The organism is Rhodocyclaceae bacterium (assembly GCA_020248265.1).
GTDB lineage: Bacteria > Pseudomonadota > Gammaproteobacteria > Burkholderiales > CAIKXV01 > CAIKXV01.
The window spans coordinates 55,427-111,188 of sequence record JADCHX010000018.1 but is presented as its reverse complement, the minus strand read 5'-3'; the positions used below and the strand labels follow the sequence as shown (position 1 = coordinate 111,188).

Annotated in this window: 48 protein-coding genes (1 of these 48 only partly in view); 28 read left to right on the top strand and 20 right to left on the bottom strand. The window is 67.4% G+C overall.

What is annotated here, in order from left to right; genetic code table 11:
* Nucleotides 1-334 precede the first annotated feature (334 nt).
* The 5 genes from ING98_16065 to ING98_16045 all read left to right on the top strand — a co-directional run bounded on the left by ING98_16065 (nt 335) and on the right by ING98_16045 (nt 4,463).
* Nucleotides 335-541, top strand: a complete 207-nt coding sequence (locus ING98_16065) for a hypothetical protein (protein ID MCA3103382.1) — start codon at nt 335-337, stop codon at nt 539-541.
* A 72-nt stretch (nt 542-613) separates the two neighbouring features.
* Nucleotides 614-1,009: an MAPEG family protein gene (locus ING98_16060; GenBank protein MCA3103381.1), complete on the top strand. Its 396-nt coding sequence runs from the start codon at nt 614-616 to the stop codon at nt 1,007-1,009.
* A 396-nt stretch (nt 1,010-1,405) separates the two neighbouring features.
* Nucleotides 1,406-2,509, top strand: a complete 1,104-nt coding sequence (locus ING98_16055; protein ID MCA3103380.1) for a class I SAM-dependent methyltransferase — start codon at nt 1,406-1,408, stop codon at nt 2,507-2,509.
* A gap of 86 nt (nt 2,510-2,595) precedes the next feature.
* Nucleotides 2,596-3,540, top strand: a complete 945-nt coding sequence (locus ING98_16050) for an esterase family protein (GenBank protein ID MCA3103379.1) — start codon at nt 2,596-2,598, stop codon at nt 3,538-3,540.
* 215 nt (nt 3,541-3,755) lie between these two features.
* Nucleotides 3,756-4,463: an N-formylglutamate amidohydrolase gene (locus ING98_16045; protein ID MCA3103378.1), complete on the top strand. Its 708-nt coding sequence runs from the start codon at nt 3,756-3,758 to the stop codon at nt 4,461-4,463.
* A 242-nt stretch (nt 4,464-4,705) separates the two neighbouring features.
* Here the strand turns inward: ING98_16045 and ING98_16040 are convergent, their stop codons facing one another.
* Entirely contained in the window at nt 4,706-4,891 is a 186-nt protein-coding gene (locus ING98_16040; GenBank protein MCA3103377.1) for a hypothetical protein, read from the bottom strand.
* Between the two features lie 161 nt (nt 4,892-5,052).
* Between ING98_16040 and ING98_16035 the strand changes: the two genes are divergently transcribed.
* From ING98_16035 to ING98_16015, 5 genes are read left to right on the top strand one after another with little or no spacing between them, the layout of a single operon-like run.
* Entirely contained in the window at nt 5,053-14,142 is a 9,090-nt protein-coding gene (locus ING98_16035) for a DUF4347 domain-containing protein (GenBank protein ID MCA3103376.1), read from the top strand.
* A 25-nt stretch (nt 14,143-14,167) separates the two neighbouring features.
* On the top strand, nt 14,168-16,048 hold the full coding sequence (locus ING98_16030; GenBank protein ID MCA3103375.1) for a TolC family protein: 1,881 nt from the start codon (nt 14,168-14,170) through the stop codon (nt 16,046-16,048).
* Complete coding sequence (locus ING98_16025; protein MCA3103374.1) at nt 16,045-16,863, top strand: efflux RND transporter periplasmic adaptor subunit; 819 nt, start codon at nt 16,045-16,047, stop codon at nt 16,861-16,863. Before ING98_16030 ends, ING98_16025 begins: the two co-directional genes overlap by 4 nt.
* Nucleotides 16,864-16,870: 7 nt before the next feature.
* On the top strand, nt 16,871-18,238 hold the full coding sequence (locus ING98_16020; GenBank protein ID MCA3103373.1) for an HlyD family efflux transporter periplasmic adaptor subunit: 1,368 nt from the start codon (nt 16,871-16,873) through the stop codon (nt 18,236-18,238).
* Nucleotides 18,232-20,376, top strand: coding sequence for an HlyD family efflux transporter periplasmic adaptor subunit (locus ING98_16015; GenBank protein ID MCA3103372.1), 2,145 nt, complete (start codon nt 18,232-18,234; stop codon nt 20,374-20,376). Before ING98_16020 ends, ING98_16015 begins: the two co-directional genes overlap by 7 nt.
* 57 nt (nt 20,377-20,433) lie before the next feature.
* Here ING98_16015 and ING98_16010 read toward each other — a convergent pair whose 3' ends face one another.
* Nucleotides 20,434-21,318: an amidohydrolase family protein gene (locus ING98_16010; protein ID MCA3103371.1), complete on the bottom strand. Its 885-nt coding sequence runs from the start codon at nt 21,316-21,318 to the stop codon at nt 20,434-20,436.
* Nucleotides 21,319-21,431: 113 nt separating this feature from the next.
* On the opposite strand from ING98_16010, the gene ING98_16005 reads away from it, so the two are divergent.
* On the top strand, nt 21,432-21,824 hold the full coding sequence (locus ING98_16005) for a cupin domain-containing protein (protein MCA3103370.1): 393 nt from the start codon (nt 21,432-21,434) through the stop codon (nt 21,822-21,824).
* 30 nt (nt 21,825-21,854) lie between these two features.
* Here ING98_16005 and ING98_16000 read toward each other — a convergent pair whose 3' ends face one another.
* The gene (locus tag ING98_16000; protein ID MCA3103369.1) at nt 21,855-22,817 is read right to left on the bottom strand and encodes an acetyltransferase; all 963 of its coding nucleotides are present in this window, start codon (nt 22,815-22,817) and stop codon (nt 21,855-21,857) included.
* Between the two features lie 2 nt (nt 22,818-22,819).
* On the opposite strand from ING98_16000, the gene ING98_15995 reads away from it, so the two are divergent.
* From ING98_15995 to ING98_15965, 7 genes are all read left to right on the top strand, one after another.
* Nucleotides 22,820-23,986, top strand: coding sequence for a VanZ family protein (locus ING98_15995; GenBank protein MCA3103368.1), 1,167 nt, complete (start codon nt 22,820-22,822; stop codon nt 23,984-23,986).
* 89 nt (nt 23,987-24,075) lie between these two features.
* Nucleotides 24,076-24,384 (top strand): (2Fe-2S) ferredoxin domain-containing protein, encoded by a 309-nt coding sequence (locus ING98_15990; GenBank protein ID MCA3103367.1) that lies wholly within the window; start codon nt 24,076-24,078, stop codon nt 24,382-24,384.
* Between the two features lie 4 nt (nt 24,385-24,388).
* Nucleotides 24,389-25,027, top strand: a complete 639-nt coding sequence (locus tag ING98_15985) for an alpha/beta fold hydrolase (protein ID MCA3103366.1) — start codon at nt 24,389-24,391, stop codon at nt 25,025-25,027.
* Nucleotides 25,024-25,986, top strand: a complete 963-nt coding sequence (locus ING98_15980) for an ATP-binding cassette domain-containing protein (GenBank protein MCA3103365.1) — start codon at nt 25,024-25,026, stop codon at nt 25,984-25,986. Before ING98_15985 ends, ING98_15980 begins: the two co-directional genes overlap by 4 nt.
* Nucleotides 25,987-25,989: 3 nt before the next feature.
* Nucleotides 25,990-26,808 (top strand): ABC transporter permease, encoded by an 819-nt coding sequence (locus ING98_15975; GenBank protein MCA3103364.1) that lies wholly within the window; start codon nt 25,990-25,992, stop codon nt 26,806-26,808.
* A gap of 28 nt (nt 26,809-26,836) precedes the next feature.
* Nucleotides 26,837-27,253: a CopD family protein gene (locus ING98_15970; protein MCA3103363.1), complete on the top strand. Its 417-nt coding sequence runs from the start codon at nt 26,837-26,839 to the stop codon at nt 27,251-27,253.
* A 31-nt stretch (nt 27,254-27,284) separates the two neighbouring features.
* The gene (locus ING98_15965; protein ID MCA3103362.1) at nt 27,285-27,719 is read left to right on the top strand and encodes an HIRAN domain-containing protein; all 435 of its coding nucleotides are present in this window, start codon (nt 27,285-27,287) and stop codon (nt 27,717-27,719) included.
* A gap of 37 nt (nt 27,720-27,756) precedes the next feature.
* Here ING98_15965 and ING98_15960 read toward each other — a convergent pair whose 3' ends face one another.
* From ING98_15960 to ING98_15950, 3 genes are all read right to left on the bottom strand, one after another.
* Nucleotides 27,757-28,164 carry a hypothetical protein gene (locus tag ING98_15960; protein MCA3103361.1) on the bottom strand — a complete coding sequence of 136 codons (408 nt, stop codon included), beginning with the start codon at nt 28,162-28,164 and terminating at the stop codon, nt 27,757-27,759.
* Entirely contained in the window at nt 28,161-28,658 is a 498-nt protein-coding gene (locus tag ING98_15955) for a GAF domain-containing protein (protein ID MCA3103360.1), read from the bottom strand. Before ING98_15955 ends, ING98_15960 begins: the two co-directional genes overlap by 4 nt.
* Before the next feature lie 141 nt (nt 28,659-28,799).
* Complete coding sequence (locus tag ING98_15950; GenBank protein ID MCA3103359.1) at nt 28,800-30,524, bottom strand: AMP-binding protein; 1,725 nt, start codon at nt 30,522-30,524, stop codon at nt 28,800-28,802.
* A 74-nt stretch (nt 30,525-30,598) separates the two neighbouring features.
* Between ING98_15950 and ING98_15945 the strand changes: the two genes are divergently transcribed.
* Nucleotides 30,599-31,747, top strand: a complete 1,149-nt coding sequence (locus ING98_15945; GenBank protein ID MCA3103358.1) for a class I SAM-dependent RNA methyltransferase — start codon at nt 30,599-30,601, stop codon at nt 31,745-31,747.
* Nucleotides 31,748-31,755: 8 nt separating this feature from the next.
* Here the strand turns inward: ING98_15945 and ING98_15940 are convergent, their stop codons facing one another.
* Nucleotides 31,756-32,892: a PilT/PilU family type 4a pilus ATPase gene (locus ING98_15940; GenBank protein ID MCA3103357.1), complete on the bottom strand. Its 1,137-nt coding sequence runs from the start codon at nt 32,890-32,892 to the stop codon at nt 31,756-31,758.
* A 58-nt stretch (nt 32,893-32,950) separates the two neighbouring features.
* Nucleotides 32,951-33,991 (bottom strand): type IV pilus twitching motility protein PilT, encoded by a 1,041-nt coding sequence (locus ING98_15935; protein ID MCA3103356.1) that lies wholly within the window; start codon nt 33,989-33,991, stop codon nt 32,951-32,953.
* Between the two features lie 274 nt (nt 33,992-34,265).
* On the opposite strand from ING98_15935, the gene ING98_15930 reads away from it, so the two are divergent.
* The 4 genes from ING98_15930 to ING98_15915 all read left to right on the top strand — a co-directional run bounded on the left by ING98_15930 (nt 34,266) and on the right by ING98_15915 (nt 38,617).
* On the top strand, nt 34,266-34,979 hold the full coding sequence (locus tag ING98_15930) for a YggS family pyridoxal phosphate-dependent enzyme (GenBank protein MCA3103355.1): 714 nt from the start codon (nt 34,266-34,268) through the stop codon (nt 34,977-34,979).
* 58 nt (nt 34,980-35,037) lie between these two features.
* On the top strand, nt 35,038-35,856 hold the full coding sequence (locus tag ING98_15925; GenBank protein ID MCA3103354.1) for a pyrroline-5-carboxylate reductase: 819 nt from the start codon (nt 35,038-35,040) through the stop codon (nt 35,854-35,856).
* Nucleotides 35,853-36,458 (top strand): YggT family protein, encoded by a 606-nt coding sequence (locus ING98_15920; GenBank protein ID MCA3103353.1) that lies wholly within the window; start codon nt 35,853-35,855, stop codon nt 36,456-36,458. Before ING98_15925 ends, ING98_15920 begins: the two co-directional genes overlap by 4 nt.
* Nucleotides 36,459-36,598: 140 nt before the next feature.
* Entirely contained in the window at nt 36,599-38,617 is a 2,019-nt protein-coding gene (locus ING98_15915; protein MCA3103352.1) for a dynamin family protein, read from the top strand.
* Nucleotides 38,618-38,751: 134 nt separating this feature from the next.
* On the opposite strand, the gene rng is transcribed toward ING98_15915, so the two are convergent.
* From rng to ING98_15875, 8 genes are all read right to left on the bottom strand, one after another.
* Nucleotides 38,752-40,215 carry a ribonuclease G gene (gene rng / locus ING98_15910; protein MCA3103351.1) on the bottom strand — a complete coding sequence of 488 codons (1,464 nt, stop codon included), beginning with the start codon at nt 40,213-40,215 and terminating at the stop codon, nt 38,752-38,754.
* Nucleotides 40,212-40,835, bottom strand: a complete 624-nt coding sequence (gene maf / locus ING98_15905) for a septum formation inhibitor Maf (GenBank protein ID MCA3103350.1) — start codon at nt 40,833-40,835, stop codon at nt 40,212-40,214. The genes rng and maf overlap by 4 nt, the downstream gene beginning before the upstream one ends.
* A gap of 30 nt (nt 40,836-40,865) precedes the next feature.
* Complete coding sequence (rlmH, locus tag ING98_15900) at nt 40,866-41,336, bottom strand: 23S rRNA (pseudouridine(1915)-N(3))-methyltransferase RlmH (protein ID MCA3103349.1); 471 nt, start codon at nt 41,334-41,336, stop codon at nt 40,866-40,868.
* Between the two features lie 18 nt (nt 41,337-41,354).
* The gene (rsfS, locus tag ING98_15895) at nt 41,355-41,741 is read right to left on the bottom strand and encodes a ribosome silencing factor (protein ID MCA3103348.1); all 387 of its coding nucleotides are present in this window, start codon (nt 41,739-41,741) and stop codon (nt 41,355-41,357) included.
* A 10-nt stretch (nt 41,742-41,751) separates the two neighbouring features.
* The gene (gene nadD / locus ING98_15890) at nt 41,752-42,414 is read right to left on the bottom strand and encodes a nicotinate-nucleotide adenylyltransferase (GenBank protein ID MCA3103347.1); all 663 of its coding nucleotides are present in this window, start codon (nt 42,412-42,414) and stop codon (nt 41,752-41,754) included.
* Between the two features lie 37 nt (nt 42,415-42,451).
* Nucleotides 42,452-43,918 (bottom strand): dihydrolipoyllysine-residue acetyltransferase, encoded by a 1,467-nt coding sequence (gene aceF, locus ING98_15885; GenBank protein ID MCA3103346.1) that lies wholly within the window; start codon nt 43,916-43,918, stop codon nt 42,452-42,454.
* Nucleotides 43,800-46,472 (bottom strand): pyruvate dehydrogenase (acetyl-transferring), homodimeric type, encoded by a 2,673-nt coding sequence (gene aceE, locus ING98_15880; GenBank protein ID MCA3103345.1) that lies wholly within the window; start codon nt 46,470-46,472, stop codon nt 43,800-43,802. Before aceE ends, aceF begins: the two co-directional genes overlap by 119 nt.
* 140 nt (nt 46,473-46,612) lie before the next feature.
* Nucleotides 46,613-47,554 carry an alpha/beta hydrolase gene (locus tag ING98_15875; protein ID MCA3103344.1) on the bottom strand — a complete coding sequence of 314 codons (942 nt, stop codon included), beginning with the start codon at nt 47,552-47,554 and terminating at the stop codon, nt 46,613-46,615.
* Nucleotides 47,555-47,639: 85 nt separating this feature from the next.
* Here ING98_15875 and ING98_15870 point away from each other — a divergent pair, with 85 nt between their 5' ends.
* Nucleotides 47,640-48,671, top strand: coding sequence for a tripartite tricarboxylate transporter substrate binding protein (locus tag ING98_15870; GenBank protein MCA3103343.1), 1,032 nt, complete (start codon nt 47,640-47,642; stop codon nt 48,669-48,671).
* A gap of 55 nt (nt 48,672-48,726) precedes the next feature.
* On the opposite strand, the gene ING98_15865 is transcribed toward ING98_15870, so the two are convergent.
* The 3 genes from ING98_15865 to phaC are packed head-to-tail and all read right to left on the bottom strand — an operon-like array spanning nt 48,727 to nt 52,284.
* Nucleotides 48,727-49,521, bottom strand: a complete 795-nt coding sequence (locus ING98_15865) for an enoyl-CoA hydratase/isomerase family protein (protein ID MCA3103342.1) — start codon at nt 49,519-49,521, stop codon at nt 48,727-48,729.
* 37 nt (nt 49,522-49,558) lie between these two features.
* Complete coding sequence (locus ING98_15860) at nt 49,559-50,410, bottom strand: 3-hydroxybutyryl-CoA dehydrogenase (GenBank protein ID MCA3103341.1); 852 nt, start codon at nt 50,408-50,410, stop codon at nt 49,559-49,561.
* On the bottom strand, nt 50,407-52,284 hold the full coding sequence (gene phaC, locus ING98_15855) for a class I poly(R)-hydroxyalkanoic acid synthase (GenBank protein ID MCA3103340.1): 1,878 nt from the start codon (nt 52,282-52,284) through the stop codon (nt 50,407-50,409). Before phaC ends, ING98_15860 begins: the two co-directional genes overlap by 4 nt.
* A 216-nt stretch (nt 52,285-52,500) precedes the next feature.
* Here phaC and ING98_15850 point away from each other — a divergent pair, with 216 nt between their 5' ends.
* The gene (locus ING98_15850) at nt 52,501-53,682 is read left to right on the top strand and encodes an acetyl-CoA C-acyltransferase (protein MCA3103339.1); all 1,182 of its coding nucleotides are present in this window, start codon (nt 52,501-52,503) and stop codon (nt 53,680-53,682) included.
* A gap of 2 nt (nt 53,683-53,684) precedes the next feature.
* On the top strand, nt 53,685-54,323 hold the full coding sequence (locus ING98_15845) for a 2-hydroxychromene-2-carboxylate isomerase (protein MCA3103338.1): 639 nt from the start codon (nt 53,685-53,687) through the stop codon (nt 54,321-54,323).
* Here ING98_15845 and ING98_15840 read toward each other — a convergent pair.
* The gene (locus ING98_15840) at nt 54,320-54,667 is read right to left on the bottom strand and encodes a hypothetical protein (protein ID MCA3103337.1); all 348 of its coding nucleotides are present in this window, start codon (nt 54,665-54,667) and stop codon (nt 54,320-54,322) included. The two genes, ING98_15845 and ING98_15840, sit on opposite strands and share 4 nt — an antisense overlap.
* Here ING98_15840 and ING98_15835 point away from each other — a divergent pair.
* Complete coding sequence (locus tag ING98_15835; protein ID MCA3103336.1) at nt 54,666-55,643, top strand: tripartite tricarboxylate transporter substrate binding protein BugD; 978 nt, start codon at nt 54,666-54,668, stop codon at nt 55,641-55,643. The two genes, ING98_15840 and ING98_15835, sit on opposite strands and share 2 nt — an antisense overlap.
* Nucleotides 55,644-55,749: 106 nt before the next feature.
* Nucleotides 55,750-55,762, top strand: the 5' portion of a protein-coding gene (locus ING98_15830; GenBank protein MCA3103335.1) for an enoyl-CoA hydratase/isomerase family protein. Its footprint extends 803 nt past the window's final position; 13 of the gene's 816 nt are visible here — the first part of the coding sequence; its start codon is at nt 55,750-55,752; its stop codon lies off the right edge, out of view.

Below are 55,762 nucleotides of genomic sequence, written 5' to 3'. Positions count from 1 at the left end.
GTGGCGACTATTCTGCCTCGTGCACAACATTGAGAAACTGGCCAGATGCGCGTTACAGTGACGGTTCGCGGGGCAGCATGCCCCCACAGAGCGATCCATAGCGCTTGCAGAAGGCGGAAATGGAAACTTGGAAGCCAGACGGCGTGAAACGCCAATCGATCACATCACCCCGGCTCGCCAGCGGCGCCGCCCGGGTTTTTGCACGGCTTCGTCAGGCAGAATAGGCACTCAGGCGCCCGTCCAGGTGCGCGTCCTCTTCGGTCGAGGTACGCTGTTGCCAATCGGATGAGATCTGCCGACGCAGTGCTGCTTGCGCAAATGGAGGAGCCCTGAGATGACGACTGCCAGGATTCTGCTTGTCCTCGGTGCCGCGCTGGTAGCAGCCTGCGGTGCCGAAGTAGCCACCACGGCTGCAACCGCTTCGAAATTGCAAGCAGTGCAGGCCGAACAGGCCAAAGCTCAGGAAGAACTAGTCAGAAAGAAGCTGGACGAGGCGATGAAGGCTGGCGAAGCTGCTGCTTCAGCCGCGGGCAACCAATAGGGAACTTTGGGACGGTAGTATTCGCGCAAGCTCTTTCAAGGGCTCTGTCACCCCCTTTCCTCAGGATTCAACATGCCCCTCGTCGACATCGTTGCGCTGCTCGCGCTCCTCCAGTTCTTCGTGTTCGCTGGCTTGGTCGGGCGCGCACGCGGCAAGTACGGGGTAAACGCGCCCTCTGTCACCGGACATGAGATGTTCGAGCGCGCCTATCGGGTGCAGATGAACACCCTCGAGTTGCTGATGCTTTTCCTGCCTTCACTCTACATCGCAGCCGGCTACTGGCCTGGTGGCTATGTCGCGGCCTGCGGTGGGGTCTACGTGGTCGGGCGCATTGTCTACCAGCAGGCGTACATGTCCGATCCGGCCAGGCGTGGCCCCGGTTTCCTGCTGAGTATCGGGCCTTGTCTCATCCTGCTCATCGCTGGCCTGGTCGGTGCAGCCCTTGCAGTCTCACGCGGCACCGCCTGAAAGAGCGGCGCGCCGCCCATGTATCTGCGTTCTGACAACGGCCCGGAGTTCGTGTGCAATGCAACAGCGATCGGCCACACTCGAGCCTTGGTTATCGCACGCGCTTCGAGTTCAAGCAGCAGTTACAGCAGTTCACCCCACCCAAAACGGATCACGCCATTGTCAACTAATCAGTGGTCGGAAAAAACCCGGCAGGTCAGTGCGACAGTGGACAGGAATACATCAGCGGAGAGCTACAGGCTTGGGGCAGAAAGCGCTTGATCAAGATCGGATGTATCCAGCCCGGGAAGCCGTAGCCGCGCATGTCGAGAGATTCAACCGGACTGCGCAACACCCTTCGAGTGATTGATGAGTGGCTAGCGGTGTCGGGGTGCGCTCACCGGCGATAATCCACCCATGAAACCAGACGAAACAGCGGGCCCGACGTCCGATCAGGATGCAGCGCATAGCCGGGAGCCGAAACCGGACAACGCCTCTGCGCTGACGGCGTCCGGCGCGACAGCCGACGTCACGGCCTTTGCCAACCGGTTGCGCAAGAATCTCGCGCACTGGCACAAGTGGGCGCGACGGCGCGGCATCACGTGTTTCCGCATATACGGACGTGACGTGCCGCAGTTTCCCTTTGCCATCGACTGGTTCGACACGGTTTCGCCACGCTCCGAAACGCACCTGCATGTCCAGGAAATCGATACCGGCTGGCAGCGCAGCGATGCGGACTACACCGCCTGGCTGACCGCCGTGTGCGACAGCATCTGCGAGGTGTGCGGCGTGCCAGCGGCGCGACTGCACCTGAAGCGCCGCGAGCGACAGCGCGGGACGTCGCAGTACGAGAAGCTCGATGGCGAGGAGGCCGAAGTGTTCGTCGTGGAGGAGGCCGGTCTCCGGTTCGAGGTCAACTTCGATGCCTATCTGGATGCCGGGCTGTTCCTCGATCACCGGCCCATGCGCGCCATGGTGGCCGAGCGTATCGCCGCGCGAGCACGGCACGGCGCCGGCACGCGCTTCCTGAACCTGTTCGCCTATACCGGCAGTTTCACCGTGCATGCCGCGCGCGCAGGCGCTGGCACGTCGACCACGGTGGATCTGTCCAGAACCTACCAGGCATGGACCGCACGCAACCTTGCCCTGAACGGCATCGACGCCCGCCGGCATCAGCTGGTGTGTGCCGATGCGCTGGCGTGGCTGGACTCGGCGGTGGCCGCGCGCGAGCGCTTCGACGTCATCGTGCTCGACCCCCCATCGTTCTCGAATTCGAAGAAGATGTCGGGCGTGCTGGATGTGCAGCGTGACCACGTTCGGCTGGTGAGCCAGTGTCATGCCTTGCTGGCCGACGGCGGCGAACTGTTCTTCTCCACCAACCTGCGTTCATTCAAGATCGACGCGGAACTGGTACAGCAATGCGCGCTGCGCGAGATCACCCGCAAGAGCGTCCCGGAGGATTTTCGTCGTCCGAGCGGTGCGGAGCCGCATCGGGCCTGGCAGGCAGAACGGATGGGATGATGAACCCTGGTATCCATCCAAGGCCGGGACGCGCCCCCTGGCTTATCGGTCAAGCGCCGACTCACCACTCAACTTCACGAGCGCCGATGCGTTCATTCTTCCTCTTCATTGCGTGCGTCCTGGTCGCACTCGTTCCTCTTCGCACGGCGCATTCGTCAGCGGGCGTTGCCGACCTGACTTTGCCATGGGTGACCGGCGAGGCCAGAGTGCCGCGCGTCGTATTCCGCACGTTCGACAGCAAGACTATCGGCGGGAAGGTGAGTTATCACGCCTACATTCCGGCGGCCTACGGCAGGTCGGAAGCCCGCTTGCCGGTGCTTTACTGGTTGCACGGGACGGACGGAGGGATTGATGGCATTCGTCCGAGCGCCAAAGTATTTGACGACGCGATCGAAGCAGGCAAGGTGCCGGCGATGATCGTGGTGTTCGTGAACGGCTTGCCCCGTCGCCTCTGGGCCGACTCGAAGGACGGGTCGTCGCCGGTCGAGAGGGTGTTCATCACGGAAGTCGTCCCCGATGTGGACAAGACCTTCCGGACGATCGCCACGCGCGAGGGCCGGATTCTCGAAGGGTTCAGCATGGGCGGATACGGCGCGGCACGGCTGGGATTCAAGTACCCGAGCCTCTTCGCGGGGATCTCGATCCTGGCGGGTGGGCCGTTCGATCTGGAGTTGCGAGGGCCCCGAGCGCAACGGAACCCGCTACTCCGAGAGCAACTGCTTCGCGAAGTGTGCGGGAATGACCCCGATTACTTCAAGGCAATCAGCCCGTGGTTCATCGCCGAAGGAGCTGCAGCAGCCTTGCGCGACCAGAAGACAGCCATCCGGCACGTCGTCGGCGCCCGGGATGACACACGCGATCTCAATCGTCAGTTCCACGAGCGGATGGCCAGGCTGCGAATCCCGCATGATTACTCCGAGTTGCCTGATGTCGGTCACGACGCTCGGGCTCTGCTCATGGCGCTTGGCGACAGAAACGGCGAGTTCTATCGGCGGGCGCTGGGGTACGCCAGATCCGAGGCGACGAAATGAACGTTTCCGGATTGGCGCGAACATCAGGCGCCCGGAGCGACCCCAGGCGGACAGGTGCGCCTGGACGAGTTTGCGTGTCGAGCGCTTGGCCTGGTCGCTTCGACGCTCGGGCAACACCCGTGCATCGTCCCCGTCGGTCCTTCGCTGTCCTCCTGTCCCTGTGGCTTCTGGCAGGGCTTCTTCCAGCCGTTGCGCACGCCTACGACGCATCCGCGGTGTTCGATGCGAAGGCAGGATCCCTGCCGCTGTTGCTCACCGTTCCCCACGACGGCGCGGAGTTCCTCGGGCTGTTTCCGCACCGGACGAAGGGTGTGACGGTTCGTGACGTTGGCACCCGGGAACTGGCCGAGCGGGTCGCCGATCACCTGGAGAAGCAGACCGGCCGTCGCCCGTATCTCGTCATAGCCAGGGTGAGCCGGAGGCAGATGGATCTGAATCGTGCCGAGGTCGACGCCGTCGAGTCCGCTGGATTGCTTCCTGCATACCGGGCCTACCACGAGCAGGTCGCGGCCTACGTCGCCGAGTTGCGCGCGAGGTTCCCGGCCGGCGCGCTGCTGATCGATGTGCACGGGCAGTCCTACGAGCCAGCCACGACGTTTCGCGGAACCCGGGCGGGGCTCACGGCCAGTCGACTGGTGGCAGGCTTCGGCCCTGGCGCGCTCCAGGGCAGCAACAGCATCATCGGCATCCTCGCCGCCAGAGGGTACGGCGTGAACCCGTTGCCTGAAGCGCCAACCTTGCGCGAGGAGGCCAGATTCGCCGGCGGTCATACGGTGTTCACATACGGAAGCCACCGACCGGACGGCATCGATGCGATCCAACTCGAATTCGGCCGGCAGCATCGGGTCGACGCCCGGCTGCCCGAAGACCTGGCCTCGGCCATCGTGGGTTTCATGAAGCACCACGACCTTGTAGCGCAGTGATGCGCGGACATTCGCCCGGTCGGCGCCTTCACCGTGTCATCATTCGGCATTGCCACATTCCGGAACCCGACGTGCAGATACGCCCAACGCCCCTTACCGCTGCGCTTGCCGGTTCTCCGCTTGCAGCTTGGGCTGGTAGCGACAGCAACGTTCACTGATCCCGAACGCCACGCAGACCAGCGTGATCGGCATCGCTTTCTCGGCGACCGCTCGAGCGGCCATTTCACGCCACTGAGATAGCCTCAGCACTTTTTTGTAATGGCCTCCGCGAAGACCTCTGCCTTGAGTCTCTCGTCCAAGTACATCTTCTTCAAGAACGTCGCCGCTCTCGAGCCCGTCTCCCGGCACATAGCCGGGACCGCCTCGCCGCCTTTGGTGCGCTTCAACACCGCCATGATCTGGCTGTCGGTGAAGCTGGCCTTCCTCATGCAGAACTTTCTGCTTGGCGTGAGAATTTCACCTCTGGACCCTGAGGATTTCGGAGCCGGCTTAGCAGATCCACTATAATTTCGCTATGAATAAAAGCCGTTTTGTTGGGGTTCAGCCTGAAAAAAGCACCCTCCCGACCGGACATGCAGGTGTGTCGCATATGGGCCATGTCCTGCGCCCGGCGCAGCACCGGTTCGCCCTGGAGCCGCGGCAGATGTTCGACGCTGCGGCCGCGGCCGACATGTTCCAGGCTGCCCACGCACCGGCCGCCGGCATGGATGCGCCACGCGAAGCCAGCACGGGCGAGGCGCCGCAGCTGCCGGCCGCACCGTCCCCTGAGGCGGCAGCTGCGCCAGCGCGAGCGTCCGAGGGCAGGGTCGTCTATGTGATCGATGCCGCAGTACGCGATGCGTCCGTCCTCGAGGGTGCGATCCCCGACGGCGCCACCGTGCTGCATCTGGCACCCGGTGTGTCCGGAATGGACCAGCTGGCCACTGCGCTGGCCTCTCTGGGTGACATCGGCGCGCTGCACCTGATCAGCCACGGCGCACAGGGCCAGTTCACGCTGGGCGGAGACACGCTCGATGTGGCGACCCTCGAGGCTTTCCAGTCGCAGTGGACCGCCGTGGCCGCGGCCCTGCGCCCAGGCGCGGACATCCTGCTCTATGGCTGCCGCATTGCCGCCGACGGCGGGCTGCTGGTCGAGCAGCTTGCACGGATGACCGGCGCGGATGTCGCGGCATCGATCGACGATACAGGCGCCATTGCCCGAGGCGGCGACTGGGTACTCGAGGCCGGTGCAGGCGAGGTGACGACGACGGTCCTGTCCGTGGTGGGATATGGTTGGGTGTTGGCCGCCCCCGACCTGACAGCACCTGCCGGGATCGTTGTCGTGGGCGAGAACACCGGTGGCACGGTGGGTGGTGGCATCACGGTCGGTGGGACCGGCACCGACGTGCTGGAGGCGACGGCTTCGGTCACCGCGGGCAAGGGTACGCTCTCCTTCGGCGCTTTGCCCGTCGGGGTGACGATCGTCTCGGGCAGCGGCACCGACGCCATCGTCTTCCAGGGTACGGCGACCGTCCTGCAGACTGCGCTGCAGGCGCTGCGCTACAGCTATGTCGGCACCTCCGAGACGGGTGACTCCGATACCCTCGCGCTGTCGGTGACCAACCAGACCACCGGTGGCACGGCGACGCTCGCCGGCGGCCGGGCGATCACCGTCCAGCCTCAGAACGATGTGCCGACCGTGGTGCCGCCGACCTTTCCGGATGGTGCCAGTCTGCTGACCGTCGCCGAGCGCGGCAGCGTCGCGTTCGCCGCGCCGGGTGTGCCGGGCGGCATCGGCGCCTCCCAGGTCAACCTGGGGTTGCTCGATTCCGACAGCACGACGCGCCAGGTGATCCTGAAGATCACCGCGCTGCCCACCCTCGGACGCCTCACCTACAACAGCCTGGAAATCGCCGCGGGCCAGACCCTGTCGATATCGGACATCGGCCTGCTGCGCTACCAGCATAATGGCGGGCAGGTGCTGGCCGACACCCAGGACAGCTTCCGCATAAACGTCGATGATGGCGCGGGCGGGCTGGTGACCAATGTGCTCGTGCCGGTGAAGCTCACGCCGGTCAACGACAAGCCCAGCGCAGCCGGCACGATCACGTTGATCGAGGGCGAGACTGGCGTGCCGCTGCGTGGCGGCAGCCTGCCGGCGCCGCTGGGTGGCGGCAGCCGTGGCAGCCTGACGATCACCGACCCGGACCAGGCGTCGGGCGTGCCCTTCACGGTGGACATCACCAGCCTGCCGGCGCGGGGCGTGCTGCGCTACAACGGCGCCGATGTGACGGCCGGGCAGATGATCGCGAGTTTCGATGCCGCGCTGCTCACCTACAGCCACGACGGCAGCGAGACCACCAGCGACAGCTTCACGATCCGGGTCACCGATGACGGTGGCGGCGCCGGAGTCGCGGCGCGGCTCACGTCTGATGTCCAGACCATCGCACTGTCGATCGTGCCCAACAACGACGATCCGACGTTGCCGGTCAATACCGGCGTGACCCTGGGCACTGGCCAGGCGGCGACCGGGCCTGAGGTCACGCTCACCCGGGCCATGCTGCAGGCGGCCGATGTCGACTCGCCCGACGATCGCCTGACCTACACGCTGACCGGCCTGCCGGCCAATGGTTACCTGACCTCCACCGACTTCCTCGGCACCTACCTGCCGGTGGGCTTTGCCTTCAAGCAGAGCGAACTGGACGCCGGCAAGATCCGCTTCGTGGCCACCAGCACCGCGCCCTTCGTCACCGATTTCGATTTCACGCTGACCGACAGCAGCGTCCGGCTGTGGCCCTCACCGCAGCGCGAGGGCGGGCTGTACGCTAACGAGACAACCACCACGCTGGAGCAGCGCAGCTTCCGCATCCAGTCCACGGGCTTGCCCGACGGCGGCGGTGGCCCCGCCCAGCCGGCCACGTCCGCTCCGGTGAACCGGCCCCCGGTCATCATCGATGACAGCCTGAGCCTCGGACCGGCACTTATCGCCGAGGGGCAGACGATCAGCCTGACCACCACGCAGCTCTCGGTCACCGATCCGGACAATATCGCCGAGGAGCTGGTCTACCGGGTCAGCAGCCTGCCGCAGCGCGGACAGCTTCTGTTGAACGGCGTGCCGCTCGTACCGTCGGGCGCGTTCACCCAGGCCGATGTCGATGCGGGGCGGGTGCAATACCGGCACGACGGTGGCGAACGGTTCACCGATGGTTTCACGTTCACGGTTTCCGACGGCGAAATCACGACTGCGGCAACCACCTTCTCGATCGACGTCAAGCCGCAGAACGATACACCCTCGGGCAGCGTCGGGGCTGTCCGGGTCCTCGAGGGCGGCTCGGTCCCGGTGTCGGTGTCATTGAGCGATCCTGACAATGCCGTTGACACCGATCGTACCGACGGCTATGCAGAGGACAACACGCTCACCTTCCTGGTGGTGAGCCTGCCCGATGCGCTCACTGGCGAACTGCTCCTGAACGGGGTGCCACTGAGCGAGGGTGCCATCCTCACCCAGGCGCAGGCGAGCAGCGCGCTCAGCTACCGGCACCTGGGAGATGAGCGCTACACCGACAGCTTCGTGCTGCGGCCGCTCGACGATCGGGGCGTGACCACCGCCGGGCAGCCCGCGGGCAACCCGACCAACCAGCCCAGCGCCGGCGCAGATGTCACCGTGAACATCAGCGTGCTGCCGGTCAACGATGCCCCGGCTTTCGCCGGCAAGCGCGAGGGCGTGGTGGGCGAGGGCGAGTCGATCGTCATCCAGGGTGCAGCGTCGTACACGGGCGGATTGACCGGTGTCACCGGGAGCGGTACACCGGTGGCCCCTGGCAGCGGCGCGTACCTGTCGTACGCCGACAGCGACAACGCTACCGACCAACGCCAGTACCGCATCACGACGGCGCCCCAGAACGGCACGATCCGGCTCAGCGGACAGGTGCTGGGCGCAGGGTCGGTGTTCACCCAGGCCGACCTCGATGCCGGACGCATCCAGTACGTGCACGACGGCTCGGAAACCGCTGCCGATTTCTTCGAATATGTCGTGAGCGATGGCGATTGGCAGGCGAACGAGACCACGGCCTTCGCCCAAGGTACGGCGACCACTGCGGGGCGCTTCAACTTCGTGATCAGCGGCACCAACGACGCGCCGGCCATCGCCGGGCCGACGGGGCCGATCAACATCGACAGTACGATCCCGGCCAACAACTCGGTTGCTGGTTTCGTGGTGAGCGACATCGATCTCACCGCCGGCATCGGGCTGGCCGAGGTAGACTTTGTGCAGGTGACGCTGCGCCTGCTCGATTCCACCGGCGCGCCGATCACGAACTACGCGACCGGCTTCGCGGGGGGCGGGGTGAGCATCGCGATCGCCGCAGGGTCCGGTGCCACCGTGACCCGATCCGGTACCAACGACATCGCGCAGTTCCAGGGCAGCCGCGCGCAGGTCAATGCAGCGCTGGCCGGTCTCACCGTCACCTTCGTCAATGACTGCGACCTGGTTTATCGGCTGCAGGTGATCGTCGATGACCGGTTGCGCGATGGCGCGGGCGTGCTGGATACCTCGGGCAGCGACGCCAACGGGGGTGAACTCAACCAGGGGCAGTTGCCCGGCAGCGCGGCCACCCCGGTGCCTGGCACGGTCTTCGACTGGGCCACGGCCGTCGACGTGCCTGCGAATGACCCGAACATCGTGGCGCGTACCGTCGATCTGCGTGCGTCGCACACCAACGATGCAGCCACCTTCACTGCACCAGCGGCCGCGACGGTCGACGAGGATGTGCGCACCCGCGTGACGGGTGCCTTCGCCGTGAGCGATCCCGAGTCTGCCGCCTTCGGTACGCCGGTGGCCGTGACGCTGTCGGTGCCCACGGGCAGCTTCGGCACGCTGGGCATCGGCACGGCTGCGGTCGACACCAGTCTCACGCCTTCGGGCGGGCAGGCTGTCACGATCACCGGTGACAATACGCGCCAGATCACGCTGACCGGCCGCGCCGCCGATATCCAGGCGCTGCTCAACGGCCGCAACTTTGCCAACGACGCGGGCGATGCCACGGGCGGGCTGTTCTACACGACGGCGTCCGACGTCAACCACGACCTTAACGGCGTGGCCGCAGGTGATGTCACGGTGTCCGGTACCTTCTCCGACTCCACCTCCGGCATCGGCGGCGACGTGGGCGCCGGCAGTGTCGCCAACAACCCGGCGGATGTCGCGACCGCAGTGACGATCACTGCGGTCAACGATGCGCCGAGCGTGGCCATGCCCGGCGCGGCGCTGGCCGTGTCGGGCACGACGCCGATCCCCCTCACTGGCGTGACGGTGGCGGACGTGGATGCGAACGATGGCTATGCGGACGGCGAGACCGACGGTACGGTGCAGGTGCTGGTGCGTCTGTTGCTGCCGGGCGGCGATCCGCTGGCGGCCTCAGCCTATGCCAGCGGTTCCGGTCTGGGCATCACGCTCGACACCACCGCAACCGGTCATGGCGCCACGGTAGATGCCGCGCTCGGCGGCATCTACGCACCGGTCGAACTGCGCGGCACGCTCGTGCAGGTGAATGCCTGGCTGGCCGGATTGCGTGTGACCTTCGGAAGCCTGGGCAACTCCAACGTCGACCAGACCTATTCGATCGAGGTCGTGGCCGATGACCGGCTGCGTAATGGAGCGGGCGCGCTGGCCAGTGGCGCGAACGGTGGCGCCACCAATCAGCAGCCACTGCTGCCGACGGTGCCGCTCACCGACACCTTCGACGCCTATTTGAGCACGGTCTCGACCTACAACGTTTACAACGTGGTGCGCGCCACGCGGTCGGTGTTCGTGTCCTCGATCAACGACCCGGGTTCGATCAGCGCGAACAACGTCACCGTCGCGGAGGCTTCCGCCACCCTCGTGCTCAACGCCGGCAACGCGAACATCACGATCGCCGATCCGGACGACAACGGCGCGAACATTCTCACGGCGACGGTGACGCTGCCCGCCGGTTCCGGACTGGTGTTCAGCGCGGTCGGGGGTAGCGTTGTCGATGTGAGCGGTGTGAGCGGTGTGGGTACAGCCCAGCTCACTCTCACCGGCGCCGAGGCGCAACTGAATGCGTGGCTGCAGGCGCTGACGGTGGCCTTCCCGGACCCGGCGGGTGATGCGCGCGCCGAGGACTGGAACGGGACCTTCACCGTCACCGTGGTCTACAACGACGCGGGCAATACCGGCACGCGGCCGTCGGGCATTCCGGGCGATACCGGCAACCCCGCGGCGAACCCCGGCGACTTCAGCTATGCCGACGGGTCCAGCGCGGCGCTGGTGACCACGCGTACCTTCACGGTCACGGTGACCGCGGTCAACGACGCGCCGGTACGGCTGACCGATTCGATCACGCTGCCTGCCGTCGACGAGGATTCCCCCGGCGGCGCCGGGGCCACTCCGCCCGGCGCCACGGTGTCGACCCTGTTCGGGTCAGCCTTCTCGGATGCCTTCGACCAGATCGACCGCGCCGTGACCCGCGGAAGCGTGGCCAATGCGTTCGCCGGCATTGCCATCACCGGCAACGCCGCGAGCGGCGCCCAGGGGGCCTGGCAGTACTCCGGCGATGGCAGCAACTGGACGGCGCTGCCCGCGGTCAGCGAGACCTCGGCGCTGCAACTGCGGTCTGGCGATCTTCTGCGCTTCGTGCCGGCGGCGCACTTCCACGGCACGCCCGGCGCGCTGACCGCACGGCTGGTGGATGCCAGCGGCCCGGCGCTCGTGACAGGTTCGACGGTGGACGTCTCCGGCGCGCTCTCCGGGGGGATCACCCGTTATTCGGACAGCGCGAACGCGGTCACGCTGACCACCACGGTGTCCCCGATCAACGACCGTCCGACGGCGGCGAGCACCGCGCTGGCGGCGACCTTCGAGGACAACGCGAACCCGACCGGCGCGGCGCTGGCCGCGCTCGGCTTCGGCTACGGTGACGCCTTCGACAACCGCACCGGCATCGCGGGCGGCGGCAATACCGCCACTGCACTGGGCAGTTACGCGATCGTCGGCAATGCCGCGAGCGTAGCCGGCGAAGGCCGCTGGCAGTTCAGCACCGGCGGCGCATGGACCGATGTGGGCACGGTGAGCGACACGGCCGCCGTGGTGCTGCCCACCAGTGCCAGCCTGCGGTTCCTGCCGGCAGCGAATTTCAACGGCACGCCGGGTGAGCTCTCGCTCAGGCTGGCCGACAGCGTGCAGGCCGCCGCCACGGGCGTGAATCTCACCGGCAGCGTGGGCCTGACCGGCACCTGGTCTCTGCCGGTGGCGCTCTCCACCAGCGTCGACCCGCGCAACGACGCGCCGGTGCTTGCCGGCACCGTCAACGCCACGTTCACCGAAGGCAGCCCTGCCGTGGCGCTGCTGAGCGGCGCCACGGCCTCGGACATCGATCTGCCCGGCGTGGTCACCTTCGGTGGCGGGCGCATCACGGTCGCGCTGGATACCTGGCGCGCTGGCGACGTGCTGAGCCTTGCGGGCAGTCCGGCCGGGGTGGCCAGTACCAGCGGCGGTAATGGCGCCTCGCTCGTCGTGCAGTTGAGCACGGCGGCGACGCCGGCGACGATCGGCACGATCCTCGGTGCGCTGCGCTACGAGAACACCAGCAACGACCCGGCGGGCCATCTGCTCGGCCCGGACGATCTCGACCGTACCTATACGGTGTTGCTCAACGACGGCAACAACGTCAACGGTACGGCCAATGCCGGCGGCAATGGCGGCGGCGACCCGACACTGAACTCGAATGTCCTGGCGGGTGTCATCACGGTGGTACCGGTCAACGATCCGCCGGTGGCGACCGACGATACCGCTACGTTGACCGAAGACACGGCGTCGGTGTCGGGCAACGTGAAGACCGGCGTCGGCGGTACGCTGGACACCGACCCCGACCATCCGAACGCGGAGCTGTTCGTCAGCGGCATCCGCGCCGGGGCGGTGGAGGGTGCCGGCGCTGCAGGCGTCGTCGGCGGCGCGGCGCTGACAGGCCAGTACGGCAGGCTGTCCATCGTGGCCGTAGGAGGCTACACCTATACCCTCGATCGCACACATCCCGCGGTCAATGGGCTCGCCAATGGGCAGTCGCTGGTCGAATCGTTCAACTATACGATCTCCGACCCCGCTGGTGGGCAGGACACGGCGGTCCTCGCGATCACCATCACCGGGGTCACTGACGGCAGCCCTTCGATCAGTGCGGTCGACGGCAATGGTGCGGCGGCCGGCCAGGCGACGGTATACGAATCCGGGCTCACACTCGACGGGCCGCCCGGGCAGTCGCGCACCGCAAGCGGCGAGCTTACGGTATCGGCGCCGGAAGGCCTCGCCACGGTGAGCATCGGTGGCACGGTCTTCACGGTCGCGCAGCTCGCGGGCTACTCCGCGCTGTCGCCCTCGGCGGCGATCGTCACCGCCGCCGGTTCACTGCGCGTGACCGGCTTCGTCGTGGTGTCGGGTGCCGACGCCGCGCCGACCTCGGCGCGGGTGCTCTTCAGCTACACCCTGGATGCCGCACAACTGCAGTCGGGCGGCAGCGAGAGCCTCGATACGCTGGCGCTCCGGGCCGTCGATGCCTCCAGCGCGGCGGCGAGCGGCTCGGGCGCGCTGGGCGTGGCCATCATCGATGACCTGGCTGCGGCGCGTGCCGACAGCGTCGTGGTGGTAGCCGGCACCACGGCGGCTGCCCTGCAGGTGGCGGGCAACGTGGTGACCAGGGCGGCAGCCGGCGATGCCAGCGATCGCGTTGGCGCCGATGCGGTGGCTGCGCCGGTGACCGCACTGTCGGCCGGGGGTGTCGCCGTTACGCCGGGTACTGCGCTGGCCGGGCTTTATGGACGCCTTGAAATGGCGGCCTCGGGCGCGTATGTGTACCGCGCCGACGCCGCCAACCCGGCGGTCGCCGCGCTCGGTCCGGGCCGCACGCTGGTCGAGGTGTTCGACTACACCATCACCGATGCCGACGGCGACACCAGCAGCACGACCCTGAGCATCACCCTGCGCGGGGACGCAGTGCCACTGCCGGCGCCGGGCACGGACCGGTCGGTGGAGGGTGACCGGCGCGATCCGTTCCGTCCGTTCGACATGCGCCGATCGGTCAACCTGCCGATGGAGCCTTCCCTGCATGTGCAGAATGCAGTGCGCGCGACGGCGGCCGGAACCCTCGAGCACGGTCGCCTGATCCAGGGTCTGGCATTGCCTCCGGGCAGTGAAATCCACAGCGACAGCCTGTCTATCCCCGACTCGATGGATCCGACCGAGCATGTGTCGCACGATGGCGTACGCTACTCGCGACAACTGCTGGCCGATGGCCAGGAGCGTCCCGGGTCGCTGGGCAATGCCTACGTCGTCGGTAACCAGAGTCTGTTCGACTCGTTCACTCCGTTCGGCCTGCGCGAGGCTATCGCCGCTGCGCCCGAAGAAGCCGTCCGGGTCGCCCGCGACGAACCGCTGCCGGTTGCGGATCGGTCATGGCAAGCCGAAGAGGGCCCTGGTGCGAACGCCGTGGCGCAGGAGGGGACGAACGCTACGCGCGCCGTGACGCTGGGGCCGCCGGCGCCCTGGACGGGCTTCACCCAGCAGTTGCGCCAGGTGGCGCTCGAGCGCGCGCTGGTGCGCGAAGGGCAGTCGTCGCCGACGCTGCCGCGCGTGGTGCACGCGCCGGCGGCAGCTACAACGGAAGGTGCGCGTACCCTTGCGCGCGCCGGTTGAGAGACACGAGGTACGTCAGTACATGATGAGTGATCCGACCCGCAGATTCGCGCGATCCACCCGCTGGGCACTGGCCGGCGCAGTCGTCCTGGCCTTGTCCGGCTGCTCGATCGTTCCCGAGCGCCTGACGGCCGAGCAGATCGAAGAGCGGGTGCGCCGTGACCGCGATGCGATGTACGCCGACCAGGAAGTGCTCACCGAGCCGCTCACCTTCTCAGGTGCGCTGGCGCGGGCGCTCAAGTACAACCTCGACTACCGGCTCAAGCTGATGGAGATCGCGCTGTCGCAGGGGCTGTTCGACGTGTCTCGCGTGGATCTGCTGCCGCGGGTGGTCGCCGATGCCGGCTACCGGTCGCGCAGCAACGACTCCGGCGGCACCAGCATCGGCATCGAGGACCGGCTGGTCAGCCTGCGCCCGTCGACCGCCGAGGCGCGCGCCCTGAGCACGTCCCGGGCGGAGTTCTCATGGAACGTGCTCGATTTCGGCATCAGCTACTACCGCGCCAAGCAGGCAGCCGACGAGGTGAGCATCGCCGAGGAGCGGCGGCGCAAGGTCCTGCAGAACATCGTGCAGGACGTACGCAGCGCCTACTGGCGGGCAGCCGCGGCGCAGCGCCTGTCCGGCGAGGCCGATGCCCTGCTGGTGAAGATACGCTCGGCGATCGAGCGTTCGCGCGACGCCGAGCGCGCGGGCGTGCTGCCCCCAGTGCAGGCGTTGGCCTATCAGCGTGCCCTGCTCGACGCGATGACGCTGGTGAACCTGCGCCGCCAGGAGATGGAGTTCGCCCGCCGCGAACTGGCGGCGCTGATGAACGTGCGCCCCGGTATCGAGGTACGCATCGCCGATGTGGCCGAGCCGCCGCTGCTGGCCGTGCCGGTCGACATGCCCGCGCTGGAGCGCATGGCGCTCACCCGGCGGCCGGAACTGCTCGAGGAAGACTACCGGGCGCGCATCACCCAGAGCGAGGCGCGCCGGCAACTGGCTTCGTTGTTTCCCAACCTGAACATCTTCGCCGGCGCTAGCTACAACTCGAATCCGTACCTGTACAACAACGCCTGGTCCGATGCCGGCGCGAGCGTGTCGATCAACCTGATGCGGCTGACCGGCCTGCCCACGATGCGGCGGGCCAACGAGGCGCGCGCGCAGACCGACAGCGCCCGCCGCATGGCGCTGTCGATGGCGGTGATCACCCAGGTGCGGGTATCCGTGGAGCGCTACCGCCTGACCACGCTCGATCACGACCTTGCACGGGAGTCCACCCAGGTCGATCAGCGCCTGTCGGCGATCTCGCGCGCCAGCGCGGCGAGCCGCCTCGAGAGCGAACTCGAGGCACTGCGCACCGAGAGCCGTGCACTGGTTTCGCGCTACCAGCAGGCGACTGCCTACGCCGCCGCGCAGGCGGCCTTCGGGCGGGTGATGAACTCGCTCGGCATCGACCTGCTGCCCGGCGAGGTCCGCTCGGCCGAACTGCCCGACCTGCAGCGTGCGATCGAGACGTCGCTCACCGCCGGCGAGCGCGAGGCGTTTCGCATCGGGGTAGCCGAGGTGCCCGTGCAGCGGCCGGTGCGCGTGGCGATCGAGGGCCTGGGCGGGCAGGAAGATGAAGCCACCGTGCGCGAGTCGGTCGAACGCGTGCTCGCGCGCAGCCAGGTCGGCGTGCGTACGGCCGACGATGCTTTCCGGCTGTTGCTCGCGTTCACGTCGCCGCCGGCCGGTGGCGGCCGCGCCGCCTGGCGGATAGAGGTCGCCGATGCCGCGGGCAAGCCGGTGTTCGGCTCCGACTACACCAGCGTGCTGCCAGCAACCTCCGATGCGAAGACGATTTCGGCCTTCGCCGAAGCGGCAGTACTGTCGGTGATGGCGCGGCTGCGCGAAGCGTTGGGCGCGCGGGGCGTGGGCCGATGAATACCGACCGCGCGCCGGTGGATATCCCGACCGCATGGTGGACGGGCACGGTATGCGCCGTGCTGGTACTGGCGCTCGGGTACGGCGTGCCGGCGTTGGCGCAGGTGCCGGTACCAGTCGCGCCGGGGGATGCGGCGGGCCGGTTGCGCGCGACGGACATCGAAGTACGCCTGCTGGTGGTCGCCGACCAGGAGAGCGCGATGTCGGCGCCGGCTGCGGCCCGGGTGTCCGCAGTCGAGGTACGCCTGGGCGACGCGGTGGCCGCCGGTCGTCCGCTGGTGCGGTTCGAATGCGCCGAGGTGGAAGCGCGCCGAGAGGCGGCCGCTGCCGAGGCGAGTGCCGCGCGCCTGCAGCACGAGGCCAAGCTGCGCCTGCAGGGGCTGCAGTCGGCCGCCGAGATCGAGGTGTCAATGGCCGCGGCGGCAGTCGACCGGGCGCAGGCTCAGACACGGGTGATAGAGGCCCAGCTGGCGCAGTGCGTGGTGCGTGCGCCGTTCGACGGACGGGTGGCCCGCATCCACGTCCGGCCGGGCCAGAGCGTCACGGCTGGCGCGCCGATCATCGATGTGGTGGGCAGCGGTGCGGTCAGGGCAAGGGTGAATGCACCCTCGCGGTGGCTGGCCTGGCTCAAGCCGGGCGAGCGGCTCGACGCCGTGATCGACGAGACCGGGCGCCGTCACGCGATGCGCGTGGCACGCGTGGCAGGGCGGGTCGATGCAGTCAGCCAGACCATCGAACTCGAGATGACCTTCGAAGGCGGTGGCGCCGACCTGCTGCCCGGCATGAGCGGCCGGGTGGTCGTACCCCGGCGCTAGCTTCCGGATGCCGGTCGTCGATCAGGGTGCAGTCGTGCATCTGCGTCTCACCGCACAGATGCGGGAGGCGCGCGACCTGCCGGCGCTGAGCTTCGTGCTGTGCAACGAACTGCGTGCGCTGGTCGAGTACCGGCAGGCGGCCATCGTGGCCTGCGATGCGGCCGGACGCGGTACGCTGCTCGCGCACTCGGGCCTGGTCGCGGTGGATGCGGATACGCCGTTCGCGCTGTGGCTCGGCGAGATGGTGGATGCGCTGCGGCCGGCGCTGATCGGGCTGCCGTCCGATGCCGCCATGCTCGCCGCCGACGCGAGCAGCCTGCCGGCGCGGCTGGCCGATGGCTGGTCGGAGTGGCTGCCGCCGCACGCGCTGCTGCTGCCGCTGCGCGGACCGGATGCCGTCGTGCGCGCGGTGCTGGTGCTGGCTCGCGAGTCGCCCTGGCCGCAGGCGCTGGACGACGGGAGCCCATCCTGGTGGCTGGCGGCCGCCGCCGGCGCGGCCGGTCACGCATGGTGGGCGCTTGCGTCACGGCGGCCGCGCCTCGCCGAGCGCTGGCGCATGGCCGCGGGTTCAGGTCGCACCAGGATCGGGGTGCTCGCTGTCCTGTTGCTGCTGGCGGTGCCTGTACGCGAGTACTCGCTCGCGCCAGCCGAGGTGATTTCCCTGGCGAGCCAGGTCATCGCAGCGCCGCAGACCGGTGTGATCCGCACGATGCGCGTGCCGCCCAACACCCCGGTGCGCAAGGGCGATGTGCTCGCCGAGTTCGACGACACCAGCCTGCGCAGCCGCCTGTCGGTGGCGCGGGCATCGATGGCGACCACCCGGGCCGAGTTCCTGCAATCTTCGCAGCGCGCCTTCGACCGGCAGGAGGCGCGCGCCGAAGTCGGACAGGCCGAGGCGCGGGTGCGCGAGCGCGAGGCCGAGATCGCCGGCCTGACCGCGGAACTCGCGCGCCTGCAGGTGGTGGCGCCCGCCGATGGCGTGTTCGTCTACTCCCATCCCGATGACTGGGCCGGAAAGCCGGTGCAGACCGGCGAGCGCATCGGGCTGCTGAGCGATCCGGGGCAGCCGGGCATCCAGGCCTGGGTGCCGGTGGCCGATGCGATCAACCTGGCGCCGGGCGCACCGATGACGCTGTTCCTGCGGGTGGCGCCGTTGCAGCCCCTGTCGGGCAGCCTCGACCATGCGTCCTACCAGGTCGCCGACTCGCCCGAAGGCATTGCCGGCTACCGGGTGCGCGGGCGCCTGCAGGCCGGCAGCGAGGCCGTGCGTGTCGGGTTACGCGGCACGGTACGCATCGCGGGCGAATGGACCGTGCTCGGCTACCTGCTGTTGCGCCGGCCGCTGGCGGCCCTGCGCGAGTGGTGCGGATGCTGATTTCGGCCGTCGCTGCAGCGGAAGGGGCGATCCCGGTGGGGCGCCCTGCACAGGCGGCGCCCGTACCCTGGCCCGAGCTGCGGGAGGAACTGCGCCTGCACCGTGCCGGCGACAACCCCGACGGCTCGCCGGCCTGGCATGTCGCCGACCCGGTGGCCAACCGCTACTGCCGCATCGGCTGGCTGGAGTTCGAGATGCTGGCGCGCTGGCATCTCGGGGATGCCGCGCAGATCGCGGCGCAGATCCGCGCCGACACCGTCCTGCAGGTCGAGCCGGCCGATGTCGAGGCCTTCGCCGCATTCCTGCGTGCACAGCAGTTGCTGCGCGCGTTGCCGGCGCGGGTGCTGCCGCCGCGCTTCGGCTGGCGCTGGTGGCTGCAGCACTATCTGTTCGTGCGCATACCGCTGGTGCGCCCGGCACGCGTGCTGGCCTGGCTGGCACCCCGTCTGGGGATGCTCTGGACCCGCGGCTTCCTTTTACTGACCGTGTTCGCTGGCACGGCCGGACTGCTGCTCGCCGCGCGGCAATGGGACGAGGTGCGGGCGGGCGCGGGGGCGCTGCTGAGCTGGCAGGGCGGAGCCACGCTGCTCGTTGCGCTCGCCTTCTCCAAGCTGGTGCACGAACTGGCGCATGCACTCACCGCAACCCGGTACGGCGTGCGAGTGGGCCACATGGGCATCGCGCTGGTGGTGCTCTGGCCCATGGCCTATACCGATACCGGTGAAGGCTGGAAACTGATCCGTGCGCGCCACCGCATGGCGATCGCCAGCGCAGGCATCGTCGCCGAGCTGGCGCTGGCGGCGTGGGCGACGCTGGCATGGTGCCTGCTCCCCGATGGGCCCTTGCGCCACGCGCTTTTCCTGCTGGCGACCACCTCCTGGACCTGGACGCTGCTGGTCAATGCCAGCCCGTTCATGCGTTTCGACGGCTACTTCATCCTGTGCGACTGGCTCGATTTTCCGGCCCTGCACGAGCGTGCCGGTGCCCATGCACGCCGCTGGCTGCGGCGGGTCGTGCTCGGGCTGGAAGCACCGGTGCCCGAGAGCCTGCCGCCGGGCCGTGGCACGCTGCTGGTGGCCTTTGCGCTGGTTACCTGGCTCTACCGTCTGGTGGTGTTCGTCGGTATCGCGCTGCTGGTCTACCACCTGTTCTTCAAGGCGCTGGGCATCCTGCTGTTCGCGGTCGAGCTCTGGGTGTTCATCGGACGTCCGGTTGCCACCGAGCTGCGTGCGTGGTGGCAGCAGCGTGCAGCCGTGCGCCGATCGCGCGTCCTCGTGCTGCTGCTGGCCATCGGCCTGCCGCTGATCGCGCTGCTCCTGCCCTGGCCGACCCGTGTCCAGGCGCCTGGCGTGCTGCGCTCAGCGGGCGAGCAGGCGGTGTACGCCCCCTACGCCGGTCGCATCGAACGCCTGTCGGTGAGCGAGGGCCAGGCGGTGCAGGCTGGCGATGTACTCGCCGAGCTTCATGCGCCGCGCGAGGACGACGAGCGCCGGCGTGCGCTGGCGGTGGCCGAGGGTTACCGGCGTGCCGCTGGCGGCGCGGTCGGCCTTGATCAGGATGGCGCCGCGCGCCAGGTGATCGCCGATCGCCAGAGCCAGCGCTGGCGCGCCGAGGCCGGTGCGCGCGCCACCGAGCTCGCCCGCCTGCGCATCGTGGCCGAGCATACCGGCGCTGTTCGCGATGTCGACCCGCTGCTCGCTCCGGGCAGCTGGGTCGATGCCGCCACGCCGATTGCCTGGCTGGTTTACGCACGGGGCTGGCAGGTCGAGGCGCTGGTTGCCGAGGCCGATCTGTCGCGCATCGAGGCTGGCGCTGCCGTGACGGTGATCGTTGCCGGCAGTGGGCACCGGCTCTCCGGCCGCCTCACGGCGATCGATGGCGCACGCGTCCAGCGCCTGCCGCACCGGCTGCTCGCCGACGGCCACGGTGGTCCGGTCGAGGTCCTGCCTGCCGGGCCCGGCGGTGGTCTGGCACCGGTCGATGCGCTCTACCGGGTCGTGATCGAGGGCGATGACCCGCTGCCCGGCCGCGTCGCTGTCAGGCGTGTCGCCGTCCATATCGACGCCCGCCCGGACAGTCCGGGACGCCGCTGGCTGTCGGCCATCGCCGCGGCACTGTTCCGCCAGGGCGCATTCTGACCGATCGCCGCAGCGGTCCCGGCACTTCTGCGGGGCGAATCCGCCGGACGATCCGGCTCAGAACCCGTACAGCGCCGCCGCGTTATCCACCAGTATGCGGTTGCGCACCGCAACGTCGGGTACCCAGTGCCCGAGCAGGTCGGCGATGTCGCCGTCGTTGGGCATGCGCGTCTTCACGATCACATGCGGCCAGTCGGTGCCCCATACCAGCCGCTGTGGCGCGGCATCGACCAGCGCGAACGCGAAATCGTCGGTGTCCGGGTAGGGCATCTCGGTGCCGGTCAGGCGGTACGGGCCGGTCATCTTGGCCCATGCGACGCCGTCCTTCATCAGGCGCACCAGTGCCTGGAAGCCCGCGTCGGTGGTGCCCCTGCCGGTGGGTACGTAGCCGAGGTGGCCGAATACCACCGGCACCGGAAAGCCGGCGAGCTGACGGTCGAGGTCGGGGAACTCGTTCACGTGCATCAGGAACTCGACATGCCAGCCGAACGGCCTGACCTTTTTCGCCAGGCCAGTCAGGGCATCCAGGGGCAACTGGCCCTTGCCGCTCTTGAGGTCGACGATGTTGCAACGGACGCCGCGCACGCCGGCAGCGTCGAGCCGCTCGATCTCGGCCACCGGTATGTCGAACGGCACCACCGCCACGCCGCGCAGGCGCTTCGGATCGGCGGCCAGCGCATCGAGCATCGCGCGGTTGTCGACGTCATACACGCTCGGCTGTACCAGCACGGCACGCTCGCAGCCGAGGGTGTCCAGCATGTGACGGTATTCCGAGAGGAGGGCGTCGGGCGGGGTATAGATGCGCTCCGACCAGTACGGGTAGCGCGACGCCGGACCGCACACATGTGCATGTGTGTCGCAGGCATGCGCCGGGAACGGTACCTTCGGCGCGCGTGGGGCGGGGTCGTGCGGGATGCAGGTGGGGATCGTGCTGGCGGTCATCTGTCGGGGGGTGATCGGTTGGTCGAGCATGTCGCACAATACACCGGAGCCTGCCCGGCCTGCAGCGACGGGCGCAGCCTCGCCCCCTGTCCATCCACAGCCGGAGCCCCTGCATGAGCGCCGCCACACCCGATCTGCCGAGCCCGCATGCCGCGCTGTCCGCGCTCGCGTCGCGTTTCGTCGACGTCGAATCGCTGCCCTGGCGCGACACGCCTTCGCCGCTGATCCGGATGAAGGTGCTGCTGGAGGAGCCGTCCACCGGGCTGCTGACCGCGCTCTTCCACTGGGCACCGGGCGCGGTGCTCGGCGACCATGAACACGTGCGCATCGAGCAGTCCTACATTCTCGAAGGCGCGATCGAGGACGACGAGGGCGAGTGCACCGCCGGCAACTTCGTCTGGCGGCCAGCCGGCAGCCGGCATTCCGCGCGTTCGCCGAAGGGGGCACTGGTGCTGGCATTCTTCCTGGCACCCAACCGATTCTTTCCTGCAAAAGACAAGACCTGACCCCCATGTCGTGACCCCCATGTCGGTGTTCTAGCCGTGCCCGGGGTAGGCCCTCTCGAAGGCGGCGAGGAAGCGCGGCAGGTCCGAGTCCGGCAGAAGCTGGATGCCGGCGGCACGCGAGCGCCCGCCGCCGGTCTCGAATTGCCGACATAACGCGTCGGCTCCGGCCGGGATGCTGGCCGGCGCGCGCACGCTGACCAGGTAGCCGCCAGCGCGTACGGTGAGCACCGCGTGCGCGCGCATCGGGAATGCATTGGTGAGCTGGTTGCTGAAGAAGCCGGAGATACGGCGTGACCAGGCGGCATCGGGCAGGATGAATGCGGCACTGGATTCGCGCGCCATCGCGGGTTCCAGCTCGGTAGCGCGCGCGAGGTCGTCCGACAACGCGGTGCGCAGCACCTCGTACACCGGCTCGGCGACCACGAAATCGAGCGGGTTCTCGTACCGGCGCAGCGTCTCGTACAGCTCGTCTGGCTGGTAGTGAAGGTCGTCGAGCGATTCGCCGTACGCGTTGTAGTTCAGGCATTCGCCGAGCACACGCAGCGTATGCATCTGCATGTCGTTCATCTCGAGCGGTTCGGCTGCCTTCCACGCCGCTTCGCGCAGGTTGTCGCCGAATGCCGCGACCACCGCCCATGCGCGATACTTGCCGTTCAGGAAACGGTCGACGATCAGGCTGGTGCAGGTGTCGGCAGAGCCGTCGATGTGCGCCCGGAAACCCGGACGCTGCGGGATGGTGCCGGCGAAATGGTGGTCGAAGTAGCGCACCCGCGCGCCCGCATCGAGCGCGCGCATCAACGCTTCGCGATTGATCTCGAGCGAGATGTCGAACACGGTGATCTCGTCGCCGCGCCCGGCCTCCACCCGCGCCAGCAGCTCTATGTCGCGCTTGGTGCCGGTGACCAGGATCGCTTCGCGCGGCTCGGCGAGGCGCAGCTGGTGCAACGCGCACAGGCCATCCGCATCGCCATTGAAAACGTCATAGAATTTCATCGATGAATCCTGCGGGGCCGGATACTGAAGTCGTTACGCACGTCGTCACGGATTTCCGGCTCGATCAGGCGCGGGAAAGCCGGCTCGCGTTGTATTGCGCCGGAGCTTACCTGCTGGTCATCGTCTATGCGAGCCTGTCTCCGTTCACCGGCTGGGCGACGCCCGGCGTGCCGCCGCTGGCCTTTCTCGATGAGCCGTGGCCGCGCCGCTGGCAGCGTTTCGACCTGTTCATCAACGGCGCTGCCTACCTGCCGCTGGGCCTGCTGCTGACGCTGGCGACCATGCGCTGGATGAGGCCGGTGTTTGCGGTGCTGCTGGCGACGCTGGCCGGCGCCGCGCTCAGCTTCGCCCTGGAGACGGCGCAGATGTACCTGCCGGGCCGGGTCGCCTCCAGCGTCGACCTGTTGCTCAACGCCACTGGCACGCTGCTCGGGACGCTGCTCGCCGTGCGCACCGGGCGCATGCCGTTCTGGGCGAGTGTGCGCGATCTGCGCCGCCGCTGGTGTCTGCCGGGACGGGTCGCCGAGCCGGGTCTGGCCCTGGTGGCGTTGTGGTTCCTGACCCAGCTCGATCCGTCCCTGCCGCTGATGTCGCTGCGCGCGCTGCCGGCGACGGTGCCTATCCCGGGCACCGGCTTCATTCCGCCGCGCGAGTTCTCCGTCGGTTCCGCACTCGCCGTGGCGGTGAATACCTTTGCGGTCGGCCTGTTCGTGATGGCCCTGATGCGCCGTCGCTGGCATGCGCTGGTCGCCATGCTGTCGCTGCTGGCGATGGCCGTGCTGATCAAGTTCGGCGCGGGCCTCGCGATGCTGAAGGCCGAGGCGGCCTTCATCTGGCTGTCGGACGAGGTCCTCGCCGGGATCGGCGCCGGCGCCGCGCTCGCGGCGGTGATGGTTGCGCTGCCCCGGATGGCGGTGGCCGGCGTCGGCATCTTCGTGCTGTGCTGTTCGTTCGTGTCGATCCACCTGTACGAGAATCCACTGCAGCCGCTCGAGGCCCTGTGGCCTTTCCGCTGGAACTACGGTCAGCTGCTCAACTACACCGGGCTCGCGCGCACGGTTGCCGAGCTGTGGCCGCTGGCGGCCGCGGCGTACCTGTTCCGGCTGCGGCGGCTGTTGCGCAGGGGTGCATTGCCCGGGATTGCGCCTGCTGCCGGTCCTGCGCGCTGAGCGCCGGTGTCCCGGCGGATCGCCTCGCAGATCGATGTGCTGGTGTGATGCCCTGGCTATAATGAGCGTCTATCCACGCGGACTTGCCGATGAGCCACTATCGCCACCATGTCTTCTTCTGCTGCAACCAGCGTGAATCCGGCGCTGCGTGCTGCAACGACCACGGTGCGTCCGAGGTGCGCGATTACGCAAAGAAGCGGGTGAAGGCGCTCGGCCTGTCGGGCGAGGGCAAGGTCCGGGTGAACATGGCCGGCTGCCTGGACCGCTGCGAACTCGGCCCGGTGCTGGTCGTCTACCCGGAGGCAGTCTGGTACACCTATGTCGACCGCGGCGACATCGACGAGATCATCGACGAGCACCTGCTGAACGGTCGCCCGGTGGAGCGGTTGCGAGTCTGATGCCATGAAGCCATCGACGCTGAGCCGCTTCGACGTCCGCGGCGCGGCGGGCCGGATCGAAGTCAAGCTGAACGACCCTGGGCCGGATCGTCGCGGTATCGCGCTGATCGCGCATCCGCACCCGCTGTTTGGCGGCACCAACGAGAACAAGGTCGTGACCACGCTGGCGCGCGTGTTCTTCGATGCGGGGCACGTGGTGGCCCGTCCGAACTTCCGCGGTGTCGGCGAGTCTGAGGGGACGCACGACGAGGGCAACGGCGAGGCCGAAGACCTGGCGCTGGTGATGGATGCACTGCGTACGCGCTTCGGACCGCTGCCGGCAGTCGTGGCCGGCTTTTCGTTCGGTGGTTTCGTCGCGAGCCGGCTTGCCGCACGGGCGGACGCAGCCGGCGATCCGTTCTCTCTGGTGGTGCTGGTCGCACCCGCAGTCGGCCGCTTCGAGGTGGGGCCGGTGAGCCCGTCCACCGTGGTGATCCATGGCGAGGACGACGACGTGGTGCCGCTGCGTTCGGTACTAGACTGGGCGCGGCCCCAGGAACTGCCGGTCTCGCTGGTGCCCGGTACCGGCCATTTCTTCCACGGTCGGCTGCCGGTGCTGGCCCGGCTGGTGCGACGTGCGCTGGCGAGCGCCGGCGTCGAATGAACCCTGTACCCGAGGTGCAGCACCCGGCGCCGGCGAGTGCCGTTGCGCCCACGATCGCCCGGATCACCGGCCTGCGCAAGTCGTACGGCGACCGCGAGGTGGTCGCTGGCGTGGACCTCGAACTGCGGGCCGGCGAGTGCTTCGGGCTGCTCGGCCCGAACGGTGCCGGGAAGACCACGACGCTCAAGCTCTGCCTCGGGCTGGCCGAGCCGGATGCCGGGTCGATCGACCTGTTCGGTTTCGAACTGCCGCGCCAGGCGCGCGAGGCACGGCAGCGGGTCGGCGTGGTGCCGCAGATCGACAGCCTCGATCCCGACTTCACCGTGCGCGAAAACCTGCTGGTGTTCGGACGCTACTTCGGCCTGTCCGATGCACACGTGAAGGCGCGCATCCCGGAACTGCTGGAGTTCGCCAACCTGGCCGGCCGCGGCGACGCGAAGATCCAGGCGCTGTCCGGCGGCATGAAGCGCCGGTTGACCCTGGCGCGCGCCCTGGTCAACGACCCTGACCTCGTGATCCTCGACGAACCCACCACCGGGCTCGACCCGCAGGCACGCCACGTGATCTGGGATCGGCTCAAGCAGCTCACCGCCCAGGGCAAGACGCTGCTGCTGACCACGCATTTCATGGAAGAGGCCGAGCGCCTGTGTACCCGTCTGTCGGTACTCGACCAGGGCCGGGTCATCGCCACCGGCGAGCCACGCGCGCTGATCGCCGAGCACATCGAGCCGCAGGTGGTCGAGGTGTACGGCGATGGCATCGACGAGTGGGCATCGAAGCACGCGAAGCCGGACAGCGAGCGCTGCGAGCGCACCGGCGAGACCGTGTTCTGCTACGCCCACGACGCGGCGCCGCTGGTTGCAAGCCTCGCCGGCTGGCCGGGCTTGCGCCACCTGCATCGGCCGGCCAACCTGGAAGACCTGTTCCTGAAGCTCACCGGCCGCGAGATGCGCGACTGAACGATGGCGACCCTGCACGATCCCGCCGGCGCGCCGGGGCGCAGTTCGCCCTGGCGGCTACCCTCGTTCAGCCTGCGCTGCCTGCATGTCTGGCGGCGCAACTTCCTGGTCTGGCGCAAGCTGGCGATCCCGTCGATGCTGGGCAACTTCGCAGACCCGGCGTTCTACATGCTGGCGCTCGGCTACGGGCTCGGGTCGCTGATCCCGGCGATCGACGGGTTGCCGTACATCGCCTTCCTCGCCGCCGGCACGATCTGCTACAGCACGATGAACACCGCGACCTTCGAGGCGCTGTACTCCGCGTTCTCGCGGATGCACGTGCAGCGCACCTGGGACGCGATCCTGAATGCACCGCTGTCGCTCGATGACATCGTCACCGGCGAGGCGCTCTGGGCGGCGACCAAGAGCCTGTTCTCGGGCGCGGCCATCCTGGTCGTGGTCTGGCTGCTCGGTCTGGCGCAGTCGTGGATGGTGCTCTGGCTGATACCGCTCGCGCTGCTGGTGGGCCTGTGCTTTGCCAGCCTGGGGCTGATCGTCACCGCGCTCTCCCCGAGCTACGACTTCTTCATGTACTACTTCACGCTGGTGGTCACGCCGATGATGCTGGTGTGCGGCGTATTCTTTCCGGTCGGCCAGCTGCCCGACTGGTTGCAGGGTGTGTCCGCCGCGCTGCCGTTGACCCATGCGGTGGCGATTGCGCGCCCGCTGCTCGCCGGCGAGGTGCCCGGGCAGTTGCTGCTGCACGTCGCGGTGCTGGCGGGTTACGGCCTCGTAGCCTTCCATATCGCGCTGGTACTGGCGCGCCGGCGGCTGTTACGCTGAAGTCCTTCCATCGCTCGACCCTGCCGACATGCTCTGGATCAAGGCCTTCCACATCATCTTCGTCACCAGCTGGTTCGCCGGGCTGTTCTACCTGCCGCGCATCTTCGTGAACCTTGCGATGGTTCCTGCCGGCAGTACGGCGGAGCGTGACCGGCTGCTGCTGATGGCGCACAAGCTCTACCGGTTCATGACGCCGCTGGGCGTGCTGGCGCTGGTGTTCGGGTCGGCGCTATGGCTGGCCTACGGCTTCGGCGGTGGCTGGCTGCATGTGAAGCTCGCGCTGACCGTGCTGCTGGTCGTCTATCACCTGTGGTGCGGCCGGGTGCTCGCAGTGTTCAAGGCCGGCGGCAACCGGCGCGGCCATGTGTTCTACCGGTGGATGAACGAACTGCCGGTGCTGGTGCTGTTCGCCGTGGTGCTGCTGGTGGTGGTCAAGCCGTTCTGAGGTCCGGCGCAGGATCCTGGCTCCGAATCCGATGCGGCTGCCGACAGCCCTGCCTGCGCTGTGCCTGGTGGCATCGCTGGGCACTGCTGCCGCGGCGCCGCCGTTGCAGGCTGCACCGACCGCGACCGCCATCGAGGCGATGATCGTCGTGCGCAGTTCTCCGCTGGCGGGCTTCCAGTTCCACGCGGCCGAAGCGCTGTTCGCGCAGATGCAGGTCGGCGACCGGCTGGCGCTGGTGCGCGAAGCGGACAATCCGCACGACCGGAACGCAGTCCGTGTCGACTGGCGACAGGTGAAGCTCGGTTACGTACCCCGGCGCGACAACCCGCAGGTCGCACGGCAGATCGACCTCGGGGCTGCGCTCGAGGCACGTATCTCGAAGCTTCGCGCGGCACGCAATCCGTGGGACCGGATCGAGTTCGAGGTAGTGCTGCTGCTGCCGAAGCAGGTGGGAAAGCAGCAGTGATCGCCTCGTCGTCTTGCCAGCCGGAGCGACCGCCCGGTCAGCCCCGACCAGCCTGCACGAGCCTGCCGATCAGGTCGAGCACACCGCGGGCCGAGCAGGCGCCGTGCAGTGTCTCGCGCACGCCCAGGGAAGACAGCCGGGCCGCATCGGCGTCCTGGCCGTGTTCGATGAGCAGGGCGACCGGCGTCGAGGCCGCCGAGGGGTACTGTCCGCAGCGCAGGAGCGTCACCAGGTCCATCGCATCGCCCTCGCTGTCCAGGGCGATCACGAGGGCGGCGAAAGGCTGCGCGTCCATCTCGCAGACCGCCGCGTGCACGTCAGGCGTGTCGTGAACGCGCGCGAGCCCCAGTTCGCGCGCCACCTGCACGACCGTCCGTCTCCGGAGCGTGTCGCGATCGGCCAGGAGTACATCCGGCGCGATATCTGAAGCGATCGGCACGCTCACGGTTCACGGGCCTGGCGCATCAGTTCCTCGACCGTCACCTCGCCCAGCGAAGCCAGGATGGCCTGGTCGATCCGGGAGAACGTGCGCGGTTCGGTGTCGATCACGCACAGCGTGCCTACGCGCATGCCCCCCGGGAGGATCAGCGGGGCACCGGCGTAGAAGCGGATGAACGGGTCGCCGGTCACCAGCGGATTGTCGGCGAAACGCGCATCGAGCCTGGCGTCCTCGATCACGAACACCCCGGAGCCTTCGATCGCATGGCCGCAGAACGAGATGTCACGAGCGGTTTCGCAGGCATCGATCCCGGTACGCGACTTGAACCACTGGCGATTTTCATCGACCAGACTCACCAGCGCCACGGAGACGCCGAACTCGCCGGCGGCAAAGCGGGTGATGCAGTCGAAGCGCTCTTCGGGGGGCGTGTCGAGCACGAGCAGCGCACGCAGGGCGAGCAAACGCCGTTCTTCATCGATCGGGATGGGGGCGGGTGTCATGGAGATTCCGTTTCGCGGCCTGTACGGAAGTGGCTCCGTTACAACGGCGCGATCGGGTAGTGCTTGAGGCCGATCGGCGAAAATAGAACTGCCGGATCGCACCAGGGGGGCGTGCGGTCGTCCGTTGTCCGCTCGTGCGCTTCAGTCGTCCATGTCCCGGCCGTAGATCGCATCGATCGAGTGCGCGAAGCGCTGCATGACCACCGGGCGCTTCACCTTGAGGGTCGGGGTCAGCATGCCGTTCTCGATGGTCCAGGGTTCCGTCACCGCGATCACCCGCCGCACGCGCACGTAGCGCGGCAGGTCCTTCAACTGCTGGTTCGCCAGCCGCACCAGTTTCTTCTCATCGGTATCCTGGGTCACCGCGATCAACGTCAGGAAATGGCGCCCCTCGCCGACCAGCATCACCTGCTCGAATACGGGGTTGTCGAGCAGCGCAGCCTCGGCTTCCTCGGGCGGGAATTTCTCTCCGTTGGACAGCACGATGATGTCCTTCGAGCGTCCGCGGATGTAGATCTTTCCGGCGTGGATCTCGACGATGTCGCCGGTGCTGAGCCACCCGTCTGGGGACAGCACCCTGGCCGTGGCCTCCGGGTTGCGCCAGTAGCCCTGCATCACCGACGGTCCGCGCACCAGCAGTTCGCCCGTGTCGGACAGGCGCGATTCCAGTCCGTCGAGCAACTGCCCGACCGAACCGGGATCGTTGTCGTCCTCGCGGTTGCCGGCGATCACGGGGGAGGCTTCGGTCATGCCGTAGCCCTGGATCATCTTCAGGCCGAGGCCGATGAATGTCCGGGCGATTCGCAGTTCGAGCTTCGCCCCACCGGCGGCGGCGAGGCGCAGCCGGCCACCCAGCCTGGCGAGGATGGGCGCGGCCACCAGGGGCTGCAGCCGCGCGTAGGCGATCCGCTCGAACAGGTTTGCCTGGCCGAGGAACACCTTCCATCCGCACTGTACGGTCATCCGGAACAGCGTACGCTTGACCACCGAGCCGGCGACCGCCTGTTCGATGCGCCCGAGGAAGCGTTCGAACAGTCTCGGTACCGCTACCAGGAGCGTGGGCTGCACCGCAGCGAGGTCGTCGCCGAGTTGCTGGATGCCGCGCGCGTAGGCGACGCAGACCCCGGCCCGCAGCATCAGGTAGCAGCCGCATGTGCGCTCGAACATGTGCGACATCGGCAGCACCGACAGCGAGGTGTCGGTGTCGCGCAGGCCGATCACCTTCGAACTTGCCTCGACATTGGCGAGGATGTTCGAATGCCCCAGCTTCACGCCCTTGGGCCGGCCGGTGGTTCCCGAGGTGTAGACGATGGTCGCCAGTGCGTCGGGCTCGAGCGGCTGTACCTCGAAAGGCGGTGCCGCCTGCGGCAGGAAGGTGGCGACGCTGTCGACAGGACCCGGCGCGGAATGTCCTGGCGCCAGCGCTGCGGGCGCCGGTGCTTCGATGCAGACCACGGCGGGCATGGCCGCCATCAACTCGCGCAACCGCGGCAGGGCCCGCGGTGTGTCCAGCACCAGCAGCCGTGCCTCCGAGTTGCCGATGCACCAGGCGATGTTCTCTGCATTGTCGATCACGTACAGCGGCACCACGACCAGTCCCATGCCCAATGCAGCCTGGTCGATCGCAACCCACTGCACGCTGTTCTTCAGGCAGATCGCGATGCGGTCGCCCTTCTCGAAGCCCCGGATGCGGAAGGCCTCCTGCCAGCGTGCGGCGAGGGCGATTACCTGCGCGGCCGTATAATCGTGCCACGCCGCAGCCGCTTCTCCGTTGCCACCGGCTGTCGGGTCCGTTTCCCATTGCCGGTACAGCACCTTGTCCGGCGTGCCCGCATGACGCTGCAGCAGCTGTGCGAGGTTGTTCATTCTGGCGTTCCTGGTGGAGCACGCATGCGATCGATGTCGAGGGTACTGGAGTCCGGAACGAGCGGCGGTTTCCGGTGAGCGGCTCGAACCGGTATTTTGCGCCATGCCCGCGCGGTCTGGAGGAAACGCTCGTTGTTGAATTGACCCGTCTCGGCGCGTCGCGCGTGGCGGCTGTACCTGGCGGGGTCGGCTTCGACGGCGACCTGGCTGTCGGCTACCGGGCGAACCTGGAGAGCAGGGTGGCGAGTCGCGTGCTGCACGGCCTGGGCAATGGCCGCTACTCGAGCGAGCAGGACATCTACGCGTTCGTGCGGTCGATCGACTGGCCTGCGCTGTTCAGCGTCGACCGGACGCTGCGCGTGGACGTATCGGCGATCCGGTCGCCGCTGCGCAGTCTCGAGTTCGTCACGCTGCGGGTGAAGGATGCGATCTGCGACCGGTTCCGCGAAAAGCAGGGCGTGCGCCCGAGCGTCGATACCTTCATGCCCGATGTGCGGGTGCAGTTGTTCCTCACCGCGGATTCGATGACGGTCTACCTCGATCTGTCCGGCGAACCGCTGTTCAAGCGTGGCTGGCGCGACGAATCCGGCGATGCGCCGCTGCGCGAGAACCTCGCCGCAGGAATGGTGGCGCTGTCCGGCTGGCAGCCCGGCACCCCGTTCCTCGACCCGATGTGCGGCAGCGGCACGATCGCGATCGAAGCAGCGCAGATCATGCTCGGCATCGCGCCTGGCATCGGCCGCAGCTTCGGCTTCGAGCGGCTGCACGGGTTCGACGCGGGCTTGTGGCGGCGGCTGCTCGATGGCGCCAGCCAGCGCGTGGATCGTGGACGTCGGCAGGTCGCGGTGTTCGGGTCCGACCGGGAAGGTTCATCGGTGGTCGCTGCGCGAGGCAATGCCGCCCGCGCCGGCGTCGATCGGGCGGTGCAGTTCGAAGTGGTCGACGTACGCCGACGCGAAGCTCCGGCCGCTGCGGGGATTCTGGTGGCCAATCCGCCGTACGGCGTTCGCATGGAGAGCCGCGAGTCGCTCGAGCTGTTCTATCCCCAGCTGGGGACTGCGCTCAAGGCCTCGTTCGCCGGCTGGACAGCCTACCTGATCTCACCTGAAATGAAGCTGCCCGGCAAGCTCGGCCTGAAGGCATCGAAGCGTACCGTACTGTTCAACGGCGCGATCGAGTGCCGCCTCTTCGAATTCAGGATGGTCGCCGGCGCCCACCGTTGAACGCCGTATCAGACGATGTTGAGGTGGTCGATGCCGCCCATCATGTCCCGGTCTTTCGACTCGGCGCCGTGCAGCTTGATCTGCAGCCGCAGGTCGTTGACCGAGTCGGCGTTGCGCAGGCAGTCTTCGTAGGTGATCGCGCCGGCTTCGTAGAGGTCGAACAGGGCCTGGTCGAAGGTCTGCATGCCCAGTTCGCGCGACTTCTTCATCACTTCCTTGATCTCGACCACCTCGCCCTTGAACACGAGATCGGCGATCAGCGGCGAGTTGAGCATCACCTCGACTGCGGCGACCCGCCCTTTGCCTTCGCGCCGGGGGATCAGTCGCTGGGATATGATGCCCTTCAGGTTCAGCGAAAGGTCCATCAGCAACTGAGACCGACGCTCCTCCGGGAAGAAGTTGATGATCCGGTCGAGCGCCTGGTTGGCGTTGTTCGCATGCAGCGTGCACATCGCCAGGTGCCCGGTCTCGGCGAAGGCGATCGCATAGTCCATCGTCTCGCGGTCGCGCACTTCGCCGATCAGGATCACATCCGGCGCCTGGCGCAGCGTGTTCTTCAGGGCGATGTGCCAGGAATCGGTATCCACCCCGATCTCGCGGTGGGTGACGATGCAGTTCTTGTGTTCGTGCACGAACTCGACCGGATCCTCGACGGTGACGATGTGGCCGTAGCTGTTCTCGTTGCGGTAGCCGATCATCGCCGCGAGCGAGGTCGACTTGCCCGAGCCGGTCGCGCCGGCCACGATCAGCAGGCCGCGCCTGGTCATCGTCACGTCTTTCAGGACGTTCGGCAAGCCAAGTTCCTCGAACTTCGGAATGATCGATGTGATCACACGCAGAACCAGGCCGACCCGGCCCTGCTGCATGAATGCATTCACGCGGAAGCGGCCGATGCCCGACGGGCTGATCGCGAAGTTGCACTCGTGCGTGCTCTCGAACTCGGACGCCTGCCGGTCGTTCATGATCGAGCGCGCGAGGTCGGCGGTGTGGGTGGGCGTCAGCGTCTGGTTCGACACCGGCACCACCTTGCCGTCGAGCTTGAGTGCAGGCGGGAAGCCCGCGGTGATGAACAGGTCCGACGCTTTCTTGCCGACCATGACGCGCAGCAGCTCGTGGACGAACCTGATGGCCTGATCGCGTTCCATTCGGGGTGGGGTCCTTGCGGGGTTTGACGCGCTTCCGGTAGAAGCAACTCCCCCGATGCTACTGGAAGTTGTCCCTGTTCGCAGCCTTCATCTTGGCTTCTGCCGAGGACACGATGTTGCGCTTCACCAGATCTTGCAGGTTCTGGTCGAGGGTCTGCATGCCGAAGGTCTGGCCAGTCTGGATCGCGGAATACATCTGCGGGATCTTGTTCTCGCGGATCAGGTTCCGGATGGACGGGGTGCCGATCATGATCTCGTGTGCAGCGACGCGCCCGGTGCCGTCCTTGGTCTTGAGCAGCGTCTGCGAGACCACCGCGCGCAGCGATTCGGACAGCATCGCCCGGACCATCTCCTTTTCTGCCGCCGGGAACACGTCGATGATCCGGTCGATGGCCTTGGGCGCCGAGCTGGTGTGGAGCGTTCCGAACACCAGGTGGCCGGTCTCCGCGCCGGTCAGTGCCAGCCGGATGGTCTCGAGGTCGCGCAGCTCGCCTACCAGGATAATGTCGGGATCCTCGCGCAGGGCCGAGCGCAGGGCGTTCGAGAACGACAGCGTGTGCTGGCCCACCTCGCGCTGGTTGATCAGGCACTTCTTGCTCTCGTGCACGAACTCGATCGGATCCTCGATGGTGAGGATATGGCCGTAATCCTTGTTGTTGATGTGGTCGATCATGGCTGCCAGCGTGGTGGATTTGCCGGAACCGGTCGGGCCGGTCACCAGCACGATGCCGCGCGGCTGGCCGGCGATCTCGGCGAAGATTGCCGGCGCCTTGATGTCTTCCAGTGACAGCACCTTGGTCGGAATCGTTCGCAGCACCGCGGCCGCGCCCCGCTGCTGCACGAACGCGTTGACCCGGAAACGTGCCAGGTTCGGAATCGCGAAGGAGAAATCGATCTCGAGGTTTTCCTCGTACGACTTCCGCTGCTGGTCGTTCATGACGTCGTAGACCATGCCGTGCACTTCCTTGTGCTCCATCGGTGGCAGGTTGATCCGGCGCACGTCACCGTTGACCCGGATCATCGGCGGCAGGCCGGTGGACAGGTGAAGGTCGGACGCCTTGTTCTTGACGACGAATGCGAGCAGTTCGGATATGTCCACTATACTTTCCCGGCGGTTGAATTCGATGCGACACTGAATCTGTCGCGCAGCACCCTTGACTCCGTGCGTGCGCACGGCGCCATATTGCAAGTCGTAATCGGCCGGAATCGACCGCTCTTTAGCGCCAGCACGCCGGCAACCGGCCGCTCTTCCCCCTGGACCGCGATCTGCGGTCGCCATCCATCGGGCATGTCCCGCTTGTGAACAGCCGTTGAAATTCCTTTCCGGCCGCCCCCAACTCGCATTCAAGTCCTTGACGCATCTGAGGTAAATTATGGGAGCCATCGGCGACAACTTGCAAGCTGTTCGTGCGCGCATGGCCACGGCTGCGCTGGCTGCCGGTCGCGATCCCTCGTCGATCGGACTGCTCGCTGTCAGCAAGACCTTCGGCGCCGAGGCGGTGATCGCTGCCCGCGCAGCGGGCCAGCGGGCATTCGGGGAGAGCTACGTCCAGGAGGCGGTCGACAAGATCGCGCAGGTCGCAGATCCCGGCATCGAGTGGCATTTCATCGGCCCCCTCCAGAGCAACAAGACTCGGGCGGTAGCGGAGCATTTCGACTGGGTGCATTCCGTGTCGAGCCTGAAGGTCGCGCGCAGGCTGTCCGATCAGCGTCCGGCGAATCGCGGTCCGTTGTCGGTCTGCCTGCAGGTGAACGTGAGTGGCGAGGCTTCCAAGGCGGGGGTGTCCGAGGCGCAACTGCCGGCCCTTGCGGGCGAAGTGGCGTCCCTTCCCGGGCTGCGTCTGCGCGGGCTGATGTGCATTCCTGCACCGGCCGAGGGCTTCGACGCACGGCGCGTGCCGTTCGCCGAACTCGCGCGCATGCAGGAGCGACTGTTCGCCGCCGGCCTTGCCGTCGACACACTGTCGATGGGCATGTCCGACGACCTCGAAGCGGCGATTGCCGAAGGCGCTACCTGGGTACGCGTCGGTGCGGCCATCTTCGGTGACCGGACGGCTCACGCGAAGATCGACGCGGCAGGCGGATGATGCGAGGCTACGGGGTCTTCCCGGCGAAGTCCGGTCCATTCCTGCGGGAGTTGTCTCGATGAAGGTCTGTTTCGTCGGCGGCGGAAACATGGCTTCGGCCATGATCGGCGGCCTGCTCAAGAGCGGCCTGGCCGCAGATTCGATCTCTGCAGTCGATGTGGATGCCGGGCAGCGAGAGCGGTTGGCGGAACGCTTTGGCATCCGCACATACGACACTGCTGCCGGCGCGGTCGCCGGCTGTGACTGCGTGGTGCTGGCGGTGAAGCCGCAACAGGTCAGGCACGTCGCCGCGGGTCTGGCACCCCTGCTCGACGGGCAACTGGTGGTCACCATCGCCGCCGGCGTCCGGACCGCCGACCTGGCGCGCTGGCTGGGCGGCCATGACCGCATAGCCCGCGCAATGCCGAATACGCCGGCCCTGATCGGCCAGGGCATCGCCGGTCTGTACGCCAGCCCCGGCCTGTCGTCCGACGACCGTGCGCGCGTCGAGCGCATCCTCGGTGCCGTCGGCGGCGTACTGTGGGTCGCGCGCGAAGCGCAGATCGACGCTGTCACCGCAGTTTCCGGCAGCGGACCGGCCTATGTGTTCATGATGATCGAGGCACTGGAGGCGGCAGCGGCCGGGGTCGGCTTCGACGCTGCGCAGGCGCGCCGGCTCGCGCTCGCCACCTTTGCCGGCGCTGCCAATCTGGCTGCTGGCGACGCCGAGCCGCCGGCGGTGTTGCGCGCCCGAGTCACTTCTAAAGGTGGTACGACCGAGCGCGGCGTCGCCGCGCTGGAGGCGGGTGGCCTGCACCGGCTGGTCGCGGACGCGGTGCAGGCGGCCAACCGGCGCGCGATCGAACTGGGCGACGAATCCGGGAGCGACGCGCGATGATCGTGCAGGCGCTGGTCTTTCTCGTCGATACGCTGGGCACCCTGCTGATCGTCGCCCTGCTGCTGCGTTTCTGGCTGCAGGCGGCCCGCGCGCCGTTCAACAACCCGCTGTCGGGGCTGCTTGCATCGGTCACCAACTGGGGCGTGAAGCCGCTGCGCCGGGTGGTGCCGGGACTCTGGGGGCTCGACCTGGCGACGTTGCTGCTGGCCTGGCTGGTAGCCTGGGCGCTGAACATCGTGCTGTCGCTGATCGAGCCCCGGCTGGTTCTCGAGTTCGCCGGGCGCGCCGGCCCGGGGTCGGCCGATTTCAGCGCCAGCGTGGGTCTGTCCGCGATCGCCGCGCTCGTGCAACTGGTGCGGTTGTTCATCTACATGATGATCGGGGCGCTGATCGTCCAGATGCTGTTGTCATGGGTGAACCCGCACTCTCCGCTGGCGCCGCTGCTGGACCTGCTGCTGCGCCCGTTCCTGAAGCCGCTGCAGGCCCGGATCAGGCCGGTTTCCGGCTTCGACCTGTCACCGCTGGTGCTGCTGATACTGTGTCAGCTCGCGCTGATTCTGGTGGTCGGTGGCCTTGCCCGAGTCGTGCTGATGCTGATCTGAACCTGCGATGATCCTGATTTTCCTGCGCTGCGGGGCAAAAAAGGCCCCGTCGGCTCAAGAAGTCGCCGTATCCGCCGTCATTGGTCCGTTGACGGGCCCCCAGACGTTCCGCAGACCTCTCCAGTGACCTTGCCCCCCGGATGAACAGTACCCTCGAATCGAACGTCCTCCAATACCAGGCCTGGCGCGACCGACTGGTAGGCGCCATCGAGACTTTCCGGGCGCGACTCGACACGACCAAGGCGGTCAACGTCGAGCAGTCGCTGCGGATGTACGACCTCATCGAGAGCCTGCGCACCGATCGGATGCTGCTGGCCTTCATCGCGGAGTATTCGCGCGGCAAGACCGAGCTGATCAACGCACTGTTCTTCTCGAACTACAAGCGCCGGCTGCTTCCGTCCGACATCGGGCGAACCACGATGTGCCCGACCGAGATCTTCTACGACCCGGCCGAGGAGCCGTACCTGCGGCTGCTGCCGATCGAGACGCGCGAGACCGACGAAAGCGTTGCGGCGATGAAACGCAACCCGATCGAGTGGATCCGCATCTCGCTTCCCCTGGATGACGCTGACGAACTGGCGGCCACGCTTGCCAAGGTCGTCGAGAGCAAGCGGGTCACCATCGAGCACGCGCGCAGGCTCGGCCTGTACAACGATGCGAGCCCCGCGCTGTCGGCCGCACTCGGCGTCGGTCCTGGCGAAGTGCTGGTGCCAGCCTGGCGCCATGCGCTGATCAACTTCCCGCATCCGATGCTCAAGGCCGGGCTGGCTATCCTGGACACCCCGGGCCTGAACGCGCTGGGCACCGAGCCTGAGCTCACGCTGTCGATGATCCCGAACGCCCATGCAGTGCTGTTCCTGCTGGCGATGGATACCGGCGTGACGCGCAGCGACTTGGAACTCTGGCAGCGCCATGTGCAGAACAACGCTGTGCGTTCGGTCGCGGTGCTGAACAAGGTCGACCTGATCTGGGACGACCTGAAGAGCGACAGCGATATCGAGCAGGCGGTGAACGGTCAGCTCGATTCGACCGCACTGATACTGAACCTGCCGCGCCGCAACGTGTTGCCGATGTCAGCGCAGAAGGCGCTGATCGCGCGCATCAAGGACGATCCGGACCTGCTCGAGCGCAGCGGAATACAGGCCCTGGAAGCGCTGCTCGTGCAGATGATCCCCGACCGTCGGAGGATCATCGCCGAACGCGTGGCGCGCGAGTTCGGCGTGCTGGTGGAGACGTCGTACGAGACGTTGATGGCGAAGCTGCGCTCGACCCACGCCGAGCTCGCCGAAATGGCCAGCCTGCGCGGCAAGGGCCATGGCATGGTCAAGACCGCGATGGTCAAGCTGGAGCACGACCGCGCGTCCTATCAGCAGACGGTGCAGAACTTCCGGAACACGCATGCGGTGGTGAGGAAGCAGGGTCTGATCCTGCAGTCGAACCTCGCCACGGAGCTGATCGACGGTATCTGCCAGGACTACCGGCGCAAGCTGAACGAACAGCTGTTCACGATCGGGCTCATGCGGATGATGCAGCAGCTGTTCGACCACTTCGAGAAGGAGACTGGCAAGATCATGGGTTTCGCCAACCAGATCAAGGGGTTGGTAGATGCCGTGTACATCAGTTTCCACGAGAAGTACGGGTTCGCAAAGCTGTCGCCGCCGCCGCTCTCGCTGGCGCGGTTCAGTGACAACATGCTGCAGCTCAAGCAGGGGACGATCGCGTTCTGCGCGAGCCCGACCACGGTGATGCAGCCACAGGGCATGGTGATCCGCAAGTTCTACGACATGCTGGTCGCCGAAGCGAAGAAGGTCTTCCAGCAGGTATCGACCGAGACCGACGGCTGGCTGCACCGCGCACTGTCACCGTTGACCATGCAGCTGAAGGAGCATGAAGAGATGCTCGATCGGCGGCTGGAGAGCCTGCGCAAGATCACCGAAAACGTGCGCGCGCTCGAGACCCGTACCAGAGAGCTGGAACGGCTGGAAGTGGCGCTGCGCGGCCACGTCGCAGAACTCGAAGACGTCCGGCAGGCGCTGCAGCCTCCTGAAGAGCCTGCGGACGGCCCGCTGGAGCCCTCGCTCCCCCCGCAGGCGACACAGACCAGCGTCTTGTCTGCGGAACATATCGCGAAGATGAGGCACGTTTACGCCGGCGCGTAGAGCCGCGAAGGTGGTCGGGGCAAGCAAGCCGATCTGCGCGGTCCGCGCGATCGATGACCTGCACGGCGATTCACGCGTTTCCCTTGCAGGCCCGCATGGCCTGAACGCACCAGCCCTGGCGTGAGGCTCGGGTGCTACTTCAGGATCACGTCGTACTGTTCCTGCCCGTAGGCCGTCTCGACCTGAAGCGAGATCGGCTTGCCGATGAAGTCCCCGAGCATGGCGAGATTGTGCGATTCCTCGTCGAGGAACATGTCGATCACTGCCTGCGAGGCGAGGATCCGGTACTCGCGGGCATTGAACTGGCGCGCCTCGCGCAGCAGTTCGCGCAGGATGGTGTAGCAGATCGTCTGCGCGGTCTTCACCTCGCCGCGGCCGGCGCAGGTGGGGCAGGGTTCGCAGAGGATGTGGGCAAGGCTCTCGCGCGTGCGTTTGCGCGTCATCTCGACCAGCCCCAGGCTGGTGAAGCCGTTCACGGTGAGCCGGGTACGGTCGCGGGATAGTGCCTTCTTCAATTCGGCAAGCACGGCCTCGCGGTGCTCCGGGCTGTCCATGTCGATGAAGTCCAGGATGATGATGCCGCCGAGGTTGCGCAGGCGCAGCTGGCGGGCGATGACCAGGCAGGCTTCGAGATTCGTCTTGAATATGGTGTCGTCGAAGTTGCGCGCCCCGACGAAGCCACCGGTGTTCACGTCGACCGTGGTCATCGCCTCGGTCTGGTCGAAGATCACGTAGCCGCCCGACTTCAGGTCGACCCGTCGCGACATCGCGCGCTCGATCTCGTTCTCGACCGCATACACGTCGAACAGCGGCAGCTCGCCGCCGTGGTGCTCCACCCGGGGCAGGATGGCCGGCATGAACCGCTCTGCGAAGGCGCAGGCCCGCTGGTGCGTCTCGCGCGAATCGATGATCACCCGGCTGGTGTCCTCGTTGAACATGTCGCGCAGCACACGCAGCGCGAGGCTCAGGTCTTCATGCACCAGCGATGGCGCGGCAGCAGTGGCGACGGTCTCCTGGATCGATGCCCAGAGCGCGCGCAGGTAGCCGACATCGTCGGCCAGTTCACGCTCGGTCGCGGCCTCGGCGACGGTACGGATGATGAAGCCGCCATGCTCGTCCGCGGGGCGCACGCGCTCGACCATCTCGCGCAGGTGGTCGCGCTCCGCCTCGTTCTCGATGCGTTGTGAGATCCCGATGTGCGGATCCTGCGGCAGATAGACCAGCAGCCGGCCAGCGAGGCTGATCTGCGTCGAAAGACGCGCCCCCTTGGTGCCGATCGGATCCTTGATGACCTGCACCAGCAGTGGCTGGCCTTCCTGCAGGATCTTCTCGATAGGTCTGGCCGCCTCGCTCGGAGGGTTCCCGTGGCGGTGGCCGAAGATGTCGCCCACGTGCAGGAACGCCGCACGATCCAGCCCGATGTCAATGAACGCCGACTGCATGCCCGGCAGTACCCGCGCCACCCGTCCCATGTAGATGTTTCCGACCAGGCCGCGGCTTCGAGTGCGCTCGATGTGCAGCTCCTGGACGCTGCCCTGCTCGACCACGGCGACCCGGGTTTCCTGAGGGGTGACGTTGACCAGGATGTCTTCGCTCATGGAATGTCGAAGCCGCTGCTGCGCAGCAGTTCACCCGTCTCGTACAGCGGCAGGCCCATGACCGCCGAGTAGCTGCCCTCGATGCGCGTGACGAACAGTGCCCCGATGCCCTGGATCGCATAGGACCCGGCCTTGTCGAGCGGCTCGCCACTGGATACGTACCGGCGCAGTTCGGCCGGCTCGAGCTCTTTCAGGGTGACCACGCTGCGGGTCAGCCGGACGTCGATCCGCGTCTCGCTGGTGGCTACCGCCACTGCGGACAGCACCTCGTGGCTGCGCCCCGAGAGCCTCAACAGCATCCGGGTCGCCGCCGCTGCATCGCGCGGCTTGCCCAGCGCCTCACCGTCGATCACCACCTCGGTATCGGCTGCCAGCACCACGCCCGGGGCTAGCCCGCGTTCCCGCGCGCGCACCGCACCGATCCGCGCCTTGTCGACGGTGACCCGGTTCACGTAGTCGGTGGGCGCCTCACCGTCGCGCGGGATCTCCTCCACGTCGCTGCCGCGAACCAGGTCGGAGCGCAGCAGGAGCGTCTCGAAGCGCACGTTGATCTGGCGCAGCAGTTCGCGCCGTCGGGGGCTGTGCGATGCCAGGTAGAGCAATGGACGGCTGATGGTCATGTTGCGTTCGTTCGGGCTCGCGAAAGGTTCTCACTCGCGATGATACGGGTGATGCTCGAGAAGCGAGACGCAGCGGTAGATCTGTTCGACGAGCACCAGTCGTGCGAGCGCGTGCGGCAGGGTCAGCGCGGACAGCGCGAGGGTCATCGAAGCCCGGGCTGCGAGCGCCGGGGCGAGGCCGTCAGGGCCGCCGATCCAGAAGGCGATCCCCGGTACTTCGGAGCGCCAGCGTTCGATCGCCGCCGCGAATGCCCGTGTGTCGAGCGAGCGTCCGTGCTCGTCGAGCGCGACGCGTACGAACCCTTCGGGGACGGCTGCTTCGAGGCGGCTGGCCTCTGCCTCCATCATCGCCGCCACCGGCTTGCCCTGGGTGCGCGGGCTCGCCTTCACTGGGGTCACCTCCAGCCGGTAGAGCCGAGGCAGGCGTCCGCGGTACTCGGCGATGCCTTCGTCGATCCAGGCCGGCACGCGCTCGCCGACGGCAATGACCCGGAATCGCAACGCGCTGGCCAGCAGGCGTCAGGACACCGGCCCGGACACCGGCTCGGACGCGGCGGCGCCCGGGGCGCGGCGGCGGGCGCGCGGCGGCGGCGCCCAGAGTTCTTCCAGGTTGTAGTGCGCGCGGATGGTGGGCTGCATGATGTGGACGATCACCTTGCCGAGGTCGACGAGGATCCACTCGCCGACGGACTCACCCTCCACGCCGATCACCTCGGCTCCGGCGTCCTTCAGCTTGTTGCGCACGTTCGCAGCCAGCGCCTTCGTCTGGCGGTTCGAGTCGCCCGAGGCGATGATGACCCAGTCGCAGAGTGTCGTCATCTTGGTGACGTTGAAGGCGACGATGTCCTTGGCCTTCACGTCTTCCAGCGCGTCGATCACCGCGCGCTTCATCGTGTCTATTCTCATGCGCACTCGATCATTGATCTTCGGCCTGCCGGTAGATGCCACGGTCATGAATGTAGTCGAGCACGGGCTGCGGCAGCAAGTATCGGGCACTTGCCCCGTGTGCGATCAGGCCGCGGATGCGCGTGGCCGAGATCTGCAGCACGCTGGTGGGCGCCAGGTAGATCGCGCCAGCGGGCTGCTCGGCCAGCAGCCCGACCTCGGATACACGGCGGGCGCGCAGTTCGGCTGCCAGTTCGTGGTCGAGCGGGGCGGTGGCGATCGAGGCATGCCCGCCGCGTTCAGCCACCGCGAAATGGGCCAGTGCGAACAGGTCGCGCCAGCGGTGCCAGCGGTGCAGGCGGGCGAACGCGTCGGCACCCAGCATCAGGCAGATCGGTCGCTCGGGGCCGAATGCGGCACGCAGTTCGGCCAGCGTGTCGACGGTGTAGCAGAGCGAGGTCTTGGCGACTTCGCGCTCGTCGGCGACCAGCCGGCTGTTGTCGGCGATCGCCAGCCGGACCATGTGCAGCCGCTCCGCGCCCGATACGGCTGGCACGGTGCGCAGCGGCGGCATGTTGGCCGGCATCAGTCGTACCTCGTCCAGGTCGAGCGCATCGCCGAGTTCTTCGGCAATGCGCAGGTGCCCGTAATGGACGGGGTTGAACGTGCCCCCGAGGATGCCGATCGGCTTCAACGGAGGGTGCACCTGGCGGTACCGGCGTCTGCGGGCATCAGAGCAGCAGCCTGCGCACGTCCGACAGCAACCCGTTCAGGTGGGCGATGAAGCGTGCGCCGGTGGCCCCGTCGACCACCCTGTGGTCGTAGGACAGCGACAGCGGCAGCATCAGCCTGGGCACGAAGGTGCCGTCGCTGAACACTGGCCGGATCGTCGCCTTCGACACGCCCAGGATCGCCACCTCGGGCGCATTGATGATCGGCGTGAATGCGGTGCCGCCGATGCCGCCGAGGCTGGAGATCGAGAAGCATCCGCCCTGCATGTCGGTTGCCTTCAGCTTCCGTTCGCGCGCCGCCTCGGACAGGGAAGCCAGCTCGCGCGCGATGTCGGCCACGCCCTTGCGGTCGCAGTCGCGGATCACCGGCACCACCAGCCCGTCGGGCGTATCCACCGCCACGCCGACATGGAAGTACTTCTTGAGCACCAGCGCGTCGCCCCCGGGTGCGAGCGATGCGTTGAACGTCGGGAACTCGCGCAGCGCCCCGGCGACCGCCTTCACCAGGAAGGCCAGAACGGTCAGGCGCACGCCCTGTTTCCTGAGCGATTCCAGCTGGGCCTTGCGGAACGCTTCCAGTTCGGTGATGTCGACCTCGTCGAACTGCGTGACATGCGGGATGCTTACCCAGTTGCGATGCAGGTTCGGGCCGGACAGCTTCTGTATGCGGCTCAGCGGCAGCGACTCGACCGGGCCGAACTTCGAGAAGTCGACCTGTGGCATCGGCGGCAGGTTGAACGGCAGGCCTGCCGACGGGACCGCAGCCGGCGCCGGTGGCGCGGCGAGGGTCTGTTTCACGAATGTCTGCACATCCTCCTTCAGGATGCGCGCCTTGGGGCCCGACGCGGCCACGCGCGTCAGGTCGACGCCGAGTTCACGCGCGAACCTGCGCACCGATGGCGAGGCATGCAGGCCGGGGGCTGCGGCGGCCTGTCCGTCGTCGGCAGTATCCGCAGCGACGGGTGCCGCGGATACCGCAACGGGGGCAGGCGGCGGGGCCGTGACGGACGGCGCGGGGGCGGCCGTGGTGGGAGCCGCCGGGGCCGGGGCGGACACGACAGCCGGAGCCGGGGCCGGGGTCGGGGTCGGGGCCGCGGCGGCGTCGTCCGTTTCGAGCATCAGCACGAGCGTACCCTGCGACACCTTGTCGCCGACCTTGAGCTCGATCGACTTCACCGTGCCGGAGGCCGGCGCAGGAACCTCGATCGTCGCCTTGTCGGATTCGAGCGAGATCAGCGGGTCTTCCTTCTCGATGCGCGCCCCGGCCGAGACCATGATCTCGACCACTGGCACGTCCTTGAAGTCGCCGATGTCGGGGACCTTCACTTCCATCGTGTTTGCCATGCGCCTACACCGTCGTCGGATTCGGTTTGTCGGTGTCGATCCCGTAGCGGTCGATTGCCTCGGCCACCTTCTCGATCGTGATCGTCCCCTCGTCGGCGAGCGCCTTGAGTGCCGCCACCGCAACGTAGTGCCGGTCGACCTCGAAGAAGCGGCGCAGGTTCTTCCGGGTGTCGGAACGCCCGAAGCCGTCGGTGCCGAGCACCACGTAGCGCCCGCGCACGTAGGGCCGGATCTGGTCGGCGAAGTTGCGCATGTAGTCGGTCGCCGCGACCACCGGCCCCGCGCGGTCCTTGAGGCATTTCTGCACGTGGGATTCGCGCGGCGGTTCCGCCGGATGCAGCATGTTCCAGCGTTCGACGTCGATGCCTTCGCGGCGCAGCTCGTTGAAGCTGGTCGCGCTCCAGATGTCGGCCTTCACCCCGAAGTCCTGCTCGAGCAGTTCCGCCGCGGCGATCACCTCGCGCAGGATGGTGCCGCTGCCGAGCAACTGCACCCGCGGCGCCTTGTCTTTCTTCGACACCGCGGCCTCGCGGAACAGGTACATGCCCTTGAGGATGTCCGGCTCCACGCCCACCGGCATCGCCGGGTGGGTGTAGTTCTCGTTCATCACGGTGATGTAGTAATAGATGTCCTCGCCGTTGGCGTACATCCGCCGCAGGCCGTCCTGGATGATCACCGCGAGTTCATAGCCGAAGGTCGGGTCGTAGGTGATGCAGTTGGGTATCGTCGCCGCCATCAGGTGGCTGTGGCCATCCTCGTGCTGCAACCCCTCGCCGTTGAGCGTGGTGCGCCCGGCGGTGCCGCCGAGCAGGAAGCCCTTGGCGCGCGAATCGCCGGCGGCCCAGCACAGGTCGCCCACGCGCTGGAAACCGAACATCGAATAGAAGATGAAGAACGGGATCATGGTGACCCCGTGCACGCTGTAGGCGGTCGCCGCGGCGATCCACGAGGACATCGCACCGGCCTCGTTGATGCCTTCCTGCAGGATCTGGCCCTTCTTGTCTTCCTTGTAGAACATCAGCAGGTCTGCGTCCTCGGGCTTGTACAACTGCCCGACCGACGAGTAGATGCCCAGCTGGCGGAACATGCCCTCCATGCCGAACGTGCGCGATTCGTCGGGCACGATCGGCACGATCAGCTTGCCTATCGCCTTGTCGCGCACCAGCGTGCCGAGGATGCGAACGAAGGCCATCGTGGTCGAGATCTCGCGGTCCTCGGTAGACTTGAGAACCGACTCGAACGCCGACAGCGGCGGCACCTCGAGTGCGCCAGCGCCGCGCCGGCGCTGCGGCACCGAGCCGCCCATCGCGGCGATGCGGCTGCGCAGGTACTGCATCTCGGCGCTGTCCTCGGCGGGCTTGTAGAGCGGAACTTCGTCGAGCTGATCGTCCGGGATCGGTATGCCGAAGCGGTCGCGGAACGCCCTGATCGAGACGGTACCCATCTTCTTCTGCTGGTGGGTGATGTTCTGCCCTTCGCCCGATTCGCCCATGCCGTAACCCTTGATGGTCTTGGCGAGGATCACGGTCGGCTGGCCCTTGTGCTCGGTGGCTGCCTTGTAGGCCGCGTACATCTTGTGCGGGTCGTGGCCGCCGCGGTTCAGGCGCCAGATGTCCTCGTCGGACATGGTCGACACCATCTCGCGCAGTTCCGGGTACTTGCCGAAGAAGTGCTCGCGCACGTAGGCGCCGTCCTTCGACTTGAAGGTCTGGTATTCACCGTCGACGCACTCTTCCATCCGCTTGAGCAGCAGCCCGGACTTGTCCTTCGCCAGCAGCTGATCCCAGTAGGAGCCCCAGATGACCTTGATCACGTTCCAGCCGGTGCCGCGGAAGTCCGCTTCCAGCTCCTGGATGATCTTGCCGTTGCCGCGCACCGGGCCGTCGAGCCGCTGCAGGTTGCAGTTGATCACGAACACCAGGTTGTCGAGGCGTTCGCGCGCCGCGAGCGAAATCGCGCCGAGCGATTCCGGCTCGTCCATTTCGCCGTCGCCCATGAAGGCGAACACCTTGCGGTTGGCGGTGTCGGCGATGCCGCGGTCGTGCAGATACTTCATGAAGCGCGCCTGGTAGATCGCCTGCAGCGGACCCAGGCCCATCGACACGGTCGGGAACTGCCAGAAGTCGGGCATCAGCCACGGGTGCGGGTAGGACGAAACGCCCTTGCCCTCGACCTCCTTGCGGAAGTTGTCGAGCTGGTCCTGGGTGATGCGGCCTTCGAGGAAGGCACGCGCATAGACCCCGGGCGAGGAGTGCCCCTGGAAGAACACCAGGTCGCCGCCGTGGTCAGCGGAGGGCGCGTGGAAGAAATGGTTGAAGCCGACGTCGTACAGCGTGGCAGCCGATGCGAAGCTGGCGATATGGCCGCCCAGTTCGGACGACTGCTTGTTCGCGCGCACCACCATGGCCATCGCGTTCCAGCGGATGATCGACCGGATCCGGTGCTCGAGTTCGTGGTTGCCCGGCGACTTCGCCTCCATGTGCGGCGGGATCGTGTTGATGTAGGCGGTCTGCGCGCTGAACGGCAGGTAGCCGCCGCTGCGCCGCGCGACATCGACCAGCTTCTCGAGCAGGAAGTGTGCGCGTTCCGGTCCTTCGTTCTCGAGCACGCCCGCGAGCGCGTCGATCCACTCCTGCGTCTCGGCGGGATCGGGGTCTGGCGTTGCGCCGGTGTGCATGTCGGTCAGGTTCATGGGGGGACCTTGGGTAGAGGTTGAACTGTCGTCCACTGGGACGAGGCCGGCGCGCGCTCGTGGCACGCGTGGCACTGTTTCGATCGACGACCGAATCACTCGATCGCGACCGAGTATAACGCGCGCTATTTCGCGTCCCGGACCGTCGATGACTCCATCGGGGAAACGATCTCGTGACCCGGGGAAACCTGCTGCGACGCGGCATCGGCCTTGCCCACGACGACTGCGGTTTCCTGTCGCGCTGCGGCAAAAGTGCTTTCGAGCCAGTGCGCGACCCGCGATGCGACCTCGGCTTCGCGGCCACGATAGAAGTGGTCGCAGCGATCGACGATCGACACCGTGCACGGCCCCCCGGATCGCCGCGCGAATGCCTCGGCCGGATACAGATCCGCCGGCTCGCTGTCGCCGCGCAGGTACAGGGTCGGACAGCGGACTTGCGGTGCCAGGCCGAGCGTGTCGGGGAGGGAATCCATCCGGTCGAGGAAGCTCTCGGCGCTCGACACGTACCACCAGCCGGGAAGGTGCATCAGGTCGCGGCCGCGCCCTTGCGCGACCTTCCTGCGCGCCGTCTCCGCGACCGCGTCCAGGTCGAGTCCGTCGAGTGCGCCTGCCGCCGCCGCGTGCCGCACCATCGATGTGCCGCCGCACTGTGCCGACAGCAGTACCAGCCCTGGCGTACGCGGATGGTCGGCGACGTGCCGCACCGCCAGCATGCCGCCATTGCTGTGGCCGATCACCACCGGATCGGGCAACCCCTGTTGCGCCAGCCAGCGCGCGGCTATCCGGTTGTCCTCGATCGCTTCGTGCGTCATCTGCCAGGCTGCGCCCTCTGCCTGGCGCGAATCGCGGATGCTCATGATGTCGTGGCCGCGCCGGTTGAATGCGAGGCACGCGTAGCCGAGGCGGGTGAGCACCGGCGGCAGGAAGCGCGGCGCGCCCCAGAGGAAATTCATCCGGTTTCCGTGGAACAGCAGCGCGCTGCCGATCGCAGGCTTGTCATCCGGCTGATAGAACGCGCCGTCGATCGGGGTGGTATCCGTGGCAAGGGTGATCAGTTCGGTGCGCATCGCACATATACTCCGGAAAAAGGCGCCTGCAGGATGCGCGCTGAAGACAGCGCCCGGACGCGGCGCCATCAATGGAGGATACACAGTGACACGCAAGACCACTGCAGCAGGGCCGGTGCGCCGGGAGAATGCCCGCGCATCCACGAAATCGGTGCTGGGCGGCGCATTGTGTGCGCTGTTCGCGATGCTTGCAGCGCCGGCGGCAGTCGCGCAGTCGGGCGACTTCCCGGTGAAGCCGATCCGCATCCTGGTGCCGCTGGCACCCGGCGGGGGCAACGACGCGATCGCGCGCCTGATCGGGTCCCGGCTGCAGGAACGCCTCGGCCAGTCAGTCGTGGTCGACAACCGGCCCGGAGCCGGTGGTGTCGTCGGCACCGAGATCGCCTCGCGTGCGGCGCCCGATGGCTACACGATGATCGTCGTGAACAACTCGCACGTCATCATGTCGGCACTCTATCCGAAGCTCTCGTTCGATCCGATGCGCGACTTCGCCCCGGTGGCGCTCGCCGCCAGTTCGCCCTTCATCGTGGTGGTCCATCCGTCGCTGCCGGTCAACAACATCCAGGAGTTGCTGGCCTGGACGCGCGCCAACCCGGGCAGGATGAACTACGGTACGTCCGGCGTCGGCAGCCCGCCGCACCTCGCCGGCGAACTGATGGCCCAGATGGGCAAGGTCGACATGACCGCTATCGTGTTCAAGGGCATCGGCCCGGCGCTCGCCGCGGTGCTGGGCAACGAAATTCCGATGACCTTCCCCAACCTCCTGGTCGGCATACCGCAGATGAAGGCCGGACGGGTCCGGGCACTGGCGATCACCAGCCTGAAGCGGTCGGACGCGTTGCCCGACCTGCCGACCGTTTCCGAAGCCGGGCTGCCGGGTTTCGAGGCCAACATCTGGTTCGGCTTCCTGGCCCCGCGCGGTACGCCGGTGCCGCTCGTCGACCGGCTCAATCGCGAGATCGTCGGCGCGCTGAAGCAGCCCGAGGTGCGCCAGCAGATCGTCGGCATCGGTGCCGAGCCGCTCGGCGGCACCCCGGCCGAGTTCGGTGCATTGATGAAGTCGGACGCCGAGCGCCTGGGCCGGCTGATCCGCGAGCGCGGAATCCGGGCCGACTAGCGGTGCGTGCAGGGTCCGGGCACGGCCCGGGCCTTGCCCGGCGGCGCGGCACCGGTCAGCGGTCCTGGAAGACCGGTGGCCGCTTCTCGATGAACGCGCGCATGCCTTCGGCCTGGTCTGCGCTGGAGAACGCCAGCCCGAACAGGTCGGATTCGACCGCGCATGCCTGTACGAGGTCGAGCGCCTGCCCCCTTTGCCAGGCCTGCTTGACCAGGCGAACGGCGAGCGGTCCCTTCGATGCGATCGTGCGCGCGAGTTCCAGACCGCGAGCGAGCAAGGCATCGCCCGCCACCTTCTCGTTCGCGAGTCCGATGGCAACGGCCTCATCCGCCTTGACCTGCCGGCCGGTCATCAGCAGTTCCATTGCCTTGCCCGGAGCGATCCGGCGCGGCAGGCGCTGCGTGCCGCCGAAGCCCGGGGGAATGCCGAGGTTGACCTCGGGCTGCCCGAACACCGCGTTGTCCGCCGCGACGATCCAGTCGCAGGCGAGGGCCAGCTCGCAGCCGCCGCCGAGCGCATAGCCGTTCACCAGCGCGACCGCCGGCATCGGCAGTGCCTCGATGTCCAGGAACAGCCGTGATGCCTTCCACGAGAACGCACGCGCCTGCTCCGGAGACAACGACTGCATCTCCGAGATGTCCGCGCCGGCCACGAATGACTTCGTACCGCCGCCTGTCAGCAGCAGCGCGCGCGCGGTCCGGTCAGTCGCCAGACCAGCCACCACGCAGGCCAGTTCGGCCAGCGTTGCGCTGTCGAGCGCATTGAGCGCCCTGGGCCGGTCGATCTTGACGAGATGGATGCCCGCCTCGGGCTGCTCGTGGCTGAGGTTGCGGTATTCGGCGAGGGTCATCGGGATCTGGGGGGGGGAAAGGGTTGCCCGGCTCGCTTCACTTGCCGGGATAGTCGAAGAAGCCGCGTCCGCTCTTGCGGCCGAGGTGGCCGGCGTCGACCATCTCGACCAGCAGCGGGCAGGGTCGGTACTTCGAATCGTTGAAGCCGTCGAGCAGCACCTGCATGATCGCCAGCACCGTATCGATGCCGATCAGGTCGGCCAGCGCCAGCGGGCCCATCGGATGGCCCATGCCGAGCTTCATCACGGTATCGATCTCTTCGGCCGTCGCCAGACCTTCGTACAGGCAGAACGCGGCCTCGTTGATCATCGGGATCAGCACGCGGTTGGCGACGAAGCCGGGGCTGTTCTTCACGTCCACCGGCACCTTGCCCAGCGCGCGTGCCAGAGCCTCGACCGTGTCGCGCGTCTGCCGCGAGGTCTGGCGCGCGCTGATCACCTCGACCAGCTGCATCATCGGCACCGGATTCATGAAGTGCATGCCGACCACGCGTTCCGGATGCTCGACGGCGGCGGCCAGGCGGGTCAGCGAAATCGACGAGGTGTTGCTGGCCAGGATGGCATCGGGGCGGCAGGTCGCGGACAGCTCGCGGAAGATGGCGCGCTTCACGTCGAGGTTCTCGGTCACGGCCTCGATCACGATATCCGCGTCAGCGAGCGCCTCGACCGCGCTGGCGGTCGTGATGCGTCCGAGCGTTTCCGCCTTGTCCGCCTCGGTGATGCGGGCCTTCGCCAGCAGCCGGTCGAGACTGGTCGCTATCACCGTGCGCGCGCGCTCGAGTGCAGCCGGGTCGAGGTCGCGCAGCACGACCGGATGGCCGGCCGCCGCGCAGACCTGGGCGATGCCGCTGCCCATCTGGCCGGCGCCGAGCACGGCGATGCGCATCATGGCTTCACCGGACGGGCAGCCTTGCCCGCCGGCGCGGCAGGTGCCGGTGCGGAAGCCGGTGCGGCAGGGTCGATCACCTGCTTCACGTACGACCCGGGTGCGTCCTCGAGCACCGGGTGCGAGGCGCTTCCGGGCGCGCGCGCGTCGACTTCGCCGTTGCCGAAGCCTGAGGAAACCCACTGGTGCCAGTGCGGCCACCACGAGCCTTCATGCGACTGTGCCTGTGCGAGCCATGCGTCGGCGCCTGCCGTCAGCGGCGCGGGGCTGGTCCAGTGCTGGTACTTCTTCGCCGCCGGCGGGTTGATCACCCCGGCGATATGGCCCGATCCGGCCAGCGTGAACTGCACCGGTCCGGCCAGCAGCCCGGCGCCGGCATGCGTCGACGTCCACGGCGCGATGTGGTCTTCGATGGTCGACAGGAAGTAGGCGGGGGTGTCGATCTTCGAGACATCGATCGGCACGCCGTCGAGCGTGATGCCGCCGGGCTGGCGCAGCAGGTTCCTGAGGTACATGTTGCGAAGGTAGAAGCCGTGCATCGCCGCGGGCATGCGGGTGGAGTCGGAATTCCAGTGCAGCAGGTCGAAAGGGAACGGATCCTTGCCCATAAGGTAGTTGTTGACCACGAACGACCAGATCAGGTCGTTGGCGCGCATCAGGTTGAACGTCGCGGCCATCTCGTGGCCCTCGAGGTAGCCGCGCCTGGCCATCTTGCGCTCGAGGTTGTCGAGCTGCTCTTCGTCGATGAACACGCCGAGTTCGCCCGGCTCGGAGAAATCGATCATCGCGGTGAAGAAGGTCGCGCTGGCCACCCGGTCGGACTGTCCCTTCGCCTTGAGCCAGGCCAGGCAGCTTGCCATCAGCGTGCCGCCCAGGCAGTAACCGATCACGTTCGTATCCGGCTCGCCGGTGATGTCGCGCATCGCGTCGAGAGCCGCCAGCGGGCCGAGCCTGAGGTAATCGTCGAAGCCCTTGTCCGCCAGTTTTTCGTCGGGGTTGACCCAGGAGATCACGAAGACGGTATGCCCCTGGTCCACCGCCCACTTGATGAACGAATTCTTCTCGCGCAGGTCGAGGATGTAGAACTTGTTGATCCACGGCGGCACGATCAGCAGCGGCCGCCTGAGCACCTTCGCCGTCGATGGTGTGTACTGGATCAGCTGCATCAGCGCGTTCTGGAATACGACCTTGCCCGGCGTTGCCGCGATGTTCTCGCCCAGCTTGAACTGGGTGCTGTCGGTCATGCTGATGCGCAGCTGGTTGCCGCCGCTGCGCTCGAGGTCGCCGAGCAGGTTGGCGAGGCCGTCGAGCAGGTTCTTGCCGCCGGTGTCGAGCGTGGCGCGCAGGACTTCCGGGTTGGTCATCGCGAAGTTGGTCGGGGCCAGGGCATCGATGTACTGGCGCGTGAAGAAGTCGACCTTCTTGCGCGTGTTCTCGTCCAGCCCTTCGACGCTGGTCATCACGCCATGGGTGTGGCGCGCGGCGATCAGGTACGACTGCTTCAGGTAGTTGAAGACGAGGTTGTTTTCCCAGTCCTCGTGCTTGAACCGCTTGTCGCCTTTCGCTGCCTCGGCCACCGGTGCGGCCCCCATGCCCATGGCCTTCAGCCAGGTCGATTGCCACAGGTTCATGTAGTCGCCCCACATGTTCATCTGCAGCTGCATCAGCTTCATCGGATCGCTCCAGATCTGCTGGAAAGCCTCGGTGAAGGCGCGCCCGACGCCCACCTCGTCCATGCCGGCCGCCCCGGGCTCCTTCGACATGTGCTCGAAGTACTTCATCACCAGCTGCGAGCTGCGCTGTGCGAGGTCCGTGAACTGGCGTGCCATTTCGGCGGTGTCGGCGGGTGCAGCTGCGGCGGGTCTCGGATCGGCCATCGTGGGTCCTGCCTTCTCTCGGTCCTGAAGCTGGGTGCGGCGGGCGGGTGGCCCGGCGAAGCGGTCCGCCGCCGCCGCCGGTCGGCCGGCAGCAAACGGCGGCCGGGCGCTCCCCCATTCATTGTCCGGGGACCCGGCGGGGCGTATATTAGGCTCCCCTGCTGCATGGCACAAATCGCGTTGCAGCGCGGTCACACACATACGAGGAGCATCAGCATGAACGATCCGGTCGTCATCGTCGGCGCCGCGCGCACCCCCATGGGCGGGTTCCAGGGCGATTTCTCGAACGTGACTGCGTCGGCACTGGGCGCCGCAGCGATCAAGGCCGCCGTCGAGCGCGCCGGCATCACGCCGGCAGACGTCGATGAGGTGATCATGGGCAACGTACTGATGTCGGGTCAGGGCCAGGCCCCGGCCCGCCAGGCGGCGCTCGGCGCCGCCCTGCCGATGGGCGCGCACTGCACGACCATCAACAAGATGTGCGGCTCGGGCATGCAGGCGATGATGTTCGCGCGCGACCAGCTGCTTGCCGGCTCCGCCTCGGTGATGGTGGCCGGCGGCATGGAAAGCATGACCAACGCCCCCTACCTCATCCCCAAGGCGCGCGGCGGCATGCGGCTGGGCCATGGCGAGATCAAGGATTCGATGTTCCTCGACGGCCTGGAAGACGCCTACGACAAGGGCAAGCTGATGGGCGTGTTCGCGGAAGAGACCGCGGCGCGCTACCAGTTCAGCCGTGAAGCCCAGGACCGGTTCGCGATCCAGTCGACCACCCGCGCGCAGGCCGCGATCAACGGCGGCGCGTTCGATGCCGAGATCACCCCGATCACCCTCAAGACCTCGAAGGGCGAGACGGTCATCAAGATCGACGAGCAGCCGCTGAAGGCGAAGATCGACAAGATCCCGTCGCTCAAGCCGGTGTTCAGGAAGGACGGCACGGTGACCCCGGCCAATTCGAGCTCGATTTCCGACGGTGCCGCTGCGCTGGTGATGATGCGCAAGTCGGAAGCCGAGAAGCGTGGCCTCAAGCCGCTGGCCACCATAGTCGCCCAGGCCAGCCATTCGCACGAGCCGCAGTGGTTCACCACCGCCCCGGTCGGTGCGATGCAGAAGCTGTTCGCCGCTACCGGCTGGACGGTCGATGATGTCGACCTGTTCGAGGTGAACGAGGCGTTCGCGGTGGTGACGATGGCCGCCATCCACGACCTCAAGCTGCCCGAGGAGAAGGTCAACGTGAACGGCGGCGCCTGCGCACTCGGCCATCCGATCGGCGCCTCGGGTGCGCGCATCGTGGTGACGCTGCTGTCGGCGCTTCAGGCGCGGGGCGGCAAGCGCGGCATGGCCACGCTTTGCATCGGTGGCGGCGAAGCCGTTGCAATGGCGATCGAACTGGCCTGAACATGGCTTCCGGCGACGCGGGCCGGGCCGGCGGTGCGCCTGCGGGCCCGATCGAGTTCTACTTCGACTTCTCGTCGCCGTATGGCTACTTCGCAGCGCATCGCATCGATGCGATCGCGAAGATGCACGGACGCGCGGTGGAGTGGCGGCCGATCCTCCTCGGGCTGGTGTTCGAGGTGAGCGGCGGCCGTCCGCTGCCGTCCATCCCGATGAAGGGCGACTACGCCCGCATCGACGTCGCCCGGACCGCTCGCTTCCATGGCATCGCATGGCGGCAGCCGTCGAAGTTCCCGATCAGCGGACAGGCCGCCTGCCGTGCGTTCTACTGGCTGGCGGCGCAGGATCCGCAGAAGGCGAAACGGCTTGCACTGGCCCTTTTCCATGCCTACTTCGCGGACGGCCGGGACATCTCCAGCCCACAGGTCACCGTCGACGTGGCGGCGGAGATGGGCATTGCGGGCCCGGCGCTGGCAGAGGCCCTGTCCGACCCGGCGGTGAAGGAACGCCCGCGCGCCGAGACACAGCGCGCGATCGAGCGCGGCGTGTTCGGTTCCCCCTACTTCATCGTCGACGGCGAGCCATTCTGGGGCAACGACCGGCTCGACCAGGTGGCTCGCTGGCTTTCTGACGGTCGGTTCTAGATCTGCGAGCGGGCCGTCCCGGCCATGCGATGCCCGAAGCGCCGGTGACCAGGATGGCTTTGCCGCGGCGCGGATGTCCTGGTCGACTGATCGACTGATCGACCGATCCCCGCTGCATGAACGCCAGGCCGTACGCCATGGCGAGTCGGTTCGTTCAGCGTCCAGTGCCCCTGCGAGCCTTGTTTCGCGGAAAACAAATTGAATGCAAAAAGAAAATCCGACAGACTGTAATAAACTGGTAATAATGCTGTAAAAAACCAGATCGAAGTCTTGGCATCAGTCAGCAACCCGCGTGCAAAGACACGCCGCTTCTTGGCTGACATTGCCGCCGGAGGAATAGCCATGAAACTGAAAACCGCCGCCTGGTCTGTCGGGCTGCCCCTGTGCCTGCTGTCCGCCGCGAGCAGCGGGCAAGAGTATCCGACGCGCCCGGTGTCGGTAATCGTTCCCTTTGCGGCCGGCGGGCCGACCGACACGATGGCGCGACTGCTCGCGCAGCAGTTCCAGGCATCCTTCAAGCAGACCGTCGTGGTCGAGAATGCGCCTGGCGCCGGCGGCACCATCGGCGTCAACAAGGTCGTACGCGCCACGCCGGACGGCTATACGGTACTGCTGATGCACATCGGGATGTCGACCGCTCCAGCGCTGTACAAGCGGCTGCCTTTCGATCCGTTGAAAGACCTCGAACCGATCGGCCAGGTCGCCGACGTGCCGATGACCCTGTTGACGCGTGCGAACCTGCCGGTCACCGGCCTGAAAGACCTGATCACCTATCTTAAGGGCAACCGCGACAAGACCACGATCGCCAATGCCGGGCTGGGCGCCGCGTCGCACCTCTGCGGCCTGTTGTTCATGAGTTCTATCGGCATCGACCTCACCACCGTCGCCTACAAGGGGACGGCGCCGGCCATGAGCGATCTCCTCGGCGGGCAGGTGGATGTTCTCTGCGACCAGACCAGCAATACGGTCAGCCAGATCAAGGCCGGCAAGGTCCGCGCCATAGGGGTCACGTCTCCGAAGCGCCTGGCGCAGTTGCCCGATGTGCCGACGTTGGCCGAGCAGGGCCTGAGCGGTTTCGAACTCAACGTCTGGCACGGCCTGTACGCCCCCCGGGGAACGCCCCGGCCGGTACTCGAGCGCCTGAACAAGGTCCTGAACGCCACCATCAGGGATGCGACGTTCAATGCCCGCATCGCCGAGTTCGGGGCCGTCAGCGTGGCTCCTGCGCTGGCGACGCCCGAAGGATTGCGCGCGCACCTGACGAAGGAGATCGCGTTGTGGGGGCCGATCATCGCCAAGGCGGGTCAATTCGCCGATTGACGGTGGCGCGGCGCAGGGTGTTCCCGGCGGATGCGTCGCAGGGCATGGCGTATTCGTAACCGCCCTGCCTGCGGCACAATCCCTTTTTTTGCCGAAGGGATCCGCCATGGCCCCATCAC

Coding starts and splice junctions, on each gene's coding strand:
- ING98_15925 (MCA3103354.1), top strand. CDS start 35,038: ATGAAGGTCTGTTTCGTCGGCGGCGGAAACATGGCTTCGGCCATGATC.
- ING98_15930 (MCA3103355.1), top strand. CDS start 34,266: ATGGGAGCCATCGGCGACAACTTGCAAGCTGTTCGTGCGCGCATGGCC.
- ING98_16000 (MCA3103369.1), bottom strand. CDS start 22,817: ATGAAATTCTATGACGTTTTCAATGGCGATGCGGATGGCCTGTGCGCG.
- ING98_15940 (MCA3103357.1), bottom strand. CDS start 32,892: ATGGAACGCGATCAGGCCATCAGGTTCGTCCACGAGCTGCTGCGCGTC.
- ING98_15920 (MCA3103353.1), top strand. CDS start 35,853: ATGATCGTGCAGGCGCTGGTCTTTCTCGTCGATACGCTGGGCACCCTG.
- ING98_15860 (MCA3103341.1), bottom strand. CDS start 50,410: ATGATGCGCATCGCCGTGCTCGGCGCCGGCCAGATGGGCAGCGGCATC.
- ING98_16065 (MCA3103382.1), top strand. CDS start 335: ATGACGACTGCCAGGATTCTGCTTGTCCTCGGTGCCGCGCTGGTAGCA.
- ING98_15865 (MCA3103342.1), bottom strand. CDS start 49,521: ATGACCCTCGCCGAATACCGCAACCTCAGCCACGAGCAGCCCGAGGCG.
- ING98_16015 (MCA3103372.1), top strand. CDS start 18,232: ATGCTGATTTCGGCCGTCGCTGCAGCGGAAGGGGCGATCCCGGTGGGG.
- ING98_15965 (MCA3103362.1), top strand. CDS start 27,285: ATGCGGCTGCCGACAGCCCTGCCTGCGCTGTGCCTGGTGGCATCGCTG.
- ING98_16035 (MCA3103376.1), top strand. CDS start 5,053: ATGGGCCATGTCCTGCGCCCGGCGCAGCACCGGTTCGCCCTGGAGCCG.
- ING98_16005 (MCA3103370.1), top strand. CDS start 21,432: ATGAGCGCCGCCACACCCGATCTGCCGAGCCCGCATGCCGCGCTGTCC.
- phaC (MCA3103340.1), bottom strand. CDS start 52,284: ATGGCCGATCCGAGACCCGCCGCAGCTGCACCCGCCGACACCGCCGAA.
- ING98_15990 (MCA3103367.1), top strand. CDS start 24,076: ATGAGCCACTATCGCCACCATGTCTTCTTCTGCTGCAACCAGCGTGAA.
- ING98_15995 (MCA3103368.1), top strand. CDS start 22,820: ATGAATCCTGCGGGGCCGGATACTGAAGTCGTTACGCACGTCGTCACG.
- ING98_16060 (MCA3103381.1), top strand. CDS start 614: ATGCCCCTCGTCGACATCGTTGCGCTGCTCGCGCTCCTCCAGTTCTTC.
- ING98_15850 (MCA3103339.1), top strand. CDS start 52,501: ATGAACGATCCGGTCGTCATCGTCGGCGCCGCGCGCACCCCCATGGGC.
- ING98_16040 (MCA3103377.1), bottom strand. CDS start 4,891: ATGAGGAAGGCCAGCTTCACCGACAGCCAGATCATGGCGGTGTTGAAG.
- ING98_16025 (MCA3103374.1), top strand. CDS start 16,045: ATGAATACCGACCGCGCGCCGGTGGATATCCCGACCGCATGGTGGACG.
- rng (MCA3103351.1), bottom strand. CDS start 40,215: ATGAGCGAAGACATCCTGGTCAACGTCACCCCTCAGGAAACCCGGGTC.
- ING98_15985 (MCA3103366.1), top strand. CDS start 24,389: ATGAAGCCATCGACGCTGAGCCGCTTCGACGTCCGCGGCGCGGCGGGC.
- maf (MCA3103350.1), bottom strand. CDS start 40,835: ATGACCATCAGCCGTCCATTGCTCTACCTGGCATCGCACAGCCCCCGA.
- ING98_15845 (MCA3103338.1), top strand. CDS start 53,685: ATGGCTTCCGGCGACGCGGGCCGGGCCGGCGGTGCGCCTGCGGGCCCG.
- ING98_15975 (MCA3103364.1), top strand. CDS start 25,990: ATGGCGACCCTGCACGATCCCGCCGGCGCGCCGGGGCGCAGTTCGCCC.
- ING98_15950 (MCA3103359.1), bottom strand. CDS start 30,524: ATGAACAACCTCGCACAGCTGCTGCAGCGTCATGCGGGCACGCCGGAC.
- ING98_15970 (MCA3103363.1), top strand. CDS start 26,837: ATGCTCTGGATCAAGGCCTTCCACATCATCTTCGTCACCAGCTGGTTC.
- ING98_15980 (MCA3103365.1), top strand. CDS start 25,024: ATGAACCCTGTACCCGAGGTGCAGCACCCGGCGCCGGCGAGTGCCGTT.
- rsfS (MCA3103348.1), bottom strand. CDS start 41,741: ATGAGAATAGACACGATGAAGCGCGCGGTGATCGACGCGCTGGAAGAC.
- ING98_16030 (MCA3103375.1), top strand. CDS start 14,168: ATGAGTGATCCGACCCGCAGATTCGCGCGATCCACCCGCTGGGCACTG.
- ING98_15840 (MCA3103337.1), bottom strand. CDS start 54,667: ATGGCTATTCCTCCGGCGGCAATGTCAGCCAAGAAGCGGCGTGTCTTT.
- ING98_16020 (MCA3103373.1), top strand. CDS start 16,871: ATGCCGGTCGTCGATCAGGGTGCAGTCGTGCATCTGCGTCTCACCGCA.
- ING98_16055 (MCA3103380.1), top strand. CDS start 1,406: ATGAAACCAGACGAAACAGCGGGCCCGACGTCCGATCAGGATGCAGCG.
- aceE (MCA3103345.1), bottom strand. CDS start 46,472: ATGCACACCGGCGCAACGCCAGACCCCGATCCCGCCGAGACGCAGGAG.
- ING98_16010 (MCA3103371.1), bottom strand. CDS start 21,318: ATGACCGCCAGCACGATCCCCACCTGCATCCCGCACGACCCCGCCCCA.
- ING98_15915 (MCA3103352.1), top strand. CDS start 36,599: ATGAACAGTACCCTCGAATCGAACGTCCTCCAATACCAGGCCTGGCGC.
- ING98_15875 (MCA3103344.1), bottom strand. CDS start 47,554: ATGCGCACCGAACTGATCACCCTTGCCACGGATACCACCCCGATCGAC.
- ING98_15835 (MCA3103336.1), top strand. CDS start 54,666: ATGAAACTGAAAACCGCCGCCTGGTCTGTCGGGCTGCCCCTGTGCCTG.
- ING98_16050 (MCA3103379.1), top strand. CDS start 2,596: ATGCGTTCATTCTTCCTCTTCATTGCGTGCGTCCTGGTCGCACTCGTT.
- ING98_15955 (MCA3103360.1), bottom strand. CDS start 28,658: ATGACACCCGCCCCCATCCCGATCGATGAAGAACGGCGTTTGCTCGCC.